Source organism: Alkalithermobacter thermoalcaliphilus JW-YL-7 = DSM 7308 (assembly GCA_001584565.1).
GTDB lineage: Bacteria > Bacillota > Clostridia > Peptostreptococcales > Peptostreptococcaceae > Alkalithermobacter > Alkalithermobacter thermoalcaliphilus.
The window spans coordinates 295,001-352,671 of record LSFY01000001.1 but is presented as its reverse complement, the minus strand read 5'-3'; the positions used below and the strand labels follow the sequence as shown (position 1 = coordinate 352,671).

The following is a 57,671-nucleotide window of genomic DNA, read 5'->3' as shown; positions in this document are numbered from 1 at the left end:
TAACATCAAACCCATTTGTGCAAAAATCTAAACCATTACCATGTATAACTTTTACTTTTCTATCCATTCCCACATCTTTTATATACTTAACTGCCTTTTTTACTGCTGTAAAATCTATATCAATTACTGTTACATTACAATTTGTAAGTTGTGCTATTTTTATAGCGGTATATGGTATAGATCCCCCCCCTATACACAATACTTTATGAGTTTCTTTTATGCCTGCTAAGTTAACTTCTTTTTTAACTAGGTTTTCGTAGTAGCAATCAAGCAAACATATACATTTTGGAATCTTTGAACAAATAGTTTCTATTTTAGAAGTGATAAAACATATCATTTGAAAATCACCACCATTTATTTTTTGCCCAAAATAAGCTTCAGATAGTACTATCTGAAGCTTATTAAAATTGTTTATAATATGAATCCTAAGATATTGTTTACTATTCCTCCAAATAAAAGAGCTATGATTATAGTAGATAAAGACATAATTAAAGCAACTTTTAATTTAAACTCTTTTATTAACATAGCAAATGCTGATAAGCAAGGTAAGTAAAATAGTGCTACTACAGATCCAACTATTACTTGAGTTATGCTTAAATTCATATCAAGCAACGGCATAACTGCAAGTTCTCTCCTTATTATTCCTAATAAAAGTGCTAAACCCGCTTCCTTCGGAAGCCCTAACCAACCTTCAACTAGTGGCTGCATAGCACTACCTATAATATTCAAAAATCCTGTTTCAGCTACAAGTGCTGCTAATACTATTCCTATCATCATAGGAACCTCGGCATCAAATAGGAAATGTTTAAATCTAATCCATATTTTTTGAAGTAATGCTTGCCTATTTGGCATAAGTAAGTTAGGTATTTCTAAAAGTAAAGGGTCACTGTGTCCTGGAATAAACTTATTTAATAAAACTCCAGCAATTATAATAGATATAAAAGATATCATATATACAAATATAAGTGCAATTATCGATCTATCTCCCAAAAGAGTAAAAAATGCTCCAGTTTGAGCAGTGCATGGCACTGCTAAAGATATTAAAAATGTTAATATCAATCTTTCTTTATAACTCGTAGATGCTCTTGTTCCAAGTATAGCTGGAACTGCACATCCATAACCCATTATAAACGGAACTATATTTCCTCCTGGAAGACCTAACTTTCTAAGAATACCATCTACCAAAACTCCAAGCCTTGGAAGGTATCCACTATCTTCTAAAAATGAAAGTACTATATAAAATAAAAGAACATAAGGAAGGATTAATGCAAAAGGCCATTCGATACCCTTTACTAAAACTCCAAATTCTCCCACTAATATATTGTAAATTACTCCAGGTTGTACGAATCTATCTACTATAGATACTATAAAAGGAACTATAATATTATTAACAAGTGGAAGTAAAACAGCAGCCCTTAAAGCCTTACCCCCACCTACTACTATTCCTAAAGCTATAGATAATACTATCAAAGCTATAGGTATTCCTGGGAAAGGCTGTATAGTTAAATCTCCTAACTTTTCAAGAAATGATGGTTCATGATCAACTCTTGTTTGGACTTTTTGAGTTATCTGTTGTGCCATATCCCATCTTTCTTCTTTTGTTAGCTTTCCTTCAAACAATTTCGTATCTTCTTTTGAGATTTCCAAAGCTTTTTTAGTTAGCTCATTTAGTCCTATATTCCTTACAGCTACAGTTTCTATAACAGGAGCTTGCAATAACTCCTTAAGCTTTTCTACATTTATCTGTATACCCTGTCTTTTTGCTACATCTGTTAAATTTAAAGCATATACAGTAGGTATATTATATTCTCTCAAGTGAAGGGCTAAGTTTAAATTCCTATCTAAGTTTGTAGCATCTAAAACACAAATTATAGCATCTGGATTTTCATTTAGCATATCTATAGCTACTTCTTCAGCTTTTGATGTAGCCTCTAATGAATAAATTCCTGGTACATCTATTAAAACTGCATTTTGGTTTTCAGACTTTAATACCCCTTGAGTATAACTTACAGTAGTACCTGCATAGTTTGCAGTCATAACTTCCATACCTGTTAATTTAGAGAATATAACGCTTTTACCTACATTAGGATTCCCCATAAGCAAAATTTTCTTTTCATACTCTACCGATGATTTATTACCTTTTCTGTCATTGTGACAATTCAATTATGACACCACCTTAATTTCTATATTTTTTGCTATATCCTTATCAACTGCTATACTTCTATTTCCTACCTTAACTACTATTGGACCTCCAAAAGGCTGTTTTGACATAACAGATACTACAATTCCTTGTCTTAATCCTAGTGATTGAAGTAATGAATTTGAAGGCATTTTCTCTATAGTACACTTTTGATTTTTTCTTAATTCGTATAACGCCATGATCTTTCCCCCTTTTTAAAATATCTATAAAGCAAAGTTTTTTAAAAGATTTAAAAAGAATTTTTTATTAAAACTATAACTTTTCTACAATTTAGTAAAGTACATAAATTCGTATGTGTTATAAGTAAATGATATCACCTTTTTATCCTTAATTCAAGTTGTTTGATAACAAATATCATTTTTATTTAATACAGAGAATCCATCTATATAACACTAGAAAAAATTCTTGCAATCATGAGCTAGAAGTTGTAAAATATAATCAAAGATTTAGCACTCACCTTAATAGAGTGCTAATAAAAAATTTTACTTCGTGATATATGGATATAATAAATTTAAAAGACAAAGGAGGGATAATGATGAATATAGATAAATTTACAGAAAAAGCCCAAAAAGCTATCTCATCATCTCAAGAAATAGCTCTTAAACTTAATCATCAACAAGTTGATATAGAACATTTACATCTTGCTTTAGTTACTCAAGAAGATGGATTTATACCTAAACTACTAGAGGTTATGAATGTTCCTTCTTCTCTTTTAATAAGTGATTTGAAAAATCATTTAGATAAACTTCCTAAAGTGCACGGCGATGCTTCTAATATGTATTTTTCTAGAAGATTTAGCCAAATATTAGTTAATGCTAAAGATGAAGCTGATAAATTTAAAGATGAATATATAAGTGTTGAACATTTATATATCTGTATATTAAATGAAAAAGGTACTTTTTCTGAATCTTTATTTAGAAAGTACAATATAACTAAAGAGAGCTTTTTATCTGCTCTAAGTAAAATTAGACAAAACAGAAGAATTACATCTCAAAATCCAGAGTTAACTTATGATGCTTTAAATAAATTTGGTAGAGATTTAGTTAAATTAGCTAAAGAAGGAAAACTTGATCCTGTAATAGGAAGAGATAACGAAATAAGAAGAACAATTAGAATTCTTTCAAGAAGAACCAAAAACAATCCTGTATTAATAGGAGAACCTGGTGTTGGTAAAACTGCAGTTGTGGAAGGCCTTGCTCAACGTATATTAAAAGGAGATGTCCCTGAAGGACTAAAAGATAAAACTATATTTGCTCTTGACATGGGATCATTAATTGCAGGTGCTAAATTTAGAGGAGAATTCGAAGAAAGATTAAAGGCAGTATTAGAGGAAATTGAACAATCAGAAGGTAGAATAATTTTATTCATAGATGAACTTCATACTATAGTTGGAGCGGGTAAAACTGATGGTGCTATGGATGCTGCAAACATATTAAAACCTATGCTAGCTAGAGGAGAACTTCATTGTATAGGAGCAACTACTTTAGATGAGTATCGAAAATATATAGAAAAAGATCCTGCACTTGAAAGACGTTTCCAACCTGTTATGATAGATCAACCTACCGTTGAAGATACTATATCTATATTAAGAGGAATAAAAGAAAAATTTGAAATTCACCACGGAGTAAGAATTACAGATAATGCCATAGTTGCTTGTGCAACACTTTCTAATAAATATATAACAGACAGATTCCTTCCAGATAAAGCAATAGACCTTATGGATGAAGCTGCTGCTATGATAAGAAGCGAGATAGATAGTATGCCTTCTGAACTTGATGAAATAAGCAGACGTATAATGCAGCTTGAAATAGAACAAGAAGCTCTTAAAAAGGAAAATGACAAAAACTCAGAAAATAGACTTATCATGCTTCAAGAGGAACTTTCTAAACTAAAGGAAACTGCAAACGAAATGAAAGCTAAGTGGGAAATCGAAAAAGAAAATATCGCAAGGATCAAAAAGCTACAACAAGAAATTGAAGATATAAAAAGAGAAATAGAAGAAGCTGAGAGAAACTATGATCTTGAAAAACTCGCTATGCTAAAATACGGAAAACTTCTTGAGCATGAAAAAATGTTAGAGCAAGAAAGACAAAAGCAGATGGATAAAAATGAAAAACGTCTTTTATCTGAAGAAGTTACTGAAGAAGAAATCGCAGAAATTGTGTCTAAATGGACTTCAATTCCAGTTACTAAGCTAGTTGAATCCGAAAAAGAAAAATTACTGAATCTTGAAAATATACTTCACGAAAGGGTAATTGGACAAGATGAAGCTGTAACGTCAGTTTCTAATGCTGTTTTAAGAGCAAGATCTGGTCTTAAAGACCCTAGAAAGCCTATAGGATCATTTATTTTCTTAGGTCCTACTGGAGTCGGAAAAACAGAACTTGCTAAATCTTTAGCCCAAGCTTTATTCGATACTGAAGAAAACATAGTAAGAATAGATATGAGTGAATATCAAGAAAAACACACAGTAGCAAGACTTATAGGTGCTCCTCCTGGATATATTGGATATGAAGAAGGAGGTCAGCTAACTGAAGCTGTTAGAAGAAAGCCATACAGTGTAATTTTATTCGACGAAATAGAAAAAGCCCATCCTGAAGTATTTAATGTTCTTTTACAATTATTAGATGACGGTAGATTAACTGATTCTAAAGGTAAAACTGTAAACTTTAAAAATACAGTTGTAATTATGACCTCTAATATAGGTAGCCAGTTTATACTAGAAGGAATAGATGCAGATGGCCAAATAAAAGAAAATATGAAACAAAAAGCTTTAGATGAGCTTAAGAAAAACTTTAAACCTGAGTTTTTAAACCGTATTGATGATATAATAGTATTTAAACCTTTAACAAAAGAAGAAATTTCTAAGATTATAGATTTAGCTATCAAAGATATACAAACAAGACTTGAGGATAGGAATATAGTACTTTCTATAACTGACAAAGCTAAATCTTTCATAGCAAATGAAGCTTACTCTCCAACATATGGTGCTAGACCAATTAAGAGATATCTTCAAAGATATATAGAAACAGAACTTGGAAAAATGATTATAAAAGGTGAAATAAGTGATGGCTATCACGTTGTTATAGATGAAGAAAATGATAAACTAAAAATACATGTAGAAAATCCTCAGCATTAATGCTGAGGATTTTCTAATTTATTATCCTTATTTGTATACTCAGACAACTTGCCTTTTTCAAAATTATTTTCAAAGTCATTTGCTACTTTAACAATTAATGATGTCATACCCAAAAGAGCTATAAGGTTAGGTATAACCATAAGCGCATTAAATGTATCAGCAATTTCCCAAACTAATTCTACTTTCATAGTAGCTCCAACTATTATGCATAATAAAACTATAATCTTATATAATACCAACCCTTTTTTACCAAATAAAAATTTTACATTTGATTCTCCAAAGAAATACCATCCTATTATAGTTGATAAAGAGAAGAAGAATAGGCATATAGCTACAAAATAACTTCCAAACCCTCCAAAACCACGGATAAATCCTTCTTGAGTAAGAGCAGCTCCCGATAGACCAGCTTCTATAGAACCAGTAGTTAATATAACTAGTGCAGTTAACGTACAAACTATTCCCGTATCTATAACTACTCCCATAAGTGCAACAAGACCTTGTTGTCCAGGATGCTTTACCTTTGCTACAGCATGAGCATGCGGAGTTGACCCCATACCTGCTTCATTAGAGAAAAGTCCTCTTGCTATACCATATCTAAAAGATTCCTTTATAGTTGCTCCAATCAATCCTCCAGTTGCTGCCATAGGATTGAATGCTCCATATATTATCATCTTAAACGCTGGAATAATATGTTCATAATTCAAAAATATTATTATTAAACTTCCTAAAATGTAGAAAATAGCCATGAAAGGTACCACCTTTTCTGTAAAAGAAGCTATTCTTCCAATTCCACCAATTATAATTAAACCAACAATAATCGCTACACCAATTCCTACAAATAACGGATTTATATTAAACGCTCCACTTATAGCTGCACCAACTGAGTTAGATTGAACCATATTTCCCATAAATCCTAACGCCAAGATTATTGCAATCGAAAAGAATGCTGCTAAGTACTTGTTTTTAAGTCCATCTGTGATGTAGTAAGCAGGTCCTCCCGTTATCTCTCCATCTACCCTTTTCTTATATACCTGTGCTAATATAGCTTCTGCAAATATAGTACTCATTCCAAAGAAGCCACTTATCCACATCCAAAATATTGCGCCAGGTCCACCAGCAGCTATAGCTGTTGCAACTCCAGCAAGATTTCCAGTTCCAACCTGAGCTGCTATAGCTGTAGATAAGGCCTGAAAAGAAGACATTCCATCTTCGTTTGCTCTATCACTTTTACTTAATATGCCATCAAAAGTTAATTTAAATGCATACTTTAATTTTCTTATCTGTAAAAACCTAAGTTTAAGTGTAAATAATACTCCTGTTCCTAAAAGCATAAATAGCATTATAGGTCCCCACAAAATACTATTGATTTTATTAACAATAGTAAATAAATCCACAACTATCCCCCCATTGTATTTGTTAATATACTAACTTCTTTTGAATAATTATTTTCATTTTATCTTTTGTTTTTACTTTGCAATATAACATCTCACCCCTTTCCAATACTTTTCTTGCTTCTTATGAAGTCTATTCATCCGTCATATCGTTATAATTTTGTTATTAATTTAATGTTATCAATTGTACAACCATACAGTCAAATGTTTTCATTATAGTTTTTTCGATCTATTTCTCCAAAATTCAATTCATCTCAAAAAAATCGCCCAAAACATTTCAAAATGCTTTGGACGATCAACAATGCAAAATTTTAATTTCCTGATATTAGTTTATCTTTTTCTAATATATGACTAACTAACCAATCTACTATGAAATTTATTATATCTAATAAAAATTCATCTTGTTTTTCATCTATAGTATCTAAGTCTATACTCTTTATCTTTTCAATAAACTTATTGTGTTCTATTTTGTGAGAAAACAAATGCTTATAACCTATCTTTTTCATATACTCTTCTTCCTTAGCAAAATGAAAAATTGTATATTCCTCAAGTTCTTTTAGTATCTGAGTTATTTTATCATATTTGTCTATACAAAATTCATCCTTTAATGTTAAATATGCTCTATTAGCTATATCTACTAGATATTTGTGTTGTTTATCTATTTCTTCTATTCCTGTTACATAATCATCTTTCCACTTGATCACTTTTTTCACCCCTAAGCCTTATATTCTATTTAATATAATATAAGACTTTAGTCTATGTTTCAATAAATGATTTTCATATTTTTAATGTTATTCTTTCATACCTGTTGTCGATATACCTTTTATAAAATTTTTCTGGAAAATTAAAAATATTACTATAGCTGGTATAGAAAGTATCATAACCCCTGCTAGAACTTGATCCCAAAATTGAAAATACTGTCCGTAGAACGAATTTAGACCTACAGGAAGTGTATACATTTTATCTGACGTAGCTAGTAGACTAGGCCACAAAAAGCTGTTCCAATTTCCTGTAAACATAAGTATAAACTGTGTTGATAGTGCTGGTTTTGCCAACGGTAAAATTATTCTGAAAAATATTCCAAATCTTCCTAATCCATCTATCATAGCAGATTCTTCTAATGATTTAGGAATAGATAAAAAAAACTGCCTCATTAAGAATATACCAAACAAACTTGTCAAAAATGGAATTGTAAGACCTTTATAAGAATTTATCCATCCTAACCTAGTAAGTAATATAAATGTAGGAACCATAACAACCTGACCTGGTATCATCATAAAAGCTAATATCGATACAAATAAAGCTTTTTTTCCAGGAAAATTTATTCTAGCAAGTGCATATCCTGCCATTGAATTAAATAATAAATTACCCAAAGTTACTATCAACGCTACAATTATACTATTCAATGTCCATCTAGCAAACGGAAACCTATTCCATAAAAATATGTAGTTTCTAAAACTTAATGTTGAAAAGTTTATGCTAAAATTATTCACTTCACTAGTAGGTTTTAAAGATGTTATTATGCTCCAAATAAATGGACCTATAGAAATAATGGCATATGCAATTACTAAAAAATAAAACAAAATTCTTAATACCTTTCTCCCCATTGCGTCACCACCTTATTAATATTGCGTTTCTTCACCAAATAATTTCTTTTGTATCATAGTTAATACAAATATTATAGAGAATAATATAAATGCTATTGCACAGGCATAACCCATCTTATAATCCCTAAATCCTGTTCTATAAAGATAAAGCACAACAGTCATAGTAGAATTTAATGGTCCACCATTTCCACCGGATACAACATAAGCTTGATCAAAAACCTGAAATGTACCTATCATAGAAACTACTAGATTAAAGAAAAAAGTAGGTCTTAAAAGTGGAAGTGTAACATGCCAAAATTGTTGCCATTTATTTGCTCCATCAATCAAAGCAGCTTCATATAAAGAATCCGGAATATCTTGTAATCCTGCTAGAAATATTATCATATATAATCCTACAGATGACCATACAGCCATCATCATAATAGATGGTAAAGCAAGATTTATATCTCCAAACCAATTATAAGCTTCAAATCCAAATGTCTGTAAAATTTTATTTAAAAGACCATCTGTCTTAAATATAAACATAAACATTACAGATACCGCAACTGTTGATGTTACAGTAGGAATATAATAGGCAGCCCTAAAGAAAGTTTTTCCTTTTATATCAGAATTTACAATCAAGGCAAGAACTAATGCTATTATAAGCTGTGTAGGTACAACTCCTATTGAGTATATAGTTGTATTTAATAGAGCTTTTCTAAATACAGGATCTTTAAATGCATGAATATAATTATCAAGTCCAACCCACTTAGCTTCCATTATAGATATTTGATCTAAAAATGAATATTCTTTAAAACTCAGAATAAACGCTACTATAAGTGGTCCTACAAAGAATATTAAATAGCTTATCACAAACGGCAATACAAACAGCCAACCATCTATTTTTTCTCGCTTTTTGAATGTAGATAGCCCTGCACTTTTAAAATTCATAAAACTCCTCCTTTGACAAATAGGAAGCACTTAAGGTGCTTCCTATTCTATTACTGTACTTCTTTTGCTGCTTCTTCTAATGCAGTTTTAGCATTGTCAACCTGATTGAATAAAAGTCTTTCACCAGCTTTATTTAAAGCATCTATTATCTTCGTTGTATTAGCACCAAACTGAAATACTTTAGCTCCAACAGTTCCTTCAACTAGCGCAGATCTTTCTGGGTACTTTTGTGCAAATAATTTAGACATTGATTTTCTTGATGGAATTGCAAGACCGCTTTCAACCACCATAGTTAATGCTTCTTTTCCAGTTAAAAAGTTTATTAATTTTGCAGATTCCTCTTTGTATTTTGAATTAGCACTCATAGCGTATCCTACTGTGAATGCTAAATTTCCTTCCTGATTTCCTCTAGGAAGTTTAGCTATTCCATAGTTAACATCAGGACCTGCCTCTTTCATAAACGGAATCATCCAACCACCTTCTATAACCATAGCTGCTTTTCTTTGAGCTAATGCATCTCCATTCCATCCAACCCCTAACTCTTGAGGCTGTTTAGCATAACCATCTTTTAATATTGAAAAATAAAAATCTAGCCCTTCAGCTGCCTGTTGTGTATTAAAAACAACATCATCTCCATCATTTATTTTTCCACCTGCTTGTATCATAAATGGTATAAATCTTGCTGCATCTGCACTTAAAGCCATTCCTACAACTCCATCTTTTGTAAGACTCTTTGCCGCTTCTTTTAGCTCGCTCCAAGTAGTTATAGAATCTATTCCTTCTTGCTCAAACATGTCTTTGTTGTAGAAAATAGCTAAAGAATTATAGTCTTTAGGAAGAGCATATATATTGTCATCCTTTTTAAATCCTTCAATTAAAAACTCTTCGAAATCTTTTACATCCTCCATATCTATATAATCATTTAATGGCTCTATTACTCCTCCTGATATATAAGCAGGAGCTTGGAAAACATCTAAATAATAAACATCTGGTTCAGTTTTAGAAGCTATTCTAGCTTGCATTGCTTGATTATAATCTCCTGTTATTACTTGTTTTTCAACCTTAATATGCGGATAAATCTCCTCAAATCTTTCTATTTGCTTATCTAATAGTTCTGTTTCTGCCGGTGATGAACCCCAACAACCAAGCACTATAGTTACTCTATTTTCTTTTGAAACTTCATCAGAAACACCAGAACACCCTGTTACAAATATAAGTATTCCTAGTAAACACATTGATAAAATACGTTTTAAATTCACATAATCTCACTCCCCTTTTTATATTTAAATTCTTTTTGTAGACTCTCTCACTATAAGTTCTGGCTCTATTACTATTCTTCCCATATGCTGACCTTGAACTAAGTTTACTAGCAAGCTCGCTGCACTGGTACCTATTTTTTTCGCATCTTGCCTTATAGTAGTAAGTCTTGGAACTATACATTCTGCCAAGTGTATATCATCAAATCCTACTACAGAAATATCTTCTGGGACTGAGTAGCCACAATTAGTCAAACTATAAATTGCTCCTGTAGCCATTAAATCACTTGCACAGAAGATAGCAGTTATATCTTTGTGCCTTTGAAGAAGCCTTTTTACAGCTTCTTGTGCACCTTCATCAGTAAAATCCGCATTTTCTATCAACGAGTTATCAACAGGTAGTTTATATCTGCTGTGAGCTAAAAAATATCCATCTAACCTTTCATAACTTACATAAGCATCTTTATGACCATTAATAAAACCTATCTTTTTATGTCCAGATTTTATAAGATGTTCAACCGCCAAAAAAGAACCTCTTACATTGTCAACTCCAATACAAGCAACATTTGGATTATTTATATTTACATCTAGCAGAACACACGGCTTATCTATATTTGAAAGTTCATCATAATATTGATCAGTCATTTTAAGTCCCATGATAAACATACCATCTAGTTGTTTTTCTTTGAATATTTTCTGCAATTTTTCATTCCTTTGAATATCTGATGTTGTTGACAACAATACAGTTTCATAGCCTAGTTTACTAGATGTATTTTTAAATCCAATGATCATCTCAAGTACCAAAGGATTTAATCTACCTGTTCCCTCATTATCTTCAACAAGCATTCCTAATCTGAAAGTTCTACTAGAACTTAAACTTCTTGCTATATTATTAGGCTTATATCCAAGTTCTTTAACTACACTAAATATTTTTTCTTTGGTTTCTTGATTTATATCACTATAATTATTTAAAGCTCTCGAAACTGTACTTACAGACACCCCTGCTATTTTGGCTACATCTTTTATAGTTATAGTTTTATCTTTCATAATACCACCTCTTACTTTATTAGCATAAATTTTTAAACTTTACAAAGTCCTTTTCTTTTAACCATCTAGATATTTCAATAGCTTTATTCATATTCCACTTAGCAAGATAATTAGTATATACGTTGTTATTTACATGTTCATGAAATTCATCAGGCCCTATTACTTTATTTATTTCGTACCTATCATACTTTTGATTGTACTCTAGTCTACTATTCCAAAACTTAGCCGTATCTAGTACTATTTCACTTCCATAGTTTATTAAAAATTCTTCATCCTTTGTTGCTCTAAAATATTCCCATATAGCAAATGCTATATCTGCATTTATGTGATATTCTTCATCTCCAGTCCATATTCTTACAGGGTTTCCATCATAATCCACTCCCCATTTTGGCGTAACTTCTGTTCCATCATCTGCTGACTCCCAAGGAAACTGTGAACCTTTAAATCCATTTAAACTTGCATTTTTTCTAGCTCCACATAGTGTATTATACCTATACATCAAAAGCGCCTTTGCTATTTCAGGATTTGTATATGTAAAAAACGGAATCATAAATATTTCTGTATCCCAAAACACATGACCTTTATAACCTTCTCCATGAAGACCTTTAGCTCCTATGCTAACTGTATAATCTTTTTCATATGCACAAGAAGCTAACTGAAACATATTAAACCTAATACCTACTTGAGCTATATCATCACCCTTAATCCTTATGTCCATGCTATTCCATAATTTTTTCCATTCTTGCAAATGTTGTTCTTTTTCTTTATCATATCCTATTGTCTGAAAATCTTTTAACTCACTCTTACAAACAGAAACTATATCTTCTTTTGTATCTTTACTTGTATATGTACACCCATATTTATAAATGGTATATTCTTCTCCTTCTTCTACAAAAAACTCATAAACTTCTCTTACTTTTTCTCCTAATTCTATAAACTTTCTTGTTTTAAATAAATCATCTGCGTATATTCTTGTAGATTCTACTATATAGATTCCTTTATCTATAGTTTTAGTTAAAAGAGCTAACCCTGGCTTTAAATCTAATTTATCTATAACATTGAAATGTTTTGTAAGATTTATAGGATCATTACAACTATTGACAACTGTTCCATCTATTATATTTTCGATAAACATTTTCGATTTAAAATTTACTGGCCTGAGGGTATACTTTTCTGCCCATCTGTGTACATTTTTCCTACTTACAAATCTTTCACAATCTATCTGCACTATTCTATTTGAATCTAACTTTAGTTTGTAAGAAGAATATAATACCCCTTCGTACATATTCAGTTTTCTATTAAAATCTAAAATTTCACATTTATCTATATCTATTAGTTCATTATCTACGTAAAAATTTAAAACAAGTGGATCTTGACAGTTTACTAATTCTGTAACTTGAGCGGTATTTTGATCAAATATTCCTGCTATAAAATTACCTTTTTCTCCTATTTTTGAAAAATTATTTTTTCCTCTCAACCCCCTATACCCATTAGCTAACGTAAAAATCGTTTCATATTTTGCATTTTCTTTTGAATTATACTTGTTTAGCTCTACATTCCAAAATCTATCCATATCTCTCCTCCTTTATAAGCAAACGTTTTTCTTTTTCTGTATCTATATTATAATTTATATCAAAAACGTTTTCAATATATTCTTTATTTTTTCGTTATTTAAATGTATTTATTTTTCTAACAACTTAAGTTATGAATAATTATTTTTATTTCAAAACAAGGTATTGATTTCGAAAACGTTTTTGATATAATATACTAAAAATGTTAAGGAGGGATTGGTTTGTCTATCAAAGGTTGTATTTTTGATTTAGATGGGGTTATTGTTGATACAGCAAAATATCACTATATTGCTTGGAAAAGGTTAGCTAATGAACTTGGATTTGATTTTACTGAAGAAGACAACGAAAAATTAAAAGGTGTGAGCAGAATAAGATCGTTAGAACTACTTCTTGAACTTGGAAATAAAAGTGTTGATGATAAGACTAAACTTGAATTGGCTGACAGAAAAAATAATTGGTATGTGGAATATATATCTAAAATGGATAAATCCGAAATATTACCAGGTGTAGAAAATTTCCTCATTAAATTAAAAGAAAATGGATTCAAAATTGCACTAGGTTCTGTTAGTAAAAATGCTCTTACAATATTAAAAAATGTAGGTTTAATCGATTATTTTGATGTTATAGTAGATGGAACAAAAGTAATAAATGCAAAACCTGATCCTGAAGTATTTCTAAAAGGAGCTGAAGGACTTAATTTGAATCCTAAAGAGTGTTGTGTATTCGAAGATGCAATAGCAGGTATTCAGGCTGCAAAGAAATGCAATATGAAAGTTATCGGTGTAGGTTCTGAAGAAATTTTATCTGATGCGGATATTGTTATTTGTGGTTTTGAGAATGTAGATATCGATATCTTAAATTTCACATAAAAAATAAAAAGAGAATACAGTTTGTGTATTCTCTTTTTAGATACTATATCCACCTTAGACCTTTTGGATAGTGATTTTTAAGTGTATCACCTGAAAGCTTACCCCATCCAATAGAGTATCCATCTACCTCAACTAAATACCATCCCTTTTGTCCATTTATCTTAAGAGCATGTCCCTTTAGATAGTCTATTATCTGTTGTGAATCTTTATCAATATTATAACTATATTTTACATCCAGTTTATTTAAGTATAATGCTAAGGCATGAGAAGGTTCAAATCTATTTTTCTTTATAGTTCCTATATGTAGTCCTGGTCGCACTATTTTCATTCCATCTAAAGATACCATATCTTTAGGTATACTATAAAGTTCTTCCCCAAACAATATATAGTTTCCATCTATACGGGATACTAAAAACTCTTTTTCAAACTCTAAATAATCTTTTAACACTTTCTTATCAGTTATTGTTTTCAATATCTTTCTTGTTTTACTATCTTCTCCATCTATTTTCCTTAGCGAAGCTATGTAATGTCCTTCTCCTGCAATTTTATGTGGCCAAATCCTAATAGTATTTTCTATACCTTCTACACCTTCTTTAGTCCAATCTTTTCTTCCTTTATCAAATCCATGATACGCACTTATTTTCTCTATTTCAAAATTAGTATTTTCCTTTACAAATTCACTAATTACTTGTTCGTTTTCTTCAGGTGAAAATGTGCAAGTTGAATATACTAGCCTACCTCCTACCTTTAGCATACTAGAGGCACATTTTAGTATATCAAGTTGACGTTCTTTACATAAACATACATTTTTAAGACTCCATTCACTGCAAGCCTCAGGATTTTTTCTAAACATACCTTCTCCTGAACACGGCGCATCTACTAGTATTTTATCAAAGTAATTTTCAAATTTCTTAGATAAATTTTCTGGAGTTTCATTTGTTACAATTACATTTTTTATCCCCATTCTCTCTACATTTTGAGATAAAATTTTAGCTCGCGATGGATGAATTTCATTAGCTACTATCAATCCTTCTTGATTCATCTTCGATGCAATATGTGTTGTTTTTCCTCCTGGAGCTGCACACAAATCTAAAACTTTCTCGCCTGGATTTGGACTTATTATCTCTCCTACAGCCATAGCACTAGGCTCTTGTATATAATATAGCCCTGCTTCATGATAAGGATGTTTTCCTGGTTTATCTTTTTCTTTATAAAAAAAACCTTCACTTACCCACGGAATTTTTTCTAATTCGAATGGGCTTATATTTTTAAATTGGTCTACTGATATTTTTAATGTATTAACTCTTAGACCTTGTTTTTTATTTTCATTATAACTACTTAGAAAATCATCATATTCATCATTTAAAAGATTTTGCATTTTTTCTTTAAAGTCTTTAGGCAATTCCAAATATATCACCACCATCTAGTATACATTATTATATATTTTTTCTATTTTTTCAGAAATTAAAGGCTTACTAAAAAAATATCCTTGAAGGTAGTCACATCCATACTGTTTTAATTTTAAATATTGCTCTTTATTTTCTACTCCTTCTACTACAACTTTTAAATTTAATGCATGAGAAAACGAAATTAAATTTTCTATTATATCTAGTTTTAAAAATTCATCTGTTATACTTTTATCTATTTTTATCTTGTCAACAGGAATGAATGTTAATGAATTAAACGAAGAATATCCTCTTCCAAAGTCATCAATGGATATTTTAACCCCAAGTTTTTTTATTCCATCTAATACTTTCAAAACCTTACCTTCATCTTCAATAAGTACATTCTCTGTTATCTCTATTTCTAAAAGCGAAGAATCCACTTTATATGTACTTAAAGTATCTTTAATAAACTTAATTAAATTTTCATCATAAAGCTGTTTAGGAGAAATGTTTACAGATATAGGCTTAGATTTATATCCTTTTTCTTTCCACTTTTTTATCTGAATAATAGCCTCTTTTATTGCCCATTTTCCTATATCTGAAATCAAGTTAGTTTCTTCGGCTAAAGGTATAAAAATATCTGGAGATATCTTTTTTTCTTTCAATCTCAGGAGCGATTCAAAATATTCTATTTCTCCACTTTGAGAGTTTACTATAGGATGATATAACAAAGTAAATCCTTCATTTTTTATAGCTTCTCTCAATATATTTTCTAATTCTAACCTACCTTTAAAGTTCATATCCATCTTCTCATCAAAGAAGATATATTTGTTCTTTCCTGAATTTTTTGCATTATACATAGCAATATCTACTTTTATTAAAATATCTTCTAAACTATTTGCATCGTAAGGATACCTAGCAATTCCCACACTACCTGTTATTCCATTTTCCATATCTTTTAGAGCATTAAGCAATCTATCTGCATATTTTTTTATTTTTTGTAAATTGTAAGTATCTTTAATTAAAAGTAAAAATTCATCTCCACCCATTCTAAAAGCTATTGTATTTTCTATATCTTTTAGTATATCAGCAACTTTAATTAATACTTTATCTCCATATGCATGACCTAGTGTATCATTTATAACTTTAAAGTTGTCTAAATCTAATAACAATACAGCTCCTTTTTTATTTGATTTAAGTTCTTGTTTTAATATTTTGACCATCTTTCTTCTATTAGGAAGTTTTGTTAAATGATCATGTTCTGACAAAAACTTAATATACTTTTCTTGAACTTTAAGCTGAGTTATATCAACTAATATACCGCTTATACTTTTAATATTTCCTTGTAAGTCTAATACCCCTTTTCCATTTACTAAATACCATCTAATATTTCCTTTTTTATCTATAACTCTAATTTGAGAATATATTCTCTGTTTTTTATTGCTTTCATATTTTTTATATTCTTCTAAAAGAACATTTTTGTCATCTGGATGTACTGATTTATCTAAAATTTCGTGAACGTTTTTATTCTTAAAATCTACTCCTATAAGCTGTGCAAATTCTGGCGATATATATAAGCTTTTATTCTTTATGTCTATCTCCCATATAGCACTATTTATTCCTTCTATAGCTATTTTATATTTTTGTTGTATTTCTTCTAATTCCCCTAGATACATTTGTATTGAATCGTACTGGGCTTTTAATTGACTTTCACTTGCTATCAATTGTTCAACTGTCGCTTTTAGCTTTATATTTTTTTCTTCTATAGTTCTTTTGTAATGTTCTTTTTCTGTTATATCCCTTGATATTGATATAGCTCCTATAACATTTTTATTTAGATCATACAGTAAACTAGCTTTACCCCAATCATAGTAATTCATCTTTTCACTATGAGCTTCTCCTTCAATACTACCATCTTCGTTACATTTAAAATTTTTATAGTAATTATAACCTACTTTATAGTCTTTATTTAATACTAAATCTGCTAAAGTAACTCTTTTTTTGCCATAAAAAATCAAAGAATATATATAATCTCCTTTGCCAATTATATCTTCCTTCTTCACATTTGTGATTTTTTCCATAGCTTTGTTCCATATAATTACTTTCCCATCTATGTCTATACCATAAGTCGCATCTGGTATTACTTCTAAAATATCTTGATATATTTTTATTATATCCATATGCGCAACCCTTCCCATTTTATTTTCATTAATCATATAATATCATGAATTTGTCATAATTTGTTACATATACAAAAAAACTTGCGTGTATACACGCAAGTTTTTACGACTGAACTTCCCATCCTACTGAACTTACTCCTGACTCTAAGCTTATTCTACTAGCTATTTTTTCTAAAATCGAGTGATTTTTCATTATACTTGTAAGCTTTGCAGTTACTTCAACATATTCAGTTGATTCAATATCATCACTTTCTAAATTAGTTAAAATAACATCTTCTTGTTGTAGCATGTGTATTAATAAAGCTCTTATATGAAACTCTGTTTTTTTTGAGCAAACTACTCTTAAAATATATATTGTTTCAAATCTATCTGATGATTCTGAGTGATCCTCAACTTTTTTTATCATGTGTCTTAAATATACATTTGCAATTAAAACAAATAAAGTTCCTACCACAGCCTCCTTTACAAGACCTGCACTAGTTAAAACTCCTATAGCAGCAGAACACCACAATGTAGCAGCAGTATTTAAACCTCTTACATTTATTCCATCTCTAATGATTACCCCTGCTCCTAAAAATCCTATTCCTGAAACAATCTGAGCTGCTACTCTACTTGGACTACTTTCACCTTCAATAGTCATAGACAAAGTAACAAACAAGAAAGCTCCTAGCGCCACCAATACATTTGTTCTTAAACCAGCCATTCTTTGTCTTTTTTGTCTTTCAAAGCCTATTATGCCTCCTAGAACAAATGCTAAGCTGATTCTTAAAATGAAATCTGTAAATATCATACTATCACCCATTTCTATCAAAAGATAAGAAATTATAATAGGTAACCTAGGAACTGTTTAACTAACATAAAGTAAATCAAAAGTCCAGTTATATCTTTAATAGTTGTAATTATAGGGTCTGCACCAGCTGCTTGATCAACTCCTATTTTAAATAATATATACGGAATTAAAAAACCTAATGAAGTAGCTACTGTCATAGTAATTGTCAATGCTAATCCTACCGCTATTCCTAGTTCAGGAATACCTTGCCATAAAAATGCTGCAATTCCTGTAAGCACTCCAACGAACGCTCCCATACTTAATCCAACAAAGGCTTCTTTAGCTAGGTGCTTTAGAAAATTATTCAATTGTATATGTCCTAATATTAATGCACGTGAGAATATAGTACTTGATTGAGTTCCTGCATTTCCTCCCATATCCATAATAACAGGAATAAATATAGCAGTTGCTGCAATAGCCTCTAGCGTTTCTTCAAATACATCTATAACCGCTCCTGCCATTAACCCTCCTAACATGGTTATAATTAAAAATGGCAATCTAACTTTCCAAACATCAAGTAAGGACCCACTAATTAATCTTTGACTATGATCTCTTTCTTTGTTATTTAATTGAGTTAAACCTGCTTTGATAAATATATCTTCTGTTGTTTCTTCTTCAATAATATCCATAGCATCGTCAATAGTTATAATTCCAACTAATCTATTTTCTTTATCTACAACAGGAACTGACAGAAAATCTAGATTTTGTAGCAACTGTGCAACTTCTTCTTGATCCGTACTAGTTGAAACTTTTACAACTTTATCATTCATAATTTCTTCTAATTTTTTGTCTACTGGAGAAGTTATCAACTCTCTTAAAGATAAGACTCCTTCTAACTTTCTAAACTCATCAACTATATATATAGTATAGATAGTTTCTTTTTCCTTGCCGACTTTTCTTATCTTTTCTATAGCTTCTTCAACTGTATAATTTCTCTTTAGAGCAAGATATTCAGTTGTCATTATTCTTCCTGCTGTTTTTTCTTCGTATCCCATCAATAAAGCTGTTTTTTCTCTTTCTTCTGGTGAAAGAGCTTGAATTAGTTTATTGGCAACTTTTGCTGGCAATTCATCTAAAAGTCTAACTCTATCATCTGGTTCAAGTTCTGAAATCATCTCTATTGCAACTTCCTCAGTAAATGAAGATAACAACTGTTGTTGAAAACTTGTATCGAGTTGTTCAAACACAAATAAAGCTTTTTCCTTAGACAAGAGTCTATAAACTATAACTTGTTCCTCTGAAGGTAAATCTTTAATAACATTTAAAATATCTAATTTGTCTGACTTATTAAGTAATTCTTTTAAAGACTCTATATCTTTATTATTAAAGTGAGTCCAAATAAGTTTTTTAAGATTTTGCATAATAATCCCTCCATATAATTTATAGTCTTTAGTTTTTGAAGATCATTTATTCCTTTTTTACGCCTAAAATCATCACTTTCCATTTGGACTCACCTCCTTTTTTTTACAAAATAAAAAAACGACTACAAGGAGTCGTTTCAAAAACACTTCACAATAAAACCTACAATAAACCTGTAGATTTATAGCTTTAACTCCTCGTTCTGGATTTAGCACTAAATGACGTAGAATCAATTCATTGATTCAGCTATATTAAGCAGACCTTAATCCGATCTTGCCTGTTCTACCCATTAGCGTCTCTCGACGTTTTTGGGCAATAGCCTGTGTTCATTTAGGAGCCTCACCTAACAAGTTATATTAAGTTTTATTTCCTACTAAATTCTAATTTAAAACAAATGATATGTCAACACTTTTTATCATTTCTTAAACTATTAAGTCCTTCCTCACAATAATCAAGACATCTCCAACTGCAATTTTTACATAATAAGTTTAGTTTTTCATTTGTGAAATTATTTTTTATACGATTGTTTATATCAAAAACTGTTAGTTTATCCCCTGGCTTTATTTTTAGTGCATCAAGTACTATTTCATCCATTATTTTTATCTCTTTTTCAGATTCTTCATTTCCATCTTTTTTGCACATATTCCTCTTAAGATGTGGACAACTCTTACAAATAATATCAGCTTTGTTGTCAACTTCTATTAAAGTATCCATATTATATTTTAATATATTCACAATTTCACTCATCTTTTCAACAAACTCTTTACTATAACCAAGGCCTTTAAACCCTAATCTGCATATAAGATGATGCCCTCTTAACTTTATCATTTCAACTCTCCTTAGTTGCTATAAATATACGAAATGAACTATTTTCTTTCTTCTTTCGTATAATATACAATCCCTAGTGCACCCGGTCCAACATGCACTCCAACTACAGGTCCAATTGGACAAATATCTATAGGTTGCTTAACTAAATTTTCAACAGCTTGAGCAAATTGCTTTGCTTCTTCTTCACAATTTATATGATGTATTATAGCTTCACATAAACCATATTCCTTTACATCTTCCATAAAGATATCTATCATTTCTTTAACTGCTTTCTTTTTACTTCTAACTTTAGTTATAACGTCTGTTTTTCCATCTTTGACAGTTAATATAGGTTTTAGCTGCAATATAGATCCTAAAAGAGCTTTAGCTGTACCTATTCTTCCACCTTTTCTTAAATACTCAAGAGTGTCAGGAATAAAAAGAAATCTACTTCTTTTGATATTCTCATTTACCTTTTCAACAACTTCTTTTATTGTTTTTCTCTCTTTTGCTTCTTTAGCTGCACAAAGTGCTGCATACCCTAGCTGCATAGCAGTAGATTTAGAATCTATTAATTCTATATTCGCATTAGGATAATTTTCTAATATCATGTCTTTAACCATACAAGCAGTGTTGTATGTTCCACTTTTTAGTGATGATATAAATACTCCTACAATATCATATCCATCTTCGATAACTTTTTCAAATATATTATAGATTTCTTGCACTGTTGGTTGAGAGGATGTAGGTATTTTATTTAGTTTTTCATAAAACTCTTCATTTGTTATATCAGTTTCTTTAATTACTTCATCTTCAAAAACTACACTAAGTGGTATAACTGTAATATCATATTTTTCTATTAGTTGTTTTGGTATATATGATGTACTATCAACTATAACTTTTATAGGCATTAATTAATCTCCCTTCAGCACTTTTATAAATATATATTCATTATACAGTAATTTAATATCGATTGTCTATTTTCAAAAAAGAGGATCAAGTGATATACTTAATCCTCTTTTTTAAATATATCTACCTTTTAACGATTAAGGATGTACCCATTCCGCCTCCTATACATAATGTTGCTAAACCATAAGTACTATTTCTTCTTTGCATTTCATAAAGAAGCGTTACTAAAATTCTAGCTCCACTTGCACCGATAGGATGACCTAATGCAATGGCTCCTCCATTTACATTTACTTTTTTGCTATCCCATTTTAGTTCTCTTTCAACTGCAAGTGCTTGTGCCGCAAATGCCTCATTAGCTTCTATTAAATCCATATCTTCTATAGTTAAATTTATTCTCTCTAAGGCCTTTTTAGTAGAAAATACAGGCCCAATACCCATTATAGATGGGTCAACACCAGCATTAGCATAAGATACTATAGTTGCAAGTGGCTTTATTCCTAAGCTTTCTGCTTTTTCTTTTGACATAACAACTAGTGCAGCTGCACCATCATTAATTCCTGATGCATTTCCTGCTGTTACTGTTCCATCTTTCTTGAATACAGGTTTTAGTTTAGATAGTTTTTCAATATTAATTCCAAACTTAGGATATTCATCAGTATCTACAATTATAGGTTCACCTTTTTTCTCATGTATAACAACAGGTACAATTTCATCTTTAAACTTTCCTTGCTTTATAGCATTTTCAGCTTTGTTTTGACTAGAAAGCGCGAACTTGTCTTGTTCTTGTCTTGTAATACCATATTTTTGTGCTAGATTCTCAGCTGTAATTCCCATATGATATTCATTAAATGAATCTGTCAATCCATCATGTATCATGGAATCTATTATTTGATCATGTCCCATTCTAACTCCCCATCTTGCTCTTTGTATCAAATACGGAGCTTGACTCATACTCTCTGTTCCACCAACTACTACAATATCATTATCTCCTGAAATAATAGTCTGTGCAGCTAAAGAGACTGCTCTTAGCCCTGAACCACATAACATATTTATAGTTGTTGCTGGAACATTTACAGGGATGCCAGCTTTTATTGCAGATTGTCTAGCCACCCCCTGCCCATGACCAGCCTGAAGAATACACCCCATATACACTTCATCAACATCATTCAAGCTTATTCCTGCTCTTTTTATTGCTTCTTTTATAACAATTGCTCCTAAATCTACAGGTGAAACATTTGCTAAAGATCCCCCATAACTACCAATTGGTGTTCTTGCACCACTTACAATAACAACTTCTCTCATCCTACTCCCCCCAAGATTTTAAAGTGTATTATAATTATTCAATTATTGTAATTACCTCACTTAATGGTTTTCTTTGTGGACTTTTCAATTCACTTTCCTGTGGAACACCTAAAGGAGTCATAGCTACTAGCTCGTACCCTTCCTTTAAGAACTCTTTTTCTAAAAACTTTTCTATTTCAATTACAGCATAATTAGGTCCTGTCATCCAGCAAGTTCCATATCCTAACTGGGCAGCTGCTAACATTAAATTTTCAATTGCTGCTGCTATATTTTGTATTCCAGGAGATGCACTTATAACACGTTTTAAAGCTTCATCTTCTCCTGCAATTTTAAGAATCTGATCACTCCCGATAGGATAAGGTCCTGCAAATGCTAATATCAAAACAGGAGCATCTTTGAAAAAGGTATGGTAATAAAGAAACTTTAGAAAATTTTGTTTTAGATTTTCATCATCAACCTTACTTGCTAAATAATTTGTTTTTTCATGGACTATTTGCGCAATTTTTTTAATTTTCTCTTTGTCCTTTATTATAACAAAATGCCAATTTTGTTTATTTTTACCCGATGGTGCATAAGTAGCAGCCTTGAGAATTTCCATCAAATCATTATCCTTGACAGGCTCATCTTTAAACTTTCTAACACTATGTCTTTGATAAATAAATGATAAACTCATAAACCTCAATCCTTTCATAATACAGTATATAATTAATTTAATATAATATTCTTACTTTGTTTTATATTTACATTTTTAGATGTAATAATTTTCTCAAGCAAATTTACTATTTCTTGATTTAGCGGCATATTTTTCATCATATTTAAAGCATCTTTATCTGTAAGCGCATTTCTATATGATCTATCTGTAGTTAAGGCATTAAAAATATCCGCAACTGTTAATATTTGAGATAAAAAAGGTATCTGCTTACCTTTTAATCCTTGTGGATATCCTGATCCATCTATCATTTCATGATGATATTTAACTATATGTGCAACCTTATTTAAACTTGGAAACTGTGATACAATATCATAACTTAACTGAGGATGCTGTTTCATAATCAAAAACTCATCTTCTGTCAATCTCCCTTTCTTATTTAAAATGTGTTCAGGTATTCCTATTTTACCGATATCGTGAAGAATTGCTGCTTTATAAAGATTTTTTATATCTTTTCTAGAAACCCTAAGTTCTTTAGCAATTTTTACTGCTATGTCTGCAACCTCTAATGAATGTCTAGCTGTATAACCATCTTTTTTTGAAAGAATATTTATAATAGACTCTAACCCTTCAACATCATAATGATTAGATATAGATAATTTCTCAAATGCATGATATATGTACATAAACAAAATGGCTATACTAATTGATAATAAAATATATATAATTTTAATTAATGAATCCTTATAAATAAATCTTATTTGATTTTCTTTAGATAAAGTTATATCAAAGTCAGTATCAAGCCCTAGAATACTTAAAATCTCATCTATATCTACATAAATCCTTATAATCTTATCCTTTATATATTGTTTGGATTGGCTATCAAAAATCATAAAATCAAATGATAACCTTTCATTATCAAATGAAACTAAATATTCTAATTTGCCATCATAACTTTTATCAATAATTTCACTTTTGATAGTTTGAATATTAAATGTAGATTTTATATGTTCTAAATTCTTATTTATAAACTCTTTATCATTATCCAATACAGCTTTGTACATATCATCACAAACAAAGTATCCTTCACTTATTCTTGCTCCTAAAACATTTTTATATGAACTAAAAACTTTATAGGCTACAGCTTCTTTTTGTATTGATCTACTTTTATTTAAACCACAAAATCCCATCAAAGATAACATAAAAAACAAAATAAAAACACAAATATACTTCTTATTCAAAATCATCACCTTTTTCAAATTATAAAAGCCTATACTTTGAAATGTTCTACAAGATTAGAGAAAAATCCTTTTATTTTTACATAAAAAAAGCATGCAGTGCATACCCCATGTTTATTTTCATAGAAAAAAATAATATGAATCTAAAAGATATTTAATGTTATACTTTAGTGCTAATTTGTAAAGAAACCTTTTAAGTTTATCTAAACTTTCTTTTCCTTCATTATATTTATCAAGTAAAGAAAAAACTTAGTTTTTTCACTATCTAAGGCTTTATCTTTAAAATATCCCCATACATGTAAAAGTGAGTTATAGGCCTGCCTTTTATTACTTTCTATATCTAAAGCCTCTTGAATTTTAATATAAAACTGTATAGGATCTACATTTTTCTTGTCTTTTAATAAATTGCGAATATCACTATATATACTTGCTTTTTTCTCTAGTACAGAATATTTATATTTAGCCCATTGCCTTTCTAATTCTGAAACTTTTATATTCTGAGTACAATGCATACACTTTATACAGGATAGATCTTTATCTTTAACTTCTAACATAATATCTAAGTTATTGCCGTTTATGTTTTTATAGTATTCAACAAATTTAACAACTTCTATAGTATCTGAATGACTTCCTATCTTGCCACCTATTTTTTGCTGCGAATAATGAATCTTTTGTTTTCCGTCATATTTTTTCCATGTAGCTTTAGCTTGATCTATCCAATAAGAATCTGTTTTTTCATCACAAACCTTATTTATATTGTGATGAAGATTATCAAATACTACAGGAATATTCACTTGTGTTCCAATTTCTAATACATCTTGTATATTAAAAGATTTTTCATCATTTTCTATTACAAGCCTTCTTTTTGCTATATCAGAAATAAATTTATAATTTTGTTTAAACCTATCTATAGCTTCTTTCTTGTTTTTATATAATCCTCCTATATGCAAGACTACTTTACAAGATGTATCTACATTTAAACTATCTAAAAATTTAGTATGATACTCAATATCTTGTATAGACTTTTTTACAACTTCTTCATTAGGAGAATTTAAAACTGTATATTGACCTGGATGCATAGATACTCTCATATTAGCTTTTTTTATTTTTTCTCCTATTTCAAGCAGCCTTTCTTTATAAGTATCCCACCACTTTATAGTATTTACCTGATGAGATCCAAAAGGTATTATATCTGAACTTATTCTAAAAAGTCTTATATTATTATCTATATTATATTGTATTTGCTTATCTAAAACTTCAAGATTGTGCTTTATAATTTGATTTAAATTATCTTCTGTTGCATTTTTTAATATACATCCTTTTAAATTTTCATTTATGCCAATTGTTATACAGGCATAACCTATACTCATTGCATCCACCTCAAAAACTTTTATAATCGTAATCAAGAATTTTTTCTGCTTCTTCCTTACCTACAGGTTTACTGAAAAAATATCCTTGCATATAATCACATTTTCCTTTTTTGAGCCTTTTATACTCTTCTAATTCTTCTACTCCTTCTGCAACTACTTTAAGTCCTAGTCCATGAGCGATTGAAATCATACTATCTATAATTTGAATTTTATCTAGTTCTATAAATTTATCTTTCAAACTTTTATCCATTTTAATTTTATCTATTGGCATATAAGTCAAATAATTTAACGAGGAATATCCAGTTCCAAAGTCGTCTAACGCTATTTTAATCCCTAATTTTTTTATAGCATTTAATCTTTCTATTGTTTCTTGTTTATTTTCTAATAAAACATTTTCTGTTATTTCTAGTTCTATTAATGATGGGTCTATTTCATTTTGTTTTATAGTTTGAACTAAATACTTAATAAATTTGCTATCACTAAACTGCTTTGGAGATATATTTATAGCAACAGGCTTTACTGGCAATCCTTTTTCTTTCCATTTTTTTATCTGACCTGCAACTTCAGCTATTACCCATTTTCCTATCTGTATAATTATCTCAGATTCTTCAGCAGTTGGAATAAATACTGCTGGTGATATATTTATATTTTCTAGTCTTAACAAAGCTTCAAAATAAATTGTTTTTCCTGTATCTACATCTACTACAGGTTGGTATTTTATTAGTAATTTTTCTTCTTTTATTGCTTTTCTCAGTATATTCTCTATATTTATTTTTTCATTAAATTCTATTTTCATTTCTTCATTAAACAAAAGATACTTATTCTTTCCTGAAAACTTCGCTTTATACATAGCTATGTCTGCTTTTTTGAATAAATCATCTATATCCTTTCCATCTAATGGATATCTCACAATTCCTATACTAGCAGTTATAGGTTGCTCCATATCTTCTACCTTTATTTTTTCTCTGAATATCTTTAATATATTTCTTGCATACAGCTTTATTTCATGTATATCATCTTTTGATATGTGTATAACAAATTCATCACCGCCAACTCTAAAAAGCTGTGCATCTTTTAAATTTAATGCCTTTAATGTTTCTACTATTTTTCTTAAAATTTTATCTCCATATAAATGCCCTAATGTGTCATTTATATTTTTGAAATTATCTAAATCTAGCAAGAGAATAGTTCCTTGTTTATTTTTATTTATAGCTTCTTTCAATACTTGCCTGAATTTTCTTCTATTATATATTCCTGTTAAAGAATCATGTTCTGCAAGGTATCTTATATGTTCTTCTTTTTGCTTCATATCAGTTATCTCTACAAGTACTCCATTTATAGTTTTAAAATTTCCTAGTCTATCAGTTATTTTCTTTCCCTTTACTAAATACCATCTTATATTTCCTTGTATATCTTTTACTCTAATTTGAGTATTTATCTCATTTTTAAAGCTTTTTTCATTTTTCTTAAACTCTTCTATCAGTTTTTTTCTATCCCTAGGTAAAACTATTTGATTTATAATTTCATAAATACTTTCTGATGCTATGTCAATTCCTAAAATATTTTTTATATCTTGTGAAATATGATGAGTTAATTTAAAATTTTTATCTATTTCCCATACAAAACTCCCAGTTGCTCTAATAGCTATTTCATATTTTTGTTTTAATTCTTCGTTTTTTTCTAGATATTCTTGAATTTCATCGTACTGAGCTCTTAGTTCTTCTTCATTAGCTGTCAGTTGACAAATAGTCGCTTCTAGTTCCTCGTTTGTGGATTCTATCTGCTTTTGATAATGAACCGTCTCAGTTACATCTGTATATATTGCATATCCGCCTATTATTTGATCTGATTGCCTTACTATCATCCCTCTAATATCTACATAAATAGGTTCTAACTCCTTTGTATATCTAATTGCTGATATATCTAGTGTTCCTTCTTTAAATAAATTTATAGTGTTTTTCTTGCCTTCATCTCTTTTTTCTTTTATAATAACTAGTTCATCGAGATTTTTTCCTATACATTCTTCTTTTTTATATTTGAACATTTTAAGAAAAGTTTCATTTACATCTACTACGATATTGTTTTTATCAAAGTAAACTATTGCATCGATATTATTTTTAAATAAAATCTCATATCTATTTGAAATGATAGTTTCTTTTGTTACATCTAAGAACAATGTAGTAAAATATTCTTTTTCCTGAGAAAAAGTAACTATTTTATAATATCTGTTTAATATTTTTGAATAACTTGTTATTTCTTTTTCAGATTTATTTAAAGCAACTTCCCCATAAAATTTTATCCAATCAAAATCATCTTCTTTTATATTTGGTATCACTTGCGTAACTTTTTTACCTATAACATTTTCTTTTTTAAGTCCAGTCATTTTTTCAAATGCTTCGTTTACTTCTAAAAATATATAATCGCAAGGAATATTATTTTCATCTAAAACAATCTTGTGATTAGCATATGCAATTGGACTTTTTTGAAGTATCATTTCATACCTATTTTTCATAATTTCACCCGTTCAGTATTATTGTATTTAGATATACCCAAATAAATCTAACATACTCATATATTATGATCTTTTCATTAAATTATTTTTATTGAGTTTATAAAAATATAAATCCGAGTAATAACCCTATAATCATCCCAAAGTTAGCATTGTGGCTATGCATTGTGTTTGCCTGTGGGATTAGTTCATCATTAACTATATATATCATCGCTCCTGCTGCAAAAGCCAATGAACCACCTATAAAAACTTCAGATATCTTTAAAAATAGCATTCCAATAGCAGTTCCTAAAGGCGTCATAAGACCAGCTAAAAGAGTAAATAAAAATATCTTCCCTATAGAAAGACCTCCAGATTTTAAAGGCCCTGCTATTGCCAATCCTTCAGGAATATTATGAAAAGCTATAGCAATTGCAATAAAAATTCCCATCTGTGGACTAGCTTCAATACCAGCTCCAATTGCAAGACCTTCTGGTAGATTGTGTAAAGCAATTCCAAATAATATCAAATATCCTGTTCTTAACATTTTATTATCCATACTATCAAGTTTACCTACATTTTCAACTACTAAATCTTCACCGCTAGACATATGTGAGTGAGGGACAATTTTATCTAATAAAAACATCATTCCTGCTCCAAGAATAAAACCAATAACAGTTATTGTCATAGATCCAAGCTGAAGTGATTCTGGCATTAGCTCGAAAACAGAAATAGACAACATTATTCCTGCCGCAAATCCAAGCAAAGATGCCAACACTTTTTCACTTATCTTACCAAAAATAACTAAAATTATTACCCCAAACACAGTAGATGTTCCAGCTAAAAAACTATATAATAACCCTTCCATATTTGATCACCTTTTTATTGATTGTATTATCTAAAGTCTGTATCCTTTTATTATTTTTCAATATTTATACCCTTAATTTTAGATAAAATAACACTTTCTCTAAATCATTCTTAGGCTGACCTACTCTACTCTCATCAGGATGTGCAACTACTATACCTTCATGGGAAACTATCCTACCAAAACCCGTTTCATACAATTTAGTTTCTTTAATAAATGATTGCAAGTACTCTAAAGTCATATCTATACCAGCTACACCTAAAATTTTTCCGCCTGATTTTATAGGTACTGCTAAAGAAGTCATAAGAACTTTTTTACCATCTTCTACTTCTTCATAATAAGGTTCAGTTATAGTCTCTATCCCGCTATTCAACGGTATAGTGTAATAATCATTGTTCTTAGGATCATAAACTTGATCAATCTCAAAGTATTCTCTAACTATCTGATTACCATCTCTAAACCAATAACTAGTAAATCTTCCTTTTGCATCGTATTCTTTTTTCCCTGCATACTCGGCATCTTTTCCATCAAATGAATTTGGTTCAAAAACTACCCATATGCCATAAAAACTATCGTTACTTTCAATAATTTTTCTTAAAGATAAATCTAAAGCCTTTCTATCTGTAATTCCTTGCTCAACCATTTCAGATGATATATTTGAAACGGTTTTAGCTGTATTTAAAGCTACTTCTAATTGACCTTTTACTAAATAGGCATATTCTTTACTTACAGCTTCTGCTAATATCTGTGCATCATTTGAGCTTTTCTGAAATTGCACTATTGTAGAATAAGTAATGATAACGCTAAAAAATAATACAACAGGTATAAATATCATAGATAAAAATTTCTTTCTAAGGTTCAATCCAATCTCTCCTTTTGTATGTCTTCTATAATTTAACTAAAATAACGTAAGATAGCCTTGATAATATATTATAATGTTATATAAAATTTTAAAATTCTTTTTTGAAATTTTCAAAATATTGAAATCCTATCCAAAAGAAAATACTCCTAATATAAACATATACACAGGCTTCCACTTAATCTCTTTAAATCCAAATAATACTCTAGACATATTTCCAAATATATTATGATTTTTTAACTTTCTAAGAAACTCTTTTTATATATCGTTTTGTATACAAGTTTTCCATTTTCTCTACAGCTTTCCATAAGAGACAATTCTTTCACCAAAAATTGTACTGAAGTTATATTTACCTCATTTTGTATCGATTCTAATGGCCTATTGAGTATAACTTCTCTTCCAATAGTTATATGTGGACTATACGGTCTATCTTCTTTTTTAAACCCTTTCCTATATATTACATTTTCTACTTCCTTAAACAAACTATTAAGCTTATCCGTTTCGCCGCCTACTCCTACCCACACAATTTTTTTATCCTTTCGTGGAAAACAACCTATTTTTTCAGTCCTTAAAACAAATGGATTATTCCATCTTATTGTATCCATAGCATCCTTTATGTCTTTTAGCTTTTCTTCATTTATTTCTCCTATAAATTTAATAGTTATATGAAAATTGTCTTTGTCTGTAAAGTTTCCTTTTATTGAATGTTTTCTTATATAATTTTGATATACGCTTAACTTATCTATAACTTCTTCATTTAGCTCAATGGCAAGAAAAACTCTCATATTTTATCTCCTTCACTTTATATTTTTTATTTATTATCTCATAAATTTTATCTTGATATTAGCATCTATTTGACTTTATATTTTTTATAAATCACCTGATAAACTAGTATTAATACAATTAACCCAGGAAAACAAGCTAATCCAATAATAACTCCACTTACACTACTTTTTCCAAATAGAGCTATAACTCCAGCAACTACATAAACTAATCCATAACAAATCCACATAATCCCATTTGCTTTATTATATAATTTAACATCTGCAATTTCTTCTTTTTTTACTGTAGTTCCAGCCCAAAAATGCATTGGTGGTTTCCTTTTTATCGAATAAATCCCTATCATAATAAATATACTAGCACACAGCCATGAAGTTAATGCTAATATAATCATAATATCTCTCCTCTACAACTAATATAAATGTCTATGTATCAATATATTATACTAAGGAAAAAAGCTAACTGACTCTATATATGAAAAAAACTCATAGATAACTCTATGAGTAGTACATAACTTCCTATGCATTATAAACCTTAAGAAGTTTGATGTAAATCTATCTTAATTCTCATAATGTTCCATTTTATAAATCCAATCACTCCTAAACTAAAAATAAAAGTTAATATCATTATATTATGAAGACTTAAATTAGCTTCTATCAACTGACCGTATATCAACTGCCCAGGTACAACACTTACTGTAGCAACAGCAGTAGAAAAAGCACTTACTCTCCCTAACATATCTTCTTTAATCTCTTTTTGAATATATGTTAAAGAAACAACATTAGATAAAGCTAACGACAGCATTATTCCAAAACCACCTATTGAATATAATCCTAAGATAACAAATTTATTTTTAATCGTTAGGTAAGTTGCAATTCCCATAATTATAATAGATATTATCATGGGATACATAGTTTTGTGTACTTTTTTTATAGTGAACACTTTTGAATTAAATGTTACTAATATACCCCCTATAATCATCCCCAAAACAAATACCCCTTCAACAAAACCATATATAGATGAAGGCATATTCAATTTCACTTTGATAAAATAAGGAGATACAATACTTAGAATTGGCACCACAAATATATTTGTTAATCCGTAGGAAATTATAATTCCTAGCACAACTTTCTTTTTTTCCTTCAAATATATAAAACTTCTTTTCATTTGCTTGATAGAATCAAAGATTGAATTTTTAGATTTTTGTTTAAACTTTATATCTGGTATTTCTAAAAATATTTCTAATATAGCCGCTATCAAGAAACTAATAGCATTTAATATCACAATTGTTTTTATACCAACAAAGCTATACAGTATTCCAGCAAGAATAGGTCCAATTAAGTTAACGGTAGCACCAACTTGCTGAATTACTCCATTAGCTGGAGTTAATTTTTCCTTATCAACAATCTGTGGTATACAAGCTGTAACAGAAGGAGTATACAAAGTATAAATAGTAGATAGTATAAACATGACACTGCCTAATATGATAATATTATCTCTTCCACTCATTATTACTATAGAATATATACCCATTAATATAGCACTGATAAAATCAAGGTAAAGCATTATTTTTTTTCTATTTATTGTATCTGCTAGTAATCCTGCAATAGGTGCAAATATTATATACGGTATAGTTGAAATAGCTAGTACGCTTGAAAAAACAGCAGCACTTCCTGTTAAATCTAAAATATATAATGACATACAAAACCTTTGAATTGCATTCCCAAGTAGTGATATTATTTGACCTATAACTACTATAATAAAGTTTTTGTTTTTCATTTTACTCCCTTATAAGCTCATAATCTACGCAAATTGGGTAGTTTTTGTTATCACTTAATTGTAATCTAGCATCAATGCCATATATTTTTCTTAGATTTTCTTTAGTTATAACTTCTTTGGGAACGCCACTGCAGATAATTTTACCTTTTCTAAGTCCAATAATATTACTAGCAAATCTACAAGCATTATTTAGTTCATGTAACACCATAACAACTGTAATATTTTTTTCTTTATTTAATTTTTCTAGTACTTGTAATACTTCTAGTTGGTATGATATGTCTAGGTAAGTTGTTGGCTCATCTAACATAATAATGTCTGTATCTTGTGCCAAAGTCATAGCAATCCATGCCCTTTGCCTTTGTCCTCCTGATAGATTTTCTATCTGCCTATCTGCAAATTCCTTAAGCCCTGTCTCCTCAATTGCCCAGTTAATAATTTCTTTGTCATGTGCTTTCAATCCTCCTATCATCTTCTGATAGGGAAACCTTCCATATGCAACCAACTCCCTTACAGTCATTCCACTTGGACATACGGGACTTTGAGGTAAAAATGCGATTTGAGTTGCTATCTGTCTTTCTTTTTGTTTCTTTATATTCTGTCCATTAATAAAAATTTCTCCACTTCTTGGCTTTATGACCCTTGCAATACTTTTAAGTAAAGTTGATTTTCCACATCCATTTGATCCTATGATTATACTAATTTCTCCCTTTGGAATGGAAAGTTCCATTTTATCTATAATTAGATTGTCCTCATATCCTACTGATAAATTACTTACTCTTATTGCTTCCATCTAATTCTCCTCCATCATTAGATAAATAAAATAAGGAACTCCAAATATCGAGACGGCTATTCCTACAGGTATTTCAATTGGAGAAAATAAATTTCTCGAAACAGCATCTGCAAATAAAATAATTACTACACTTATCATTGCAGAAGCTATTAAAAATTTCTTATGGTAAGACCCAACTATCCTTTTGGCTATATTAGGACATATTAATCCAATAAATCCTATATTGCCTGCAAATGCAGTTGCAACTCCAGACAACATAACTGCATATCCCAAAAACTTTTTCCTTTCTTTATTTAAATCTAACCCAAGAGAAATTACATGTTCATCAGACAAATTCATAACATCTAACTTCTTATAATTAAGTATCACTAGGATAAACAGTATGCTAACAAACGGAATAATGATTTTAGCATAACTCCATCCTGCTCCCCAAAGGCTCCCAGATGTCCAAATTAATACTCTGTTATAATCACCTACTCCTCCTCTGAAAGTAAAAAATGTAATAAAGGCATTTAATCCTGCATTTATTCCAAGTCCAATCAATAGTAGTCTCTTCGGTTTTATTCCTTTACTGCTCGATAAAAAATATATTATGAAAGCCGAAATACTAGCTCCTAAGATAGCCATAAATGGCAATACATAAACTGATAACGATCCCAATGCGCTATAGTAATTTGTAGTTTTTAGTGAAATAAATATAACTGCTGCTACTGCTGCACCTGCATTAATTCCAATGATACCTGGATCTGCTAATTCATTTTTTGTTATTGTCTGTAGTAGTGCTCCTGCTGTAGATAAAGCTACTCCAACACAAATACCAACTAGCATTCTAGGTAGTCTAATATGAAGTATTGCTGCATTTTCTAATTTTGTTCCTTTACCTAATAAAGTTCTAATAATAGCTGCTGGTGCTATTTCATAATTTCCCCAGCCTAAATACATAAGGATAGAGACAACTAGCAAAATTGCCAACACTAATACTGTAATTTTAAATCTTCTTTTCTTCACACTAACCCCTCTCCTTTCTTGCCACAGCTATAAAGAAAGGAACGCCTATTAATGATGTAAATATTCCAATTGGTGTTTCATAAGGACTATATACTAATCTTGCAGCTATATCTGAATACACTAAAAGTATTGAGCCTAATAAAAAAGAAAAAGGTATATTTTTTGTGTAATCTCCACCGAACATTTTTCTCCCTATATGTGGTGTTATTAGACCTACAAATCCTATATTTTTACCAACGGCTACTGCTGCTGCGCACATAGGTATCATAACTAGAAATGTTAATAATCTTATTTTTTCCGGATTTTCTCCTAAACTAGTTGCTATATCATCCCCAAGACTTAATATATTTATTTTTTTTGATAATAACATAGCTAAAATCAGACCAACTACTGCTGCTATTGCAACCAACCTAAAATCTGACCAAGTCGTGTTTCTAAAACCCCCTGAAACCCAAAACGCGATAAATTGAGATTGATTTGATAAAAGTCCTATTATAGTAGTCAGAGAAATAAAGAATATACTCATAGCAGTACCTGCCAAGAGTATTTTTGTCACAGAGTCGCTTTTGGTTTTTTTAAATAAAAATCCTACAACTATCACGCTACTAAATATAGCTCCAATCAATGAAGCTATCATCACATTAGTTGTATTAATACTAATACCCACTGCATAAAAAATTGCTATCATCAAAGTCGCTCCTTGACTTACACCAAGAAGTGAAGGTTCTGCTATTGGATTTCTTGTAATACCTTGAATCATTGCTCCTGCTACACCTAAAATTCCACCTGTAAACATAACACTTAAAACTCTTGGAATACGTACATCTCTAATTAACATAAATTCAAGGGTTTGACTATAATTAAAAATACTATTCCATATATCTAAAACTCCAATATGGGTTACTCCTAGACTAATGGCTAGGAATAATCCAATTACTAAAATTCCAATACTTAAACCCATGAAAGTTATTGTATTAACTCTTTTCATTAATTCAACATCTCCAAAATTTCATCTAAAAGTAGTTCTCTTCCAATAGAACTGTACCCTTGAATAAAGTAAGGTGAAGCACTTAACTTAACTACTCTACCTTCCTTTACTGCAGTTAAATTATTCCAAATAGGATTTTCTTCCAGCATCTTTAAATCTTCATTCGTTCCAAGAACAAATATATAATCAGCTTTTATTGAAGCTAATCCTTCATAAGTAACAACAGGTAAGCTAATATCACTTTGTTTAGGCATTCCCTGCGGCCTACTTAGCCCCATATCTTGATATAAAACACTTCCAAACCCAGCCTTATCAAATACATAGAATTGGCCTCCACTAGCTAGGAAAGATAGGTAACTTGTATTTTCACCATGCTTATCTTTAATCTTTCTTCCAACTTCATTTGCCTTTGCATTATAATTTTCCAGCCATTTTTCTGCTACTTCCTCTTTATTAAATAGTTTTCCTAATGCCTTAACATCTTCTTTCCAATCTAGAGCTTCTAATTGAATCATTACTGTTGGAGCAATGTTGCTTAATTGATCATACATTTTTTCTTGAACTGTAGATATAATAATTAAATCTGGATTTAAATTCATTATTCCTTCAACATCCATAGTATCTTGCATGCTATATCCTAATATAGTAGCTCCTTGCAATGTATCTTCTAAATATGAAGGGAACTTTGTATAATCATAAGCATCACTATTAGCAGTTCCTATTACCTTGTATCCTAGGATAGATAAAATATCACTATTCCCACTTAAATCAACTATTCTTTGTGGATTTTCTGGAATTTCAACTTCTCCTCTAACATCATTTACTATAATAGTTTTATTTTCTTTTTTTTCATCCATTACATTTGAAGGTTGTGAACAACCAACAAAAACAAGCATCGCTATAAAAGCGAATACAACTGTTTTAAGCATTGAATTTCTTCTCATCTGACATCTTCCTTTCAAATTTTATATTTTTTATTTTCGACAAAAATCATTGTATATGATAATCATTATCATATCAATATGCTCACCTAATTTAATTATTTTTGCATCCGTTCAGATTATTTTGTTGAACAATGAAAAATAATTTAATATACTATTTAATAAACATAAAAATATTTCAAGTAACTGGAGGATATATGATTGTAAAATCTCATGAAGAGTTTAAAAAAATGCTTTTAAAGATGTTATCATTTAGTAAAACTGAAAGTGACAACTACACTTTATATACAAACAAAGCAAAACCCGAACTTGGCTATTTAATAAATTATTCAAGAAAAGGATACTATCACTTAGACATTGCAGACTATACTATACCTACAGATTTTTCTATATCCTTTAATAATCCTGAACTGTTAGTTCGATTTGGTGTCGTTTATGAAGGAGTTACAGAATTTAAGATTGAAAATAATCCTGTATCATCATTTACACCCTCATCATTTTTTGTAATTGAAAAGAATATAAAAGGTCGTCAAAGGTGGAAAAAAGGTCAACACTTTCATGGAACTGAAATAACGATATATGAAAGTTATTTTAATGAAGTAATAAAGCCAAATTTTCCAAATACAATGGATCTTGATGCTTTCATTAAAAATTACACATACACTTATCTCCCTTTAGAAATTGTTGAAATTATTCGTCAGCTTCAGAGTCTAAGTTACCAGAATGCCTTAACAAGTATTTATCTTGAGAGTAAAGTTTTAGAATGTATAGCAATTCTTATTAATGAAGTTACTAATTCTTCTGAAAATGCCTTTACCAATCAAATTAATTATGGAAATATTAATATTGGAAATAGAGTTCTAAAGTTGACTGCTTCTGATATACAGGCTATTCAGAAAGCCCATGAAATTTTAGTGAAAAATTACAATAACCCTCCAACTATTAAGGCTTTAAGTAAAATGGTATTTTTAAATGAACAAAAATTAAAGGCGGGATTTGCAAGACATTATCATATGTCTATTGGAGAATATATTAATCATCTTAGAATGACTATTGCTGCAAATCTTCTTTGCACTACTGATATGAGTATAGATGATATAGCCCACGAAGTTGGGTATAATTACTCTGCGAATTTTTCTAAAATGTTCAAAAAAATCTACGGGCAAACCCCTCTAAAGTTTAGAAAAACAAAATAAAAATATTATCTGTCAAAACTACATCATCTACAATAATCAAGGTATCTTGTTGTGAACTAAATTTTACGATATCATATTATCACGTTTTGATATCGTATATTGATATCGTAAATTGTTGATGGTAAGGTTAGAAAGTACTATAAAATAACTACATTGGGAAACGAAGTTTTAGAACAAGCAAAAAGAAAAGCTTACGAATTATTCAAAGAAATTAAAGATTAACGAAATGGAGATGATTCCAATGTTTTTACTTAAAGAAGTTAAATATAAAAATATTCTTAACATTAAAAGTCTTAATATTAAACAGTATAAAGTAACCTGTATTGTAGGAGAAAGTGGTAGTGGAAAAACTACATTATTACGCCTTTTAAATAAATTAATCAGCTGTGATAGTGGTGAAATTTTTTATAATAACCAACCTTTAACTGACATAAATCCTATAGAATTAAGAAGAAATGTAGTTATGCTTCCACAAGTACCTCCTATATTTAAAGGGAGCATAAAGGATAATCTCCTCATAGGCCTGAAGTTTTCTAAAAAACCACTTGCATCCGATAATCAGCTATATGACGTATTGAAATTAGTTAAGTTGAATAAGAAACTAAATCAAGATGCTGAAAAGTTATCTGGTGGAGAAAAGCAAAGAGTAGCCTTAGCAAGAGTACTCCTTATGAAACCAGAAGTACTACTACTTGACGAACCTTCTTCTGCTCTTGATGAAGATACTGAACATATGCTTATTGATGCATTGGTAAATTATACGAAAGAAAATGGTAAAACTCTGATTATGGTCACTCATTCTAAAAAGGTAGCAAACGAATTTTCAGATGAAATTATTGAAATAAAAGAAGGTATGGTAATCAATTAGGAGGGCGTATGAATTATGGACGGAGTTATAGATCTTCAATTTTGGCAAATGGCAGCTGCTTATATTTTTATTGTTATTCTGTTAATTATTGTAAAAGTAAAAGGAATCTCTAGAGAAAAGGAGATACTTGTTTCTTCTGTAAGAATGACAGTTCAACTTATACTAGTAGGTTATATCCTTGTTTATTTATTTAATAATATTAATCCTTTAAATACAATTATAGTAATAACTGTTATGGAGGTATTTGCTATTCATAATATTATTACAAAAACAAAGTCAAATCTTTCTAAACCCTTAAAAAATATTATTACTTTATCCATGTTATTTGGAACTTTATCAAGTCTTATTTATTTCTTACTTGTAGTAATTAATATATCTCCTTGGTATGATCCTAGATACTTTATTCCTATCGCTGGAATGCTCATTGGCAATTCCATGACAGGTATTTCTCTTGGAGTAACAAGGCTTGTAGATGGGATGTATTCCCAAAGGCACCTTATCGAATCAGCATTAATGCTTGGTGCAACCCCTAAAATTGCTGCAAAAGAAATAGTTGATAATGCTTTTGATTGTGCAATTCTTCCTACAATTAACTCTATGTTAGGAATGGGTATAGTATTTTTACCAGGAATGATGACTGGTCAAATTTTATCTGGAATATCTCCTGTTACAGCAATTAAATACCAAATAGCTATCATGCTCGGAATTGTTGGAAGTGTGGCTTTGACTGTTATTTTATTTGTCCAATTTGGATATAAAACTTTCTTTAATGAAGAGAGTCAATTGATTATTAATGACTAGGCTATTATGTGTTATAAATAAACGCTAAAATCGTTTAAGATTTTAGCGTTTATTTTTGATTCTGAAAACTTACCCTTTTTATTTTACCCCAACTGTGCTTCATTTTTCTAAACTTTATTATACCTTCAATCCTATAAAGAGTTGTGAGCTGCCTGTAACCAAAGTTTTCAACTATTCCATAGAAACTTAGTTTGATTAGCTGTTTTAAAGTTGGATATTTATTAAAAGTGTATTCTTCAAGAAGTATCGCTCCTAGCGAAAGGATAATCCCGTAAAGAATTGATGCTGCAAAGAAAAGGAGAAAATATTTCAAGTTTAAAAGCCCAAATATATATGCAGCAGGTATAGTAACATAACCTAATATCTCAATTACTGGCCCTACCATTTCGAAAATCCAAAAATAAGGAACTGCTATAAGTCCAATCTGTTTATATCTTGGATTAAGAAACATCTTTTTATGCTTAAAAAGGCTATCCATAAGTCCTATTTGCCATCTTCTTCTTTGTGATCTTAAATCGTTAAGCTTTTCTGGTGCTTGAGTCCAACATACAGGATCTGGTACAAACTTTACTTTGTATTCTATTTTGTTTTCTAAAAAATATTCGTGCATCTTAACTATAAGCTCCATATCCTCTCCAATTGTATTTTGATCATATCCCCCAACCTTTATTACATCTTCCTTTTTAAAAGCCCCAAAAGCTCCAGATACTATAAGAAGAGAATTTAAAGCATCCCATCCTACTCTTCCTGTTAGAAAAGCTCTTAAATACTCTACAATCTGAAACATAGCTATTCTGTTTTTAGGAAGATTTATATCTACTACTCTTCCTCTTTTAATAACTGAACCATTTGCTATTCTAACTATTCCCCCTACTGCAATTGTTTTTTTATCTTCTATAAATGGCATAACTACTCTAACTAAAGAGTCACTTTCAAGTATTGAATCTGCATCTATAGATGTTACTATAGGATAGTTAGAAACATTTATTCCGGCATTTAAAGCATCAGCTTTTCCTCCATTTTCTTTATCTACTACAATAAGATTTGGTATATCTAAATTTTTATAAATACCCTTTACTTCATTTGTTTTAAGTCTATATCTTACAGGTTGATTTATTTGTTTTAAATCAAACTCTTGTATTACCTTATTTAGAGTTTCATCATTTGAACCATCGTTTATAACTATTACCTCAAACTTCGGATAGTTAAGGGCAATAAGCGATTTTATATTTTCAACTATAGTTTCTTCTTCATTGTAAGCAGGAACTAAAATTGAAATTGGAATCATATTATCTGACGTTATATACTTTTTATAGTCTGAATATCTCACCTTTCTTACATAATCACTTAAGTTAAAGGCTGCAAGTATAAGCTGTATAAAATATATGAAATTGATCAATAATACATAGTAGATGATGAAATAGTTAAAATTTATTATTATTGACTTTAATATGGATATATCCATAATAATCACCTATTCTTTCAGGATATCCTTTTATATTTAAAACGCTTTATTATAGCCATATTTATTCTCTAAAGCAGCAATGACTATATCCTTAGCAAACTTATCTTCACCTTCTAAAACATCATAAACAAGGTCGATTCCACCCTCTATTGAAATAAGAGAATTTGCTGCATTATATCTTACATACCATTGTTTATCAGATAATGCCTCAACAAGAGGTATAAGTGCTTTACTATCTTGCAGCTGTCCTAAAACCTTCGCTGCAATTGCTCTAACCTCCCAAGATTCATCTTTTAAAAATTCTATTATCTGAATTACATATCTATTATCTCCCATATTACCTAATGCCTTTAGAGCAGCTATCTTTTTTTCCTTATTTTCATCACACAAAAATATTGCTATTTCATCGGATAATTCTGTATTTTTATAGTTTCCTGCTGATTTTATAAATATTGACGATATAAACTCATCTTCTAAATACATTAGATTTCTATATACATATATTTTATCTCCTTCAAAGCTATCTGCTATTTCTATCAAACTTCTTTCACTAAGAGGAATAGTTTTTGATAGTTTTTTAAAAGCCTTTATAAATGTCTCTTCATCTCCTATCTTAGCAAGAGCCATTAAAGCATTATATTTAACCTCTACAACTTTAATGTCTACAAGCTCTAGTAAGCTATTTAATGCTCTTTTGCTTCTTATTTCTCCTAAATTCTTACACGCAAAAGCAACCTTATGCATATCTTTACTTCTTAATTTTTGCAACTCGTATTCAACAAGTCCTATGTCCTGTGCAAGTTTTGTTAATTTGTAAGAAATATTTCCTTTTAAATTTTCCAAATAATACAAAAATCTTTCTTCAACTATTTCCCTATTTATTCTATCATTTACAAAACCTTTCAAAGTAGTAAGCTGATCATCTGTAACTTCATACTCATCAAGTCTTGATGCTATATCATCTAGATAATCTGAAACTTCTTTATAAAACATTTGTTTTTTTCTATTTATATAGCTTTCGTGAAATTTTTCTACTACAAGATATGCATAAAGAAGAATTATAATAGTTGAAAAAATAATAATAGAGTATAAAACAATTAACTCCATATATATCACCACTAATCTAGTAACTTTTTAATTCTACTGTCAAGTTCTACAGGAGAGAATGGTTTAAGAATATAATCATCTGCACCTAATTCAAGTGTTCTTTTTATATAATCTTCATTTTTTTGAGAAGATAAAACTATTATTGGAGTTTCTTTATCTGTTTGTCTAATATTTTTTATTAACTCATCTCCGTTCATAAGCTTTAAATAATAATCAGTTACTACTAAGCCTATATCATAGTTTTTTAGTATTTCTAGCGCTTCAAGTCCATCTGATGCTGTAAATACATTATAGCCTTTGTTTTTATATCTTGATTTTAAAATAGATACAATTATCTTATCATCATCAACAAATAGAATATTTACTATTTTATTTTGTTTAACAAAGTCTATATCAATAACAATTCTTGATCTACCTTCCATTTTTGCAATAGAAAGTGCCTCTTTTGCTCTTAGCATCATATCCTTATAATCTGATTTATCCTTTAAACTAGAAGATATCCCCCCTGAAAAACTTATTTTTTTGCCCATTTCTTCACCATGATTTATGGCAAACCTTAATACCTTGTCTGCAATATTTTTTACCCATTTTACATCTTTATCATAAAATACAAAAGCGAACTTATCCCCTGACATTCTATAAACTATATCAACCTTTGTTGTGTATTTTTTAAATTCAGAAACAACTTTATTAATTATTTTATTACCAAAAGATACACCAAAATTTTTATTTATCTCTGACATATAATCAAAATCGATAACAAGTAATGTTGCTTGTTTTTTCTCATCTTTTGCCTTAACTAAGAGTGATTGAGCTAATAGTTCACCTTGTTTTCTTGTATACAGTCCAGTTGAAATATCATAAACAGTATTTTTTAGACATTTGCAACTCATATTAACTATATTTATAAGTTTTAGGTATACTTCTTCTACATCGAAATTATGCTCAATATAGTCTATAACCCCTAACTTTAAACATTCAATTTTATTATTATAGTCTGCATCTGATATAACAATAATAGGAAATTGATCTAATACTTTTTCTTCTCTTATACATTTTAGAATTGTTACTGCATTCATATCTTTGTTGTTTTGAATTACAACAGCATTTGGATTGTGTGAAAAAATAGAATCTACTGCATCACTTTTTAAAAGTACTACGTCAATATTGTTTTTATTTATTTTATTTATAAGTTCATCTAATAAATTATCGCTATCATGGAATATTAAAATTTTACTCCTTTGAGATATCTTATCTTCTAGTATCTTTTTTATATTTTCTAGTTTTTCAATATATTTTTGTCCTTGTTCCTTGTCATCTTCCTTTAATAATCTTTCGATTTCACTAAGCTCAAAAGCAATATCTTCAATTTTGTTCTCCACTGAAATATTGTATATTTTCTCTAATACTCTCTTGACTACATTTATATAAGATTGATCTTTGTTATCAATTTCAAGCAATTCATTTATTGTATCTAATATTTCTTGAACTGCCAAATCAATGTGCCCCACATTATTCACCTCCTATATTTTTGAAGGCTTCCTTTAATATAAAATATGATTTTTTTAGCCTTTCGTGATACTTTGGAAACTCCCACGGCTCCCAGGTGTATTTTCTCATTGAAGTATAAGTTATGTTATCTTCTCTTTTTAATATTATACCTAAATGAAATCCTTCTGTCTTTATAGCTTTTATTCCATTATTGACATACAAATCATCCATTATCATTTTTGTAGATGGATCCATAACATTAAGAAGCTGCCAAGGTATTCTTATCTCTATTATATCTTCCTTAACAAAAAAATCTGCCAATGAATTAAATTCTTCTTTATTTGGATTTGCAACTCCATACGTTAATTTCCCTGTTTCAAATTTTTGTATTGGAAGCCATATTTTATCCTCAGGAAGAAAAAGAGGTCTATTTAAACAAAGATAGATGTTGTTAAAAATTCCACTATCCTTAACTTCAAAATTAGGATTTTCATCTTCCATTTTAAGCTTTTTAGCATATTCATAGTAGTAATGATCATACTTGTAGGATAAATTAGTAGTAAAACCAAAATAATAAAGGCAAAATACTTTTTCAAATAGACCACTCCTTAATTTATGGCTTATATACATTTTACATTAGCTTGAATAAAACTTCTATCGAATTGTTTAAATATTCAATATTTTATTATATAATAGTTACAATTACAATTTGTGGAGGTAGTTAATGGAAAAAGTATTTAGTTTGGGTTCTCTAATTGAAAAAATAGATTTTCTAATTAATGTATATGATGCAATCAGAATTGTTAACCCTGTTAAGAAAAAAGTTTACTACTTTTTTTCTAAAAATGATGAATGTATCAAAGAAGAAAGTTTTTGCTACGAATTTTGGAATCAAAACAAAATGTGCTCAAATTGTATATCTATGAGAGCATATACTCAAGAAGAAACATTCGTAAAAATAGAGTATAACGGAGAAAAGATATACATAATAACTGCAACACCTGTTATTTCAGATAGCGAAAAGATAGTTGTTGAATTTTTGAAGGATGCAACAAATACAAGCATTATTGAGGATATGGATGGGTTAAGTAATGAAGAAATTTATTTGAAAATTAATAACCTAAATGAACTTCTTGTAAAAGATGCTTTAACTAATGTATTTAATAGAAGGTTTATAGAAGATAGGCTTCCTGTTGATATTTTAAAATCTAATTTTGAGCAGTATCCTCTTTCAATAATTATGTGCGACATCGACTTTTTTAAAAAAGTTAATGACACATATGGTCACATAGCTGGTGATGCAGTACTTAAACAATTTGCTTTTATCTTGCAGAAAAATATAAGAAAAAATGATTGGGTTGCACGATACGGTGGAGAAGAATTTTTAATTGTATTGAATGGCTTAAATAAAGAAAAAGCAATTGAAATTGCACAGAGAATACGAAAAAATGTAGAAAACGAAGTTATTAAATATAATGAATTTGAAATAAAAATAACATCAAGTTTTGGAGTGTATGAAATTTCAGGAGAAAAGAATTATTTAGATATAATTGAAAAAGCTGATAAAAATCTTTATAAGGCTAAAAATTTGGGAAGAAATAAGGTTGTGGGATAACACAACTTTTCTAATCTTTGAAGAAACTTTTAAAATTATATTAATAATAAATTTCTAATACTTCTATCCTATTATTCCATTAGATTTACCCTATCAATTTTAAAAAATATATCTATCCTAAACATTACATTAAATAAAACAGAAATATTTAGTGATATATAGGCAATAAATCTTCAACATTTTCTAAATCACTTTTTAAAGATACATGTAATTCCCTTTTATTATTCACTGATGCAAAGAATATCTTATCTACATGCCCAATATTCATAGCTGCTAGCTGCTCTTTAATCCAAGTTTCACTGATATTTAACTTTTGTAGTACATCAACATATATCTTACCATCTATAATAATTGGATATGATATAGCACAAGACTTCTTTGTTAAATTCATATCTTCTAACGTTACTGATGTCTTACTATCCTTCTTTAACACAGACATCCTGCCGTTTGCTTCGATGATTCCCAAATAAACATCATTTATATCAAAAATATCTTTTTCTCTTAGCATTTGTAACACATTATCTACAGAATACCTCAACTTTTTAAGATTTTTATATATTAGCTTTCCATCTTGAATAACTATAGTGGGTTCAAAAGTAATAATATGTCCTAACTTTCGATGCTTTATAACCATATTTGATACAATTCTTTGAAATAATCCTATTAATACTATTGCTACTGCTGTATGAATATGTGATATTTCTGGATCTGCAATATCTGCTCCTACTACCGCCCCTAGAGTTATTATAACTAGAAAGTCAAAGACTGGAAGCTCACCAATAGAACGCTTACCCATATATATTGTTGTCAATAGCATCAATGGAATAATGGTCAAAATTCTTACAGTTAATATCAATAACTCTTTCAATAATTCCATATGAAATCTCCTCCAAAAAACTTATTCCTCATTTTAGTATCTCTCAACATGTCAAAAGTATTCTAAGCCTAAGCTAAAGCCTTTAGTAAGAACAATAATTTTCTGTTTTAATCTTAAACCCACCTAAACTTTTGATAAAAAACTAAAAATAAGGAGATAAGCCCTTATGAGCTTATCTCCTTGTCTTTTCATATATCTTTCATATTTAGGAATATAAACTATTATTTTTTCATCCCTGTATAAATTAGAATAGCATCCCTCAAAAATTCAGCTGTTCCCGGCTGTTCTTTATCATAGTAAGCCTTAAATCTTTCATCCTCTACATACATCTGTGCAATACCAGCATGGGCCTCCTTGCTGTAGTGATCCCAAAAATAAGTCAACCATTGCTTGTGTAAATCGGCTGCTTTTTGAGCCAAATTACTGGCAGGATCTCCATTTTCAAAAGCTTGAGATAAGACTTCTTTCGCTTGTTCCTCAAGTTTTTTCAACTCATCATAATTTTCTTTTGTCATTTTTCTTAGTTTTTCATTTGAGCTGTTGATTACATCCTCTCCATATTTTTTTCTAATTTCTTTTCCGTATTTTTTCTCATTATCCTCTATCATTTTTTTCTTAAATCCTTCAAATTTCTCTTTATCAGTCATTTGAATTCTCCCTTCTGCCGATGCTATAGTTTTCTCAACATTGGCTATCAATAAATCTATTTGCTTTCTTTTTTCAAGAAGTTTTCCATGATGTTCCCTAAGTGCATTGATTTCATCAAAGAAAGGATCAGTAACAATCTCCTTGATTAGATCTAAACTTACTCCTAACTCTCTATAAAATAATATTTGCTGTAGTCTGTCTACTTCCTTTTGACTATAGACCCGATACCCTGATGAATTGATTCTTGCCGGCTTAAGAATCCCTATCTCATCATAGTATCTCAATGTTCTTGTACTAATCCCTGCTAAATTGGCTAGTTTTTTTACTGTATATTCCATGGTATCACCCCTTGATAAAATAAATATACACGTTTACGTAACGTTAAAGTCAATAAGATTTTATAAAATTTTTGATGGATACAATCTCAATATATTCTATATATTTCATATATACTTCTTTTAGCTATATAATACTTTTTATGTACAACCTTTGTAACTTATTGATTAAATACTAAAAGATAATATACACAGGAAATTTCAATGAATTCCAAGAGAAATTAGCCTCTACAGGAGTAAAAGTTTTAAGAAATGACGTAGAAGAAATTAAAATTTGGAATGAAAAAATATATATTAATAGGATTAGATTACCCTCGTAAAGGATTTTACACAAAATATACATCAGATCTTTACAAAAAACATAATACACAAATGGTTGTAAGTAGGGGGTTAGGAAACAGTCTATTTCCTTTTAGAGTGTTTAATTTTCCAAAAATAATTACTGTAACACTTTATGCACAATAACTCCTAATCTTATAAATTTCTTATTCATAACACCACCTAACGCCCCTTGAACATTATATTTTAAATAAAACAATTAATATTGTCACTTGCAAACTCACGAAACGTTTTTGGTTTTTTCCCTGTAAGCTTATAAAATTCATCAGTTACTTTTTCTGCAGTGCCTAATCTAGTCATAAAATATAGAGCTACCGTTACATTTACATACTCTTTATCTAATCCCCTTTTTTTAATGTAGTAATTTCTATATTTTAAGAAACTAGGGTTTTTATATGTTATTTTCTTTCCAATAACTTCACTTAAAATTTCTGCTATTTGATAATAATCTAAAGCTTCTGGTCCAGTGATGGTGTGTGCTGTATTTTTATATTTTTCTGGTTCATGTAACAATGTTGCTATGGCAAGTCCTACTTTTTCAATATACTTCTCAATCTTATAATGAGGAGGTATTAGATTTTTCTCAACACCCATTAAAGATAAAAATGAGACTAGTTTTATATTATTAAATTTCATAGCATCAATAAAAGGGTATAGATCTTCAGGTTTTCCTAGATGTGGTGGCCTCATCAAAAACACTCTATCTAATCCTTCTAATGCTTTATCAAATGTTTTTTTATCTGTAAAATCAAGTTTAATTGCATCAACTTTATCACCAAATAAATTCTTTATTTTATCTATATCAATATCTCCAGCTACAATTTTCTCTCCTTTGTTTATTAATTCATTTACTACATGCTTACCTACATTACCCAATACCCCTGTTATTAATACCTTCATTATTTTGTCACCTCATTTAGAATTGTATTTGCTCTTTCCATAAGATTGATAAATGTTTTAAAATCTTTCTCTCCCATTCTATCTTCTAGTATTAATATAAATTTAAAGTATTCCTGGTAAGCTGACATAACTAATTCTTTTCCTTTATCAGTTATAGATACTATATAGCTTCTTTTGTCACTGTTAGAAACATACTTAACTAAATATTCATTCTTTACTAGCTCATTAATCATAGCTGTAACTGTAGGCTTTGCAATTTGAAAATAATTACTAATCATTAATGGAGTAACATTTTCACTTTGTTTATAAACATAAATTAACACTCCCATCTCACTAGATCTAATAGGTAGATCTTTTTTTGAAAACATTTGCAATCTACAAAACATAGCTATTATATCTGCTGAAGTGATGATATTTTGATCCATCATATCTCTCCTTTGGTTAGTTAGTTTTACTAACTATATGTTATTCTTTTTAGTTCAGTTTGTCAACTTTTTTAATATATAAGTTTTGGATATATATACCTATTATTTTCAATAAAAGCTTCGACTCTCCAATGATTAGATTCTACGAATTTTGTTATAGTTTCTAAAATTATTATAGTTTTTTATACAAAATAGGGTTTCTTTTATTAGATATGCCTACAATCAAGAAACCCTTATTTCTTTAACTCTTTATCATAATAAATAATTGAAATTTAACCTACTTTATTAATAACTTTCTTCTTAACCCTATACTTTAAATCGATTTACAGTTTCCATTAAATCTGTAGAAATTTGGCTTAAATTTTGAGCTGTTGATGCTACTTCTTCACTAGAAGCTGTAAGTTCTTGAGATGATGCTGCTATTTGTTCTGTTGCTGCAGAATTTTCCTGTGCTACTGAACTAGTATTTTCTACTCTTTGAATAACAACATCCTTTTTCTCTACAACTTCTTCCATAATCTTATAAGTTTCTTCCATATAAGGAGCTATTTTTTCTATGGAGCCTAATATTTCTTCAAAGGATTTTAATGTATTCCCTAAAATATCTACTTGTTCAGTTACAAAACCTTTTACTTTAGAAGAAGTACTAATTACTTCATCAGTATCTTGAGTAGTAGATAAAACTAAATTAGTGATTTTTTCTGCTGATTTTTTAGATTCTTCTGCTAATTTCCTGATTTCATCTGCTACAACAGCAAAACCTCTACCTGCCTCTCCAGCTCTTGCTGCTTCAATCGCTGCATTAAGTGCTAAAAGATTTGTTTGTTCAGATATAGAAGAAATCATTCCTGTTATTCCACCGATTTGTTTTACAGAATTAGCTAATGTTTCTATTTTTTCAGCGACAATATTAAAGGCTTTCTCAACATCATGTATAGATGTTTCTAAATTATTAATCTCTGCTTTTCCAATATCAGCTTTATGTGCAGTTTCTTTTGTTTCATATGATACTTGTTCTAGTTTTTTGTAAGAAAATTCAATACTACTAGTAATATCATTCATTGCTTGAACAATATCAGTTAAATCTTGAGCTTGATTTGTAGCACCTTGGGCTATCTGTTGTATAGTTGATGATAATTCCTGAGATGATGCTGACATTTCTTCTGATGTTGCAGCTAAAGATTCTGAGTTTATATTTACTGATTTAACTGCATCTGTAGTCTTAGATATAAAATCTACTACATTATCCTTCATTTCTTTAACCGAATTAACCATTAAACCCACTTCGTCTTTTCTACTTAGGTATTTTACTGCTGGATCATTTCTATCAAAAGAAAAATCAAGATTTCCTAATTTTTTTAAAACATTAGTAATCGCAACAATTGGTGTTACAATTTGTCTGTTTAGTATTAGTGCAATACCTAATGCTCCTAGCACTGCTATAATTATTAATACAATAGTAATAATGATTCGTCTTGCCTGTAAAATCTCAATTTCTTCTATAAGTAAGTTTGCATCTTGTATCTGTACTTCCTGCAATTTACTCAGATAATTTTGTACTTCTAATATTGCTGGCTTAGTTTCATTTTGAAACACTCGTATAGATTCTTGTATATCTCCACTTTCAAAAAGTTCTACTACCCTATATCCACTGCTATGCACCTGGATATGAGCTTTTTCTAAAGCAACGAAAATATCTTTATAATGTTCTTTTGGCTTATGATCGTAGTACCATTTGCCTAAATCACACTGCATATGATCATCTAAATTAGGGATTTGCCCATAAATAAACATATTTGATAAGTTATTTAACCACCTCAAATGATCTACTTCCCTTTCTATAAAAAAAGCTATATTGTCCTTACCTTCATAAATGTATCTATTTCTTTCTTCAATTTGTTTAAAATTTACTATAGTGCTAACACCCATTACAAGCATTAAAACAATTATCATAAAAAAAGCTATTAAATTCTTTTGAAATATTTTCATATATATTTTCACCCCTTTGATTTTTTAAAATCACAACCCTATTTAACTTCCTAATTTGAAAGTTATATATTGTATTCCTAAATGTATTTTATGAAATCACTCGTTTTTTGGTAACAAAAATAGCTTGGCTTTTGCCAAGCTATTCCCACACATATTGTATGATATAGAACAAGACTTAAGAGTACATAAAAATAGAGTAGCAACTTGGCTACTCTACATACTCTTTTAACTCCTCATTTATACGGTCGAGGTTTTATCGACTCTTTTATCCGACATTAGTATACACATTAAAATTAATATTAACAACAATTTCTTAGAATTTTTATATCATTATGAGGAAATCACAGGCTTTTCAGCAACAGCACTAAACCATGAACTAATAATTGATGCATCTACTTCTTCAACATCCTCATCACAAATAAATCTATAATTACCATCAAGTGCAGATAAAATTTCTTACTCTCCCTCTAATATAATTTGAATATGCTGTTTTTTCCAAAAACTTTGTTTACAGATAAGAAATAATGTAGTCTATAACTCTTCTCCATTAGTTGCAATAACATTTTTGTACCAATAGAAACTCTTCTTTTTATACCTTTTTAAAGTTCCATTACCCTCATTATCTTTATCAACATATATAAATCCATAACGTTTCTTCATTTCACCTGTACTTGCACTGATTAAGTCGATGCACCCCCAGGGTGTGTACCCAACAAGGTCTACCCCATCTATAGTGACTGCTTTCTTCATTTCTATAATATGTTTTCTTAAATAGTCAATTCTATAATCATCACAAATAGAACCATCTTCCTCAACTTTATCCACAGCACCTAAACCATTTTCCACAATAAATAACGGTACTTGATATCGATCATAAAGATTATTTAGAGAAATTCTAAGACCTTCTGGGTCGATTTGCCATCCCCAATCAGATGCTTTTAAGTAAGGATTTTCAACTCCACCTAGCATGTTTCCAGATGTAGTATTATCTCCTTTTATTGTCTTTGAAGTAGCTACCAATGACATATAATAACTGAATCCTATAAAATCTACCTTACCAGCTCTTAATATTTCTTCATCCCCTTCTTCCATGTGGATGTTTATGTTATTGATTTCAAAGTAACGTTTCATTTTACTCGGATAGTATCCTCTAACTTGTACATCAGAAAAAAAGTAATGCTTATCCATCATTTCATTTGCAGCTTGCACATCCTTTGGATTACATGTTTCTGGATAAACAAGTGGATAGAGTATCATGCATCCAATTTTGAAATCAGGATTTATTTCATGGCCTAACTTTACTGCTTTTGCACTTGCTAGAAATTGATGATGAGCTGCTTGATAACACACTTCCTCTCTTTTTTCACCATCTTTGATTTTGATTCCTGCTGAAATAAAGGGATGTAGAGAAACTACATTTATTTCATTGAAAGTCATCCAATACTTAACCTTATCTTTATATCGAGTGAATATTACTTTACAGTAGTTTACATAGAAATCTACTAATTTACGATTTCTCCAAGCGCCATATTTCTCAACTAATGCATAGGGCATTTCATAGTGAGAAATTGTAACCACTGGTTCAATCCCATATTTTAAGCATTCATCAAAGAGGTTATCATAAAATTTTAAGCCCTCTTCATTTGGTTCTATTTCGTCGCCATTTGGAAAAATTCTTGTCCAAGCGATTGAAGTTCTGAAACATTTAAACCCCATTTCAGCAAATAATGCAATATCTTCTTTATAGCGATGATAAAAGTCAATAGCTTCATGTGATGGATAGTATTTCCCTTCTATGACTCCATCAGTATATTCACGATGCTTATCTAAAGCACCTGCTGTAGCAACATCTGCTATACTAATACCTTTACCGCCTACATTCCATGCTCCTTCACATTGATTAGCTGCGACTGCTCCTCCCCACAAAAACCCTTTCGAAAATTGGTTAATATTGTTCCCCATAAAAATTCCTCCTCATAATTTATTTAATACTTTAATAATACCTATTCTCTTACAAAAAAGAGACAAGTGACAAAACTCTGGTAAAATATAATCGCCCAAAGAATATCCCTAGAGGTAATGTCAAATGTCTCTCAATAATTATATACTAAATAAGTTGCTTATTTTTCTCACCAACACTAGTTGTTAAATAACTTTTAATAAATAGCCCTTATTTTTAAATTATGATTACTTTATTAGTTTTCAATTCCTTCTCTAGCTATTACCCCTTTATTATAATAATGTTTTATTTCCTTCATCTCGGTTACTAAATCTGCTACATCTATTATTTCTTGTGGAGCATATCGTCCCGTGAGAATAACTTCAACATGTGGTGCCCTTTTTTCTAGCATATCTAAAACTTCTTTAACAGTAATTAGCTTAAAAAATAAAGCTATATTTATCTCATCAAGTATCACGATATCGTATTTTCCTTCAGTTAGTATTTTCCTGCACTTTTCAAGTCCACTCTTAGCAGCATCGATATCTTCCTTTTCAGGCTCCCTTTCTATAAAGCAGCTTCTTCCGAGTTGTTCTATCTTTAATCCAGTCAAATATTTCTCTGCCTTTGTTTCACTATATTTCATACCCTTTACAAACTGTCCTATATAAACCTTTTTTCCTGCACATACAGCTCTCAATGCCAATCCAAATGCAGCAGTTGTTTTTCCTTTTCCATTTCCTGTATAAACATGAATATATCCCTTTTCCATAATTTCTCCTCCTGATATTTTTATTGTTTACTCTGTTTTGTAATATTATCATTCTATAGTCTATGAAAAAAACCTTTAGAAATTATCTCAATACTGAATTGTTGATACTGTTATGATGTTATTTACCTTTACTTTATCAATTTTAGAAATATATCTCCCACACATATTGTATGATATAGAACAAGACTTAAGAGTATATAAAAATAGAGTAGCAACTTGGCTACTCTAAACGCTCTTTTAACTCCTCATTTATACGGTCGAGGTTTTACCAACTCTTTTATCTAATAAAATTATACACATTAAAATTAATATTAACAGCAATTTTTAAATTTTTATATCATATAGAAAGGAGATTTATTTACAAGTGCACTTTAATTCTATCGATAAATTACTAATTAGTTAGGTTTATTTAGTGTACCCAAAAACATGCAAAACTCTATAGCTATATTAAAATAGGTTCAAATATAGCAATGGAGCAGGATTGATGTCAATCCTACCCCAACTATTGACAAAGAGCCTTTATTTCAAGCCTTTTAAACTTTCTATTTCTCAACCCTTGACATCAATACCACACACTCAACGTGTTTTGAGATGATTTTATAGCTGTCAAATTCATTGTTTCAAACCCCATTTTTATTAAGTCTCGTTCTTGGAAACATATCTAATATTGACTGTCGTTTGTGGGAACAAATCAACCGCTAATAAATACCGGAGTAAGATTCTAATTCACTATCCAATCTTTTAACTCTTTCTAAAAGCTAGATAATGCTCCTTTATCTAAGCATTCATATAAAGGAGCATATCAATTCGATTATCATCTCTGCACTTCTTAAACATCTATTACTCATAAATACCGTAAGCTTTGTTTATATTTTGAATAAAAATGATCCCATTACCTGGCTTATCAATTTCAAGTTTTTCTCGTATTGACGTTACAATAGCCTCAGTAATATCTTCTTTTGATAGGATAATAACTATTTCTTTTTCAGGTTCTATATCCATATTAAATAATTTACTCGTTTCATTTACCCCCGAGCCTCTTGCATTAATTATTGTGCCGCCCTTTGAGCCAGCAGCTTTTGCTGCTTCAATTACTTCCTCAGCTTTACCTCTATTAACAATTGTTATAATATTTTGATACATTAGCTTATTAACACCTCTTCCTTCTTCGTTTTCTTCAGATCTATAACACCTAGATCCTACAATTTCATAAACACTTGTGGTAAAGACAATACCATGATTTGGTTTTTCAAACTTGAATTCTTTGTTTAGTTCAACTAAAGCATGGTCTGCAGTATGGTTATCTGTTCCCAATAAGACTATTTCCTTTCTTTCATCGTATAAAGATAAGAAATTTAACAGGGAATTATTTATAGTTCCCTTTCCAAGGAAAATGGTCCCACCAGAAATACCATGTTCTTTTGCCTTCTGTAATATCCTGCTACCCATTCCATAGTTAACAACTACATATATTAATTCAAAAATCGGTATACTGTTATAATTAGTCATCCCTCTTTTCAACTCCTTTTGTTTTTGATTTTATAGCAAACACCAAGCCCAAAGCTTCTAAGGTGATAATTGGTGTCATGGCAACCATCGCAATCATTCCAAAGCCATCAACCATTAGATCCGCCCCCTCAAAAGCATGTGCTGCCCCTTGTATAAATGCCAAAATAAAAGTTGCAGTCATAGGACCAGTAGCCACCCCACCAGCATCAAATGCAATTCCTACAAAGAGCTTTGGTATAAAAAACATCATTGACAGACATATGATGTACCCTGGTAGCAAGTAATGCCATAACTGTATCGCAGGCACTAATACACGTATAACCGATAAAGCAACGGCAAAACCAACTCCAATTGCCAGCGAAATTAGAACTGCTTTTCTCTTTACGTAACCGCTTGTTACATCTTCAATCTGGTGAGTTAAAACATAAACAGCTGGTTCTGCTAAAATGGTTACAACTCCAAGAACAAATCCAATGATTATGATATAAGCTTTATTATCCAATAAAGCCAAATTATTACCAATGCTTGTTCCTACATCCATAAAACCTGCATTTACACCTATTAGGAATATAAGCAAACCTGTAAATGCAAATGCAAATCCCGTAAGTAGTTTTCGAAGTTCTTTTTTCTTTAGTTTAAAAGATATTTTCTGCAAAACTAATAATATTACTAATAATGGTAATATCGCCATAAAACTTTCCATTAAGTAATTAGGGATTATATCTATAAATGGTCTAATGATTGAATTTGAATCAGAAATTCCTGAATCAAGCCCCGCAGAGAATTCATTTGTTTTTGAAAATATGTCTAAGAGCAATACGGACATAATTGCACCAGTTGACGCGATGGCAACCAAACCAAAACTATCTTTTTCTGATGCCTTACTATCCTTTTTTAGCTTTGATATACCCACTGATAAGGATAAAATAAATGGTACTGCTAGTATTCCTGTTGTTGATCCGGATGCATCAAAAGATATCGCCAAGAATTCACGTGACGCAAAAATTGCTAATCCAAAAATGATTAAATATAAAGCAAAAAGCACTTTATATAAAGGGACATTGTATAAAACTCTTAAAAAACCCAGTGATAGCATTATTGCTAACCCTATTGACACAATAATAAGTATACTAATTCCGGATATTTGACCTGATGTCACTAGATTGACTTGATTCGCAAGAACCATTAAACCCGGCTCCGCTATTGATATAAAAAACCCAAGTATTAATCCTGCGATCAACACAATCCATAGCTTGTTTGATCTAGCAAGTGATGTTCCTGTTAACCCTCCAAGCGGAGTAATACCAATGTCTACTCCTATCAAAAAAATGGTCAGACCTAATACCACGAAAAAAGAACCAATAAGAAATCGAATAATTAATGTTGTGTCTATCGGAGAAACAGTAAAATTTAATACTAAAACCAATAATGTAATTGGAAGAACAGAAAAAAGCACTTCTTTAAATTTTGAAACAATCACATTCAATGTAGTCATCCTTTCTTTATGCTAATTATGCTTCTATGATTTAAGCATCGCCTCACTTATAAATTTCAATTGTATTTTTGTCTCATAATTATTTTATAATCTTTTTATACCTTTGCTGGTGAGATGAAGTTTTTTCAATTGCCATCAGATCAGATTCGTTTTTGTGAACATAGTTTAAAAATAGTGTTCCTAACAAAAGTCTATCTTTAACAACAATCCGATTCCATTCGTAACCTTTAAACAAATCTTTTACAAGAAACACCTCTCCAGCCAAAACATTATCTGTCTCCTTTATAGCAAGTTCCAGCAACTCATTTACATCCATAATAATCACCCTCTCATACAATGTTCATAACAACGTTGTATACCACATTTATATAAAAATCAATCTATAACTGAATTAATACTGCCAATTAATGAACCTTACTCGACGGTAGTGTTCCATAAAAACTTCTTATACTAATTTGTATTAACTAATTAGACTACAAAAGAAAACCCACAACTCTACTCTAGAGTCATGGGCTATTGGGGTCCGTTTTTCATACTTTAATTTCAATGCCTGATTTAAAGCATATTACAAAGTGGTCATCATACACCGTAACATTTTGGATGATCTTCCTTACAAGCGTATCATCATATAGTAAAGTCCGATATTTGTTGGTGCGTATAAATTCTATCAGTTCGTTGATCCGCTCATTCTCACCACTTAAGGATGCATCTTCCACAAGAAGGGTCTGACGCTTTTCACGCAACTCTTCAATCTCATCTGCAAGGGATTCAAAATCTTTTCCTTTATTAGCAAGGCTGATTAGTTCCTTCTGCTTTTCTTCAAGCAAGGTGTTAATCTCTGAAATCTTATATTCCGTGGTATCACCGATTATCGCATGTATATTCTCTTCCAGTATTCTTATCATGTTGTCCCCACCGGCAAGCAATCTGTTAATGGCAGTCATTACTGCATCATATAATTCAGCTTCTTTTACCGTTCGGTTCTTACACACCTCAGGGCCTTGCTCAATTCTTGTAACGCATCGCCAAACAAATTCTTTTCTACCGTGAATATTCCAATAGACCCGTCTGTATATGTCACCACAATCTCCACAGAAGGTTATGGTACTCAAAGCGTATTTACTACTATAAATTCTTTTATTCTTGTCTGCACCTGTGTAAATATTACTTCTGCGATGAAGCTCTTCCTGAGCCTGTAAAAAAAGTTCCTTTGGTATGATCGCCTCATGGCTATTTTCAACATAATACTGCGGGACATGACCTTCATTCTTGACTCGTTTCTTTGTAAGAAAATCCACTGTGAAAGTCTTCTGCAACAGGGCATCGCCGATGTATTTCTCGTTTAGAAGAATCTTCTTTATGGT

The 57,671-nt window shown here is 29.9% G+C and carries 51 protein-coding genes, 1 pseudogene and 1 riboswitch (2 of these 53 running past the window's edge); of the genes and pseudogenes, 7 read left to right on the top strand and 45 right to left on the bottom strand.

What is annotated here, in order from left to right; genetic code table 11:
* The 3 genes from JWYL7_RS01920 to JWYL7_RS01910 form a co-directional block, all read right to left on the bottom strand.
* Positions 1 to 337, bottom strand: the 5' portion of a protein-coding gene (locus JWYL7_RS01920) for an SAM-dependent methyltransferase (protein ID WP_066068130.1). Its footprint begins 293 nt before the window's first position; only the first 337 of its 630 coding nucleotides appear in the window; its start codon is at positions 335 to 337; the stop codon falls past the left edge of the window.
* Between the two features lie 74 nt (positions 338 to 411).
* A complete protein-coding gene (locus JWYL7_RS01915) occupies positions 412 to 2,163 on the bottom strand; it encodes a ferrous iron transporter B (protein ID WP_066068126.1) in 1,752 nt (583 codons plus the stop codon).
* Complete coding sequence (locus JWYL7_RS01910; RefSeq protein WP_066068123.1) at positions 2,164 to 2,379, bottom strand: FeoA family protein; 216 nt, start codon at positions 2,377 to 2,379, stop codon at positions 2,164 to 2,166.
* Positions 2,380 to 2,735: 356 nt separating this feature from the next.
* Between JWYL7_RS01910 and clpB the strand changes: the two genes are divergently transcribed.
* Positions 2,736 to 5,339: an ATP-dependent chaperone ClpB gene (clpB, locus tag JWYL7_RS01905; protein ID WP_066068120.1), complete on the top strand. Its 2,604-nt coding sequence runs from the start codon at positions 2,736 to 2,738 to the stop codon at positions 5,337 to 5,339.
* Here clpB and JWYL7_RS01900 read toward each other — a convergent pair.
* From JWYL7_RS01900 to JWYL7_RS01870, 7 genes are all read right to left on the bottom strand, one after another.
* A complete protein-coding gene (locus JWYL7_RS01900) occupies positions 5,336 to 6,733 on the bottom strand; it encodes an alanine/glycine:cation symporter family protein (protein WP_066068117.1) in 1,398 nt (465 codons plus the stop codon). The genes clpB and JWYL7_RS01900 overlap by 4 nt on opposite strands.
* Before the next feature lie 308 nt (positions 6,734 to 7,041).
* On the bottom strand, positions 7,042 to 7,434 hold the full coding sequence (locus JWYL7_RS01895) for a bacteriohemerythrin (RefSeq protein ID WP_066068113.1): 393 nt from the start codon (positions 7,432 to 7,434) through the stop codon (positions 7,042 to 7,044).
* Positions 7,435 to 7,521: 87 nt separating this feature from the next.
* Entirely contained in the window at positions 7,522 to 8,337 is an 816-nt protein-coding gene (locus tag JWYL7_RS01890; protein WP_066068110.1) for a carbohydrate ABC transporter permease, read from the bottom strand.
* Positions 8,338 to 8,352: 15 nt separating this feature from the next.
* Positions 8,353 to 9,267: a carbohydrate ABC transporter permease gene (locus tag JWYL7_RS01885; RefSeq protein ID WP_066068107.1), complete on the bottom strand. Its 915-nt coding sequence runs from the start codon at positions 9,265 to 9,267 to the stop codon at positions 8,353 to 8,355.
* 50 nt (positions 9,268 to 9,317) lie between these two features.
* Complete coding sequence (locus tag JWYL7_RS01880; RefSeq protein WP_331721878.1) at positions 9,318 to 10,526, bottom strand: ABC transporter substrate-binding protein; 1,209 nt, start codon at positions 10,524 to 10,526, stop codon at positions 9,318 to 9,320.
* A gap of 24 nt (positions 10,527 to 10,550) precedes the next feature.
* The gene (locus tag JWYL7_RS01875; RefSeq protein ID WP_066068101.1) at positions 10,551 to 11,570 is read right to left on the bottom strand and encodes a LacI family DNA-binding transcriptional regulator; all 1,020 of its coding nucleotides are present in this window, start codon (positions 11,568 to 11,570) and stop codon (positions 10,551 to 10,553) included.
* Positions 11,571 to 11,589: 19 nt separating this feature from the next.
* Positions 11,590 to 13,143 (bottom strand): glycoside hydrolase family 65 protein, encoded by a 1,554-nt coding sequence (locus tag JWYL7_RS01870; protein ID WP_066068097.1) that lies wholly within the window; start codon positions 13,141 to 13,143, stop codon positions 11,590 to 11,592.
* Between the two features lie 219 nt (positions 13,144 to 13,362).
* Here JWYL7_RS01870 and pgmB point away from each other — a divergent pair, with 219 nt between their 5' ends.
* Positions 13,363 to 14,010, top strand: a complete 648-nt coding sequence (pgmB, locus tag JWYL7_RS01865) for a beta-phosphoglucomutase (RefSeq protein ID WP_066068094.1) — start codon at positions 13,363 to 13,365, stop codon at positions 14,008 to 14,010.
* A gap of 43 nt (positions 14,011 to 14,053) precedes the next feature.
* Here pgmB and JWYL7_RS01860 read toward each other — a convergent pair whose 3' ends face one another.
* The 20 genes and pseudogenes from JWYL7_RS01860 to JWYL7_RS01765 form a co-directional block, all read right to left on the bottom strand.
* The gene (locus tag JWYL7_RS01860) at positions 14,054 to 15,418 is read right to left on the bottom strand and encodes an RsmF rRNA methyltransferase first C-terminal domain-containing protein (protein WP_066068091.1); all 1,365 of its coding nucleotides are present in this window, start codon (positions 15,416 to 15,418) and stop codon (positions 14,054 to 14,056) included.
* A gap of 15 nt (positions 15,419 to 15,433) precedes the next feature.
* The gene (locus JWYL7_RS01855; protein WP_066068088.1) at positions 15,434 to 17,575 is read right to left on the bottom strand and encodes a sensor domain-containing protein; all 2,142 of its coding nucleotides are present in this window, start codon (positions 17,573 to 17,575) and stop codon (positions 15,434 to 15,436) included.
* A gap of 103 nt (positions 17,576 to 17,678) precedes the next feature.
* Positions 17,679 to 18,365: an MgtC/SapB family protein gene (locus JWYL7_RS01850; RefSeq protein ID WP_066068085.1), complete on the bottom strand. Its 687-nt coding sequence runs from the start codon at positions 18,363 to 18,365 to the stop codon at positions 17,679 to 17,681.
* Between the two features lie 32 nt (positions 18,366 to 18,397).
* Complete coding sequence (mgtE, locus tag JWYL7_RS01845) at positions 18,398 to 19,765, bottom strand: magnesium transporter (protein WP_066068082.1); 1,368 nt, start codon at positions 19,763 to 19,765, stop codon at positions 18,398 to 18,400.
* A 184-nt stretch (positions 19,766 to 19,949) separates the two neighbouring features.
* Positions 19,950 to 20,121: riboswitch (M-box (ykoK) riboswitch) on the bottom strand.
* Positions 20,122 to 20,165: 44 nt separating this feature from the next.
* Entirely contained in the window at positions 20,166 to 20,591 is a 426-nt protein-coding gene (locus JWYL7_RS01840; RefSeq protein WP_066068079.1) for a DUF1284 domain-containing protein, read from the bottom strand.
* Between the two features lie 38 nt (positions 20,592 to 20,629).
* Positions 20,630 to 21,481: a DegV family protein gene (locus tag JWYL7_RS01835; protein WP_066068076.1), complete on the bottom strand. Its 852-nt coding sequence runs from the start codon at positions 21,479 to 21,481 to the stop codon at positions 20,630 to 20,632.
* 121 nt (positions 21,482 to 21,602) lie between these two features.
* Complete coding sequence (locus JWYL7_RS01830; protein ID WP_066068073.1) at positions 21,603 to 22,781, bottom strand: acetyl-CoA C-acetyltransferase; 1,179 nt, start codon at positions 22,779 to 22,781, stop codon at positions 21,603 to 21,605.
* 34 nt (positions 22,782 to 22,815) lie between these two features.
* Positions 22,816 to 23,454: a nitroreductase family protein gene (locus tag JWYL7_RS01825; RefSeq protein WP_066068070.1), complete on the bottom strand. Its 639-nt coding sequence runs from the start codon at positions 23,452 to 23,454 to the stop codon at positions 22,816 to 22,818.
* A gap of 32 nt (positions 23,455 to 23,486) precedes the next feature.
* Positions 23,487 to 24,671, bottom strand: coding sequence for an HD-GYP domain-containing protein (locus tag JWYL7_RS01820; RefSeq protein WP_066068068.1), 1,185 nt, complete (start codon positions 24,669 to 24,671; stop codon positions 23,487 to 23,489).
* 117 nt (positions 24,672 to 24,788) lie between these two features.
* Positions 24,789 to 26,038: pseudogene (uvsE, locus tag JWYL7_RS01815) on the bottom strand (UV DNA damage repair endonuclease UvsE).
* A gap of 10 nt (positions 26,039 to 26,048) precedes the next feature.
* Positions 26,049 to 28,550 carry an EAL domain-containing protein gene (locus JWYL7_RS01810; RefSeq protein WP_066068066.1) on the bottom strand — a complete coding sequence of 834 codons (2,502 nt, stop codon included), beginning with the start codon at positions 28,548 to 28,550 and terminating at the stop codon, positions 26,049 to 26,051.
* A 97-nt stretch (positions 28,551 to 28,647) separates the two neighbouring features.
* Positions 28,648 to 29,394, bottom strand: coding sequence for a ZIP family metal transporter (locus JWYL7_RS01805; protein WP_066068063.1), 747 nt, complete (start codon positions 29,392 to 29,394; stop codon positions 28,648 to 28,650).
* A gap of 64 nt (positions 29,395 to 29,458) precedes the next feature.
* Positions 29,459 to 30,253 (bottom strand): PDC sensor domain-containing protein, encoded by a 795-nt coding sequence (locus JWYL7_RS01800; RefSeq protein WP_066068060.1) that lies wholly within the window; start codon positions 30,251 to 30,253, stop codon positions 29,459 to 29,461.
* 233 nt (positions 30,254 to 30,486) lie between these two features.
* A complete protein-coding gene (gene thpR / locus JWYL7_RS01795) occupies positions 30,487 to 31,035 on the bottom strand; it encodes an RNA 2',3'-cyclic phosphodiesterase (RefSeq protein WP_066068058.1) in 549 nt (182 codons plus the stop codon).
* A gap of 65 nt (positions 31,036 to 31,100) precedes the next feature.
* Entirely contained in the window at positions 31,101 to 31,424 is a 324-nt protein-coding gene (locus tag JWYL7_RS01790) for a hypothetical protein (RefSeq protein WP_066068055.1), read from the bottom strand.
* Positions 31,425 to 31,564: 140 nt separating this feature from the next.
* Positions 31,565 to 32,809, bottom strand: coding sequence for an MFS transporter (locus tag JWYL7_RS01785; RefSeq protein ID WP_066068051.1), 1,245 nt, complete (start codon positions 32,807 to 32,809; stop codon positions 31,565 to 31,567).
* A 1-nt stretch (position 32,810) separates the two neighbouring features.
* The gene (locus JWYL7_RS01780; protein ID WP_066068048.1) at positions 32,811 to 33,599 is read right to left on the bottom strand and encodes an ABC transporter ATP-binding protein; all 789 of its coding nucleotides are present in this window, start codon (positions 33,597 to 33,599) and stop codon (positions 32,811 to 32,813) included.
* Positions 33,600 to 34,607 (bottom strand): FecCD family ABC transporter permease, encoded by a 1,008-nt coding sequence (locus JWYL7_RS01775; RefSeq protein ID WP_066068045.1) that lies wholly within the window; start codon positions 34,605 to 34,607, stop codon positions 33,600 to 33,602.
* A gap of 1 nt (position 34,608) precedes the next feature.
* Positions 34,609 to 35,595 (bottom strand): FecCD family ABC transporter permease, encoded by a 987-nt coding sequence (locus JWYL7_RS01770; protein WP_066068041.1) that lies wholly within the window; start codon positions 35,593 to 35,595, stop codon positions 34,609 to 34,611.
* Entirely contained in the window at positions 35,595 to 36,539 is a 945-nt protein-coding gene (locus JWYL7_RS01765; RefSeq protein WP_066068039.1) for an iron-hydroxamate ABC transporter substrate-binding protein, read from the bottom strand. The genes JWYL7_RS01770 and JWYL7_RS01765 overlap by 1 nt, the downstream gene beginning before the upstream one ends.
* Positions 36,540 to 36,670: 131 nt before the next feature.
* Between JWYL7_RS01765 and JWYL7_RS01760 the strand changes: the two genes are divergently transcribed.
* The 3 genes from JWYL7_RS01760 to JWYL7_RS01750 all read left to right on the top strand — a co-directional run bounded on the left by JWYL7_RS01760 (position 36,671) and on the right by JWYL7_RS01750 (position 39,401).
* On the top strand, positions 36,671 to 37,732 hold the full coding sequence (locus JWYL7_RS01760) for a helix-turn-helix domain-containing protein (protein WP_331722098.1): 1,062 nt from the start codon (positions 36,671 to 36,673) through the stop codon (positions 37,730 to 37,732).
* A 241-nt stretch (positions 37,733 to 37,973) separates the two neighbouring features.
* Positions 37,974 to 38,600, top strand: a complete 627-nt coding sequence (locus JWYL7_RS01755) for an ABC transporter ATP-binding protein (RefSeq protein WP_066068034.1) — start codon at positions 37,974 to 37,976, stop codon at positions 38,598 to 38,600.
* Between the two features lie 15 nt (positions 38,601 to 38,615).
* Complete coding sequence (locus tag JWYL7_RS01750; protein WP_066068031.1) at positions 38,616 to 39,401, top strand: ABC transporter permease; 786 nt, start codon at positions 38,616 to 38,618, stop codon at positions 39,399 to 39,401.
* A 49-nt stretch (positions 39,402 to 39,450) separates the two neighbouring features.
* Here JWYL7_RS01750 and JWYL7_RS01745 read toward each other — a convergent pair whose 3' ends face one another.
* The 4 genes from JWYL7_RS01745 to JWYL7_RS01730 are packed head-to-tail and all read right to left on the bottom strand — an operon-like array spanning position 39,451 to position 44,094.
* A complete protein-coding gene (locus JWYL7_RS01745; protein ID WP_066068028.1) occupies positions 39,451 to 40,866 on the bottom strand; it encodes a glycosyltransferase family 2 protein in 1,416 nt (471 codons plus the stop codon).
* A gap of 36 nt (positions 40,867 to 40,902) precedes the next feature.
* Positions 40,903 to 41,973 carry a HEAT repeat domain-containing protein gene (locus JWYL7_RS01740; RefSeq protein ID WP_066068025.1) on the bottom strand — a complete coding sequence of 357 codons (1,071 nt, stop codon included), beginning with the start codon at positions 41,971 to 41,973 and terminating at the stop codon, positions 40,903 to 40,905.
* Positions 41,974 to 41,984: 11 nt separating this feature from the next.
* Positions 41,985 to 43,484, bottom strand: coding sequence for a response regulator (locus tag JWYL7_RS01735; protein WP_066068023.1), 1,500 nt, complete (start codon positions 43,482 to 43,484; stop codon positions 41,985 to 41,987).
* Between the two features lies 1 nt (position 43,485).
* Positions 43,486 to 44,094 carry a hypothetical protein gene (locus tag JWYL7_RS01730; RefSeq protein WP_066068020.1) on the bottom strand — a complete coding sequence of 203 codons (609 nt, stop codon included), beginning with the start codon at positions 44,092 to 44,094 and terminating at the stop codon, positions 43,486 to 43,488.
* 94 nt (positions 44,095 to 44,188) lie between these two features.
* Between JWYL7_RS01730 and JWYL7_RS01725 the strand changes: the two genes are divergently transcribed.
* Positions 44,189 to 45,079 (top strand): GGDEF domain-containing protein, encoded by an 891-nt coding sequence (locus JWYL7_RS01725; RefSeq protein ID WP_066068017.1) that lies wholly within the window; start codon positions 44,189 to 44,191, stop codon positions 45,077 to 45,079.
* Between the two features lie 148 nt (positions 45,080 to 45,227).
* On the opposite strand, the gene JWYL7_RS01720 is transcribed toward JWYL7_RS01725, so the two are convergent.
* Both JWYL7_RS01720 and JWYL7_RS01715 read right to left on the bottom strand, forming a co-directional pair.
* Positions 45,228 to 45,956, bottom strand: a complete 729-nt coding sequence (locus JWYL7_RS01720) for a DUF421 domain-containing protein (protein ID WP_066068014.1) — start codon at positions 45,954 to 45,956, stop codon at positions 45,228 to 45,230.
* 221 nt (positions 45,957 to 46,177) lie between these two features.
* Positions 46,178 to 46,942 carry a MerR family transcriptional regulator gene (locus JWYL7_RS01715; RefSeq protein WP_066068011.1) on the bottom strand — a complete coding sequence of 255 codons (765 nt, stop codon included), beginning with the start codon at positions 46,940 to 46,942 and terminating at the stop codon, positions 46,178 to 46,180.
* A gap of 276 nt (positions 46,943 to 47,218) precedes the next feature.
* Here JWYL7_RS01715 and JWYL7_RS10370 point away from each other — a divergent pair, with 276 nt between their 5' ends.
* Positions 47,219 to 47,404: a hypothetical protein gene (locus JWYL7_RS10370; RefSeq protein WP_153011563.1), complete on the top strand. Its 186-nt coding sequence runs from the start codon at positions 47,219 to 47,221 to the stop codon at positions 47,402 to 47,404.
* Between the two features lie 60 nt (positions 47,405 to 47,464).
* Here JWYL7_RS10370 and JWYL7_RS01710 read toward each other — a convergent pair whose 3' ends face one another.
* The 9 genes from JWYL7_RS01710 to JWYL7_RS01670 form a co-directional block, all read right to left on the bottom strand.
* Positions 47,465 to 48,178 (bottom strand): NAD(P)H-binding protein, encoded by a 714-nt coding sequence (locus JWYL7_RS01710; protein WP_066068008.1) that lies wholly within the window; start codon positions 48,176 to 48,178, stop codon positions 47,465 to 47,467.
* A complete protein-coding gene (locus tag JWYL7_RS01705; RefSeq protein WP_066068005.1) occupies positions 48,178 to 48,603 on the bottom strand; it encodes a MarR family winged helix-turn-helix transcriptional regulator in 426 nt (141 codons plus the stop codon). The genes JWYL7_RS01710 and JWYL7_RS01705 overlap by 1 nt, the downstream gene beginning before the upstream one ends.
* A 306-nt stretch (positions 48,604 to 48,909) precedes the next feature.
* Positions 48,910 to 50,592 (bottom strand): methyl-accepting chemotaxis protein, encoded by a 1,683-nt coding sequence (locus JWYL7_RS01700; RefSeq protein ID WP_066068001.1) that lies wholly within the window; start codon positions 50,590 to 50,592, stop codon positions 48,910 to 48,912.
* A gap of 531 nt (positions 50,593 to 51,123) precedes the next feature.
* Positions 51,124 to 52,554 (bottom strand): 6-phospho-beta-glucosidase, encoded by a 1,431-nt coding sequence (locus JWYL7_RS01695; RefSeq protein WP_066067998.1) that lies wholly within the window; start codon positions 52,552 to 52,554, stop codon positions 51,124 to 51,126.
* Positions 52,555 to 52,787: 233 nt separating this feature from the next.
* A complete protein-coding gene (gene cobO, locus JWYL7_RS01690; protein ID WP_066067995.1) occupies positions 52,788 to 53,303 on the bottom strand; it encodes a cob(I)yrinic acid a,c-diamide adenosyltransferase in 516 nt (171 codons plus the stop codon).
* Positions 53,304 to 54,143: 840 nt separating this feature from the next.
* The gene (locus tag JWYL7_RS01685) at positions 54,144 to 54,812 is read right to left on the bottom strand and encodes a P-II family nitrogen regulator (RefSeq protein ID WP_066067992.1); all 669 of its coding nucleotides are present in this window, start codon (positions 54,810 to 54,812) and stop codon (positions 54,144 to 54,146) included.
* Positions 54,805 to 56,292 (bottom strand): DUF1538 domain-containing protein, encoded by a 1,488-nt coding sequence (locus tag JWYL7_RS01680; RefSeq protein ID WP_331721880.1) that lies wholly within the window; start codon positions 56,290 to 56,292, stop codon positions 54,805 to 54,807. The genes JWYL7_RS01685 and JWYL7_RS01680 overlap by 8 nt, the downstream gene beginning before the upstream one ends.
* 94 nt (positions 56,293 to 56,386) lie before the next feature.
* Entirely contained in the window at positions 56,387 to 56,623 is a 237-nt protein-coding gene (locus JWYL7_RS01675) for a single-stranded DNA-binding protein (RefSeq protein ID WP_432264164.1), read from the bottom strand.
* 214 nt (positions 56,624 to 56,837) lie between these two features.
* Positions 56,838 to 57,671 carry the 3' portion of a recombinase family protein gene (locus JWYL7_RS01670; RefSeq protein ID WP_066067987.1) on the bottom strand. Its footprint extends 729 nt past the window's final position, so only the last 834 of its 1,563 coding nucleotides appear in the window; the start codon falls outside the window, past its right edge; the stop codon is at positions 56,838 to 56,840.

Excerpts from the sequence above, each read along its gene's own strand:
- JWYL7_RS01910 (WP_066068123.1), bottom strand. The coding sequence starts at position 2,379 with ATGGCGTTATACGAATTAAGAAAAAATCAAAAGTGTACTATAGAGAAA.
- clpB (WP_066068120.1), top strand. The coding sequence starts at position 2,736 with ATGAATATAGATAAATTTACAGAAAAAGCCCAAAAAGCTATCTCATCA.
- JWYL7_RS01890 (WP_066068110.1), bottom strand. The coding sequence starts at position 8,337 with ATGGGGAGAAAGGTATTAAGAATTTTGTTTTATTTTTTAGTAATTGCA.
- JWYL7_RS01885 (WP_066068107.1), bottom strand. The coding sequence starts at position 9,267 with ATGAATTTTAAAAGTGCAGGGCTATCTACATTCAAAAAGCGAGAAAAA.
- JWYL7_RS01875 (WP_066068101.1), bottom strand. The coding sequence starts at position 11,570 with ATGAAAGATAAAACTATAACTATAAAAGATGTAGCCAAAATAGCAGGG.
- JWYL7_RS01870 (WP_066068097.1), bottom strand. The coding sequence starts at position 13,143 with ATGGATAGATTTTGGAATGTAGAGCTAAACAAGTATAATTCAAAAGAA.
- JWYL7_RS01855 (WP_066068088.1), bottom strand. The coding sequence starts at position 17,575 with ATGGATATAATAAAAATATATCAAGATATTTTAGAAGTAATACCAGAT.
- JWYL7_RS01850 (WP_066068085.1), bottom strand. The coding sequence starts at position 18,365 with ATGATATTTACAGATTTCATTTTAAGAATCAGCTTAGCATTTGTTCTA.
- mgtE (WP_066068082.1), bottom strand. The coding sequence starts at position 19,765 with ATGCAAAATCTTAAAAAACTTATTTGGACTCACTTTAATAATAAAGAT.
- JWYL7_RS01840 (WP_066068079.1), bottom strand. The coding sequence starts at position 20,591 with ATGATAAAGTTAAGAGGGCATCATCTTATATGCAGATTAGGGTTTAAA.
- JWYL7_RS01835 (WP_066068076.1), bottom strand. The coding sequence starts at position 21,481 with ATGCCTATAAAAGTTATAGTTGATAGTACATCATATATACCAAAACAA.
- JWYL7_RS01830 (WP_066068073.1), bottom strand. The coding sequence starts at position 22,781 with ATGAGAGAAGTTGTTATTGTAAGTGGTGCAAGAACACCAATTGGTAGT.
- JWYL7_RS01825 (WP_066068070.1), bottom strand. The coding sequence starts at position 23,454 with ATGAGTTTATCATTTATTTATCAAAGACATAGTGTTAGAAAGTTTAAA.
- JWYL7_RS01810 (WP_066068066.1), bottom strand. The coding sequence starts at position 28,550 with ATGAAAAATAGGTATGAAATGATACTTCAAAAAAGTCCAATTGCATAT.
- JWYL7_RS01805 (WP_066068063.1), bottom strand. The coding sequence starts at position 29,394 with ATGGAAGGGTTATTATATAGTTTTTTAGCTGGAACATCTACTGTGTTT.
- thpR (WP_066068058.1), bottom strand. The coding sequence starts at position 31,035 with ATGAGAGTTTTTCTTGCCATTGAGCTAAATGAAGAAGTTATAGATAAG.
- JWYL7_RS01790 (WP_066068055.1), bottom strand. The coding sequence starts at position 31,424 with ATGATTATATTAGCATTAACTTCATGGCTGTGTGCTAGTATATTTATT.
- JWYL7_RS01785 (WP_066068051.1), bottom strand. The coding sequence starts at position 32,809 with ATGAAAAACAAAAACTTTATTATAGTAGTTATAGGTCAAATAATATCA.
- JWYL7_RS01780 (WP_066068048.1), bottom strand. The coding sequence starts at position 33,599 with ATGGAAGCAATAAGAGTAAGTAATTTATCAGTAGGATATGAGGACAAT.
- JWYL7_RS01770 (WP_066068041.1), bottom strand. The coding sequence starts at position 35,595 with ATGAAAAGAGTTAATACAATAACTTTCATGGGTTTAAGTATTGGAATT.
- JWYL7_RS01765 (WP_066068039.1), bottom strand. The coding sequence starts at position 36,539 with ATGAGAAGAAATTCAATGCTTAAAACAGTTGTATTCGCTTTTATAGCG.
- JWYL7_RS01760 (WP_331722098.1), top strand. The coding sequence starts at position 36,671 with ATGAAAAATAATTTAATATACTATTTAATAAACATAAAAATATTTCAA.
- JWYL7_RS01755 (WP_066068034.1), top strand. The coding sequence starts at position 37,974 with ATGTTTTTACTTAAAGAAGTTAAATATAAAAATATTCTTAACATTAAA.
- JWYL7_RS01750 (WP_066068031.1), top strand. The coding sequence starts at position 38,616 with ATGGACGGAGTTATAGATCTTCAATTTTGGCAAATGGCAGCTGCTTAT.
- JWYL7_RS01745 (WP_066068028.1), bottom strand. The coding sequence starts at position 40,866 with ATGGATATATCCATATTAAAGTCAATAATAATAAATTTTAACTATTTC.
- JWYL7_RS01740 (WP_066068025.1), bottom strand. The coding sequence starts at position 41,973 with ATGGAGTTAATTGTTTTATACTCTATTATTATTTTTTCAACTATTATA.
- JWYL7_RS01730 (WP_066068020.1), bottom strand. The coding sequence starts at position 44,094 with ATGTATATAAGCCATAAATTAAGGAGTGGTCTATTTGAAAAAGTATTT.
- JWYL7_RS01725 (WP_066068017.1), top strand. The coding sequence starts at position 44,189 with ATGGAAAAAGTATTTAGTTTGGGTTCTCTAATTGAAAAAATAGATTTT.
- JWYL7_RS01720 (WP_066068014.1), bottom strand. The coding sequence starts at position 45,956 with ATGGAATTATTGAAAGAGTTATTGATATTAACTGTAAGAATTTTGACC.
- JWYL7_RS01715 (WP_066068011.1), bottom strand. The coding sequence starts at position 46,942 with ATGGAATATACAGTAAAAAAACTAGCCAATTTAGCAGGGATTAGTACA.
- JWYL7_RS10370 (WP_153011563.1), top strand. The coding sequence starts at position 47,219 with ATGAAAAAATATATATTAATAGGATTAGATTACCCTCGTAAAGGATTT.
- JWYL7_RS01710 (WP_066068008.1), bottom strand. The coding sequence starts at position 48,178 with ATGAAGGTATTAATAACAGGGGTATTGGGTAATGTAGGTAAGCATGTA.
- JWYL7_RS01705 (WP_066068005.1), bottom strand. The coding sequence starts at position 48,603 with ATGGATCAAAATATCATCACTTCAGCAGATATAATAGCTATGTTTTGT.
- JWYL7_RS01700 (WP_066068001.1), bottom strand. The coding sequence starts at position 50,592 with ATGAAAATATTTCAAAAGAATTTAATAGCTTTTTTTATGATAATTGTT.
- JWYL7_RS01695 (WP_066067998.1), bottom strand. The coding sequence starts at position 52,554 with ATGGGGAACAATATTAACCAATTTTCGAAAGGGTTTTTGTGGGGAGGA.
- cobO (WP_066067995.1), bottom strand. The coding sequence starts at position 53,303 with ATGGAAAAGGGATATATTCATGTTTATACAGGAAATGGAAAAGGAAAA.
- JWYL7_RS01685 (WP_066067992.1), bottom strand. The coding sequence starts at position 54,812 with ATGACTAATTATAACAGTATACCGATTTTTGAATTAATATATGTAGTT.
- JWYL7_RS01675 (WP_432264164.1), bottom strand. The coding sequence starts at position 56,623 with ATGGATGTAAATGAGTTGCTGGAACTTGCTATAAAGGAGACAGATAAT.